The organism is Aeromicrobium phragmitis (genome assembly GCF_003674095.1).
Taxonomy (GTDB): Bacteria; Actinomycetota; Actinomycetes; order Propionibacteriales; family Nocardioidaceae; genus Aeromicrobium; species Aeromicrobium phragmitis.
The window spans coordinates 1-55,940 of sequence record NZ_RDBF01000008.1 but is presented as its reverse complement, the minus strand read 5'-3'; the positions used below and the strand labels follow the sequence as shown (position 1 = coordinate 55,940).

55 protein-coding genes (1 of these 55 running past the window's edge) are annotated in these 55,940 nt (G+C 69.2%); 27 read left to right on the top strand and 28 right to left on the bottom strand.

Going from position 1 to position 55,940, the window contains the following annotated elements; translation table 11 throughout:
• Nucleotides 1-797 carry the 5' portion of an enoyl-CoA hydratase-related protein gene (locus D9V41_RS11385; RefSeq protein ID WP_121794807.1) on the bottom strand. 25 nt of this gene lie to the left of the window's left edge, so the window shows 797 of its 822 coding nt (coding positions 1-797); its start codon is at nt 795-797; the stop codon falls past the left edge of the window.
• A gap of 16 nt (nt 798-813) precedes the next feature.
• Complete coding sequence (locus D9V41_RS11380) at nt 814-2,013, bottom strand: acetyl-CoA C-acyltransferase (RefSeq protein ID WP_121794695.1); 1,200 nt, start codon at nt 2,011-2,013, stop codon at nt 814-816.
• Between the two features lie 153 nt (nt 2,014-2,166).
• On the opposite strand from D9V41_RS11380, the gene D9V41_RS11375 reads away from it, so the two are divergent.
• A complete protein-coding gene (locus D9V41_RS11375; protein ID WP_121794694.1) occupies nt 2,167-3,624 on the top strand; it encodes an MFS transporter in 1,458 nt (485 codons plus the stop codon).
• Nucleotides 3,625-3,657: 33 nt separating this feature from the next.
• Here the strand turns inward: D9V41_RS11375 and D9V41_RS11370 are convergent, their stop codons facing one another.
• From D9V41_RS11370 to D9V41_RS11350, 5 genes are all read right to left on the bottom strand, one after another.
• Nucleotides 3,658-4,335, bottom strand: a complete 678-nt coding sequence (locus D9V41_RS11370; RefSeq protein WP_121794693.1) for a TetR/AcrR family transcriptional regulator — start codon at nt 4,333-4,335, stop codon at nt 3,658-3,660.
• A 35-nt stretch (nt 4,336-4,370) separates the two neighbouring features.
• A complete protein-coding gene (locus tag D9V41_RS11365) occupies nt 4,371-4,847 on the bottom strand; it encodes a MaoC family dehydratase (RefSeq protein ID WP_121794692.1) in 477 nt (158 codons plus the stop codon).
• A 53-nt stretch (nt 4,848-4,900) separates the two neighbouring features.
• Nucleotides 4,901-5,668, bottom strand: coding sequence for a crotonase/enoyl-CoA hydratase family protein (locus tag D9V41_RS11360; RefSeq protein WP_121794691.1), 768 nt, complete (start codon nt 5,666-5,668; stop codon nt 4,901-4,903).
• A gap of 79 nt (nt 5,669-5,747) precedes the next feature.
• Complete coding sequence (locus D9V41_RS11355; RefSeq protein WP_121794690.1) at nt 5,748-6,983, bottom strand: acyl-CoA dehydrogenase family protein; 1,236 nt, start codon at nt 6,981-6,983, stop codon at nt 5,748-5,750.
• Nucleotides 6,984-7,193: 210 nt separating this feature from the next.
• Nucleotides 7,194-7,742, bottom strand: a complete 549-nt coding sequence (locus D9V41_RS11350; protein WP_121794689.1) for an NUDIX hydrolase — start codon at nt 7,740-7,742, stop codon at nt 7,194-7,196.
• Between the two features lie 220 nt (nt 7,743-7,962).
• On the opposite strand from D9V41_RS11350, the gene D9V41_RS11345 reads away from it, so the two are divergent.
• The gene (locus D9V41_RS11345; RefSeq protein WP_121794688.1) at nt 7,963-11,142 is read left to right on the top strand and encodes a carboxyl transferase domain-containing protein; all 3,180 of its coding nucleotides are present in this window, start codon (nt 7,963-7,965) and stop codon (nt 11,140-11,142) included.
• Between the two features lie 39 nt (nt 11,143-11,181).
• Here D9V41_RS11345 and D9V41_RS11340 read toward each other — a convergent pair whose 3' ends face one another.
• The 3 genes from D9V41_RS11340 to D9V41_RS11330 are packed head-to-tail and all read right to left on the bottom strand — an operon-like array spanning nt 11,182 to nt 13,238.
• The gene (locus D9V41_RS11340; protein WP_121794687.1) at nt 11,182-11,547 is read right to left on the bottom strand and encodes a DUF1330 domain-containing protein; all 366 of its coding nucleotides are present in this window, start codon (nt 11,545-11,547) and stop codon (nt 11,182-11,184) included.
• A gap of 53 nt (nt 11,548-11,600) precedes the next feature.
• On the bottom strand, nt 11,601-12,401 hold the full coding sequence (locus tag D9V41_RS11335; RefSeq protein WP_121794686.1) for an enoyl-CoA hydratase/isomerase family protein: 801 nt from the start codon (nt 12,399-12,401) through the stop codon (nt 11,601-11,603).
• A gap of 27 nt (nt 12,402-12,428) precedes the next feature.
• Nucleotides 12,429-13,238: an enoyl-CoA hydratase-related protein gene (locus tag D9V41_RS11330; RefSeq protein WP_166376012.1), complete on the bottom strand. Its 810-nt coding sequence runs from the start codon at nt 13,236-13,238 to the stop codon at nt 12,429-12,431.
• A 196-nt stretch (nt 13,239-13,434) separates the two neighbouring features.
• Between D9V41_RS11330 and D9V41_RS11325 the strand changes: the two genes are divergently transcribed.
• Genes D9V41_RS11325 through D9V41_RS11305 form a run of 5 tightly spaced genes read left to right on the top strand, consistent with a single transcriptional unit; the run spans nt 13,435 to nt 19,955 of the window.
• Entirely contained in the window at nt 13,435-14,541 is a 1,107-nt protein-coding gene (locus D9V41_RS11325; RefSeq protein WP_121794684.1) for an acyl-CoA dehydrogenase family protein, read from the top strand.
• Between the two features lie 41 nt (nt 14,542-14,582).
• Entirely contained in the window at nt 14,583-15,818 is a 1,236-nt protein-coding gene (locus D9V41_RS11320; protein WP_121794683.1) for an acyl-CoA dehydrogenase family protein, read from the top strand.
• Nucleotides 15,819-15,874: 56 nt separating this feature from the next.
• Nucleotides 15,875-17,413 carry a class I adenylate-forming enzyme family protein gene (locus D9V41_RS11315; RefSeq protein ID WP_121794682.1) on the top strand — a complete coding sequence of 513 codons (1,539 nt, stop codon included), beginning with the start codon at nt 15,875-15,877 and terminating at the stop codon, nt 17,411-17,413.
• 17 nt (nt 17,414-17,430) lie between these two features.
• A complete protein-coding gene (locus tag D9V41_RS11310; RefSeq protein WP_121794681.1) occupies nt 17,431-19,092 on the top strand; it encodes a class I adenylate-forming enzyme family protein in 1,662 nt (553 codons plus the stop codon).
• Nucleotides 19,093-19,136: 44 nt separating this feature from the next.
• On the top strand, nt 19,137-19,955 hold the full coding sequence (locus tag D9V41_RS11305) for an enoyl-CoA hydratase-related protein (protein WP_121794680.1): 819 nt from the start codon (nt 19,137-19,139) through the stop codon (nt 19,953-19,955).
• A gap of 87 nt (nt 19,956-20,042) precedes the next feature.
• Here the strand turns inward: D9V41_RS11305 and D9V41_RS11300 are convergent, their stop codons facing one another.
• The 6 genes from D9V41_RS11300 to D9V41_RS11275 form a co-directional block, all read right to left on the bottom strand.
• Complete coding sequence (locus D9V41_RS11300) at nt 20,043-20,909, bottom strand: ABC transporter permease (RefSeq protein ID WP_121794679.1); 867 nt, start codon at nt 20,907-20,909, stop codon at nt 20,043-20,045.
• Nucleotides 20,906-21,856, bottom strand: a complete 951-nt coding sequence (locus tag D9V41_RS11295; RefSeq protein ID WP_121794678.1) for an ABC transporter permease — start codon at nt 21,854-21,856, stop codon at nt 20,906-20,908. The genes D9V41_RS11300 and D9V41_RS11295 overlap by 4 nt, the downstream gene beginning before the upstream one ends.
• Entirely contained in the window at nt 21,853-22,761 is a 909-nt protein-coding gene (locus tag D9V41_RS11290; RefSeq protein WP_121794677.1) for an ABC transporter ATP-binding protein, read from the bottom strand. Before D9V41_RS11290 ends, D9V41_RS11295 begins: the two co-directional genes overlap by 4 nt.
• Nucleotides 22,762-22,773: 12 nt before the next feature.
• Nucleotides 22,774-24,321 carry an ABC transporter substrate-binding protein gene (locus tag D9V41_RS11285; protein ID WP_121794676.1) on the bottom strand — a complete coding sequence of 516 codons (1,548 nt, stop codon included), beginning with the start codon at nt 24,319-24,321 and terminating at the stop codon, nt 22,774-22,776.
• On the bottom strand, nt 24,318-25,181 hold the full coding sequence (locus D9V41_RS11280) for an ABC transporter ATP-binding protein (protein WP_121794675.1): 864 nt from the start codon (nt 25,179-25,181) through the stop codon (nt 24,318-24,320). The genes D9V41_RS11285 and D9V41_RS11280 overlap by 4 nt, the downstream gene beginning before the upstream one ends.
• A gap of 164 nt (nt 25,182-25,345) precedes the next feature.
• The gene (locus D9V41_RS11275; protein WP_121794806.1) at nt 25,346-26,305 is read right to left on the bottom strand and encodes a phosphotriesterase family protein; all 960 of its coding nucleotides are present in this window, start codon (nt 26,303-26,305) and stop codon (nt 25,346-25,348) included.
• Nucleotides 26,306-26,407: 102 nt separating this feature from the next.
• Between D9V41_RS11275 and D9V41_RS11270 the strand changes: the two genes are divergently transcribed.
• Nucleotides 26,408-27,409: an NADP-dependent oxidoreductase gene (locus tag D9V41_RS11270; RefSeq protein WP_208006839.1), complete on the top strand. Its 1,002-nt coding sequence runs from the start codon at nt 26,408-26,410 to the stop codon at nt 27,407-27,409.
• On the opposite strand, the gene D9V41_RS11265 is transcribed toward D9V41_RS11270, so the two are convergent.
• The 7 genes from D9V41_RS11265 to D9V41_RS11235 form a co-directional block, all read right to left on the bottom strand.
• Nucleotides 27,396-28,097 carry a TetR/AcrR family transcriptional regulator gene (locus tag D9V41_RS11265; protein WP_121794674.1) on the bottom strand — a complete coding sequence of 234 codons (702 nt, stop codon included), beginning with the start codon at nt 28,095-28,097 and terminating at the stop codon, nt 27,396-27,398. The genes D9V41_RS11270 and D9V41_RS11265 overlap by 14 nt on opposite strands.
• A gap of 19 nt (nt 28,098-28,116) precedes the next feature.
• Nucleotides 28,117-29,145, bottom strand: a complete 1,029-nt coding sequence (locus D9V41_RS11260; protein ID WP_121794673.1) for a phosphotransferase family protein — start codon at nt 29,143-29,145, stop codon at nt 28,117-28,119.
• Nucleotides 29,142-29,891 carry an SDR family oxidoreductase gene (locus D9V41_RS11255; protein WP_121794672.1) on the bottom strand — a complete coding sequence of 250 codons (750 nt, stop codon included), beginning with the start codon at nt 29,889-29,891 and terminating at the stop codon, nt 29,142-29,144. The genes D9V41_RS11260 and D9V41_RS11255 overlap by 4 nt, the downstream gene beginning before the upstream one ends.
• Before the next feature lie 46 nt (nt 29,892-29,937).
• The gene (locus D9V41_RS11250) at nt 29,938-30,639 is read right to left on the bottom strand and encodes an HAD family hydrolase (protein WP_208006838.1); all 702 of its coding nucleotides are present in this window, start codon (nt 30,637-30,639) and stop codon (nt 29,938-29,940) included.
• Nucleotides 30,636-31,448: an SDR family oxidoreductase gene (locus tag D9V41_RS11245; protein WP_121794671.1), complete on the bottom strand. Its 813-nt coding sequence runs from the start codon at nt 31,446-31,448 to the stop codon at nt 30,636-30,638. The genes D9V41_RS11250 and D9V41_RS11245 overlap by 4 nt, the downstream gene beginning before the upstream one ends.
• Nucleotides 31,445-32,953: a long-chain-fatty-acid--CoA ligase gene (locus D9V41_RS11240; RefSeq protein ID WP_121794670.1), complete on the bottom strand. Its 1,509-nt coding sequence runs from the start codon at nt 32,951-32,953 to the stop codon at nt 31,445-31,447. Before D9V41_RS11240 ends, D9V41_RS11245 begins: the two co-directional genes overlap by 4 nt.
• A 128-nt stretch (nt 32,954-33,081) precedes the next feature.
• Nucleotides 33,082-34,053: an NADPH:quinone oxidoreductase family protein gene (locus D9V41_RS11235; RefSeq protein WP_121794803.1), complete on the bottom strand. Its 972-nt coding sequence runs from the start codon at nt 34,051-34,053 to the stop codon at nt 33,082-33,084.
• A gap of 148 nt (nt 34,054-34,201) precedes the next feature.
• Here D9V41_RS11235 and D9V41_RS17835 point away from each other — a divergent pair, with 148 nt between their 5' ends.
• Together D9V41_RS17835 and D9V41_RS11230 are read left to right on the top strand one after the other, a co-directional pair.
• Nucleotides 34,202-34,342 (top strand): hypothetical protein, encoded by a 141-nt coding sequence (locus D9V41_RS17835; RefSeq protein ID WP_166376011.1) that lies wholly within the window; start codon nt 34,202-34,204, stop codon nt 34,340-34,342.
• 42 nt (nt 34,343-34,384) lie between these two features.
• Nucleotides 34,385-34,861 carry a YbaK/EbsC family protein gene (locus D9V41_RS11230; protein WP_121794669.1) on the top strand — a complete coding sequence of 159 codons (477 nt, stop codon included), beginning with the start codon at nt 34,385-34,387 and terminating at the stop codon, nt 34,859-34,861.
• A gap of 28 nt (nt 34,862-34,889) precedes the next feature.
• Here the strand turns inward: D9V41_RS11230 and D9V41_RS11225 are convergent, their stop codons facing one another.
• Entirely contained in the window at nt 34,890-35,792 is a 903-nt protein-coding gene (locus tag D9V41_RS11225; protein WP_121794668.1) for a YihY/virulence factor BrkB family protein, read from the bottom strand.
• A gap of 68 nt (nt 35,793-35,860) precedes the next feature.
• On the opposite strand from D9V41_RS11225, the gene D9V41_RS11220 reads away from it, so the two are divergent.
• The 8 genes from D9V41_RS11220 (at nt 35,861) to msrB (ending at nt 42,196) form a co-directional block, all read left to right on the top strand.
• Nucleotides 35,861-36,520 carry a hypothetical protein gene (locus D9V41_RS11220; protein WP_121794667.1) on the top strand — a complete coding sequence of 220 codons (660 nt, stop codon included), beginning with the start codon at nt 35,861-35,863 and terminating at the stop codon, nt 36,518-36,520.
• A gap of 258 nt (nt 36,521-36,778) precedes the next feature.
• Nucleotides 36,779-38,464 carry a nitrite/sulfite reductase gene (locus tag D9V41_RS11215; RefSeq protein ID WP_121794666.1) on the top strand — a complete coding sequence of 562 codons (1,686 nt, stop codon included), beginning with the start codon at nt 36,779-36,781 and terminating at the stop codon, nt 38,462-38,464.
• Nucleotides 38,461-38,631 (top strand): hypothetical protein, encoded by a 171-nt coding sequence (locus D9V41_RS17830; RefSeq protein ID WP_166376010.1) that lies wholly within the window; start codon nt 38,461-38,463, stop codon nt 38,629-38,631. The genes D9V41_RS11215 and D9V41_RS17830 overlap by 4 nt, the downstream gene beginning before the upstream one ends.
• Nucleotides 38,628-39,386 carry a sirohydrochlorin chelatase gene (locus tag D9V41_RS11210; RefSeq protein ID WP_121794665.1) on the top strand — a complete coding sequence of 253 codons (759 nt, stop codon included), beginning with the start codon at nt 38,628-38,630 and terminating at the stop codon, nt 39,384-39,386. Before D9V41_RS17830 ends, D9V41_RS11210 begins: the two co-directional genes overlap by 4 nt.
• Before the next feature lie 50 nt (nt 39,387-39,436).
• Nucleotides 39,437-40,468 (top strand): AbrB family transcriptional regulator, encoded by a 1,032-nt coding sequence (locus tag D9V41_RS11205; protein ID WP_121794664.1) that lies wholly within the window; start codon nt 39,437-39,439, stop codon nt 40,466-40,468.
• Between the two features lie 92 nt (nt 40,469-40,560).
• Nucleotides 40,561-41,265 (top strand): pyrimidine reductase family protein, encoded by a 705-nt coding sequence (locus D9V41_RS11200; protein ID WP_121794663.1) that lies wholly within the window; start codon nt 40,561-40,563, stop codon nt 41,263-41,265.
• Nucleotides 41,266-41,274: 9 nt separating this feature from the next.
• Entirely contained in the window at nt 41,275-41,772 is a 498-nt protein-coding gene (locus D9V41_RS11195; RefSeq protein ID WP_121794662.1) for a hypothetical protein, read from the top strand.
• 1 nt (nt 41,773) lies between these two features.
• Entirely contained in the window at nt 41,774-42,196 is a 423-nt protein-coding gene (gene msrB / locus D9V41_RS11190) for a peptide-methionine (R)-S-oxide reductase MsrB (protein WP_121794661.1), read from the top strand.
• Nucleotides 42,197-42,243: 47 nt separating this feature from the next.
• Here msrB and hemQ read toward each other — a convergent pair whose 3' ends face one another.
• The 3 genes from hemQ to hemE are packed head-to-tail and all read right to left on the bottom strand — an operon-like array spanning nt 42,244 to nt 45,325.
• Nucleotides 42,244-42,942 carry a hydrogen peroxide-dependent heme synthase gene (gene hemQ / locus D9V41_RS11185; protein WP_121794660.1) on the bottom strand — a complete coding sequence of 233 codons (699 nt, stop codon included), beginning with the start codon at nt 42,940-42,942 and terminating at the stop codon, nt 42,244-42,246.
• Nucleotides 42,939-44,285, bottom strand: coding sequence for a protoporphyrinogen oxidase (gene hemG, locus D9V41_RS11180; RefSeq protein WP_121794659.1), 1,347 nt, complete (start codon nt 44,283-44,285; stop codon nt 42,939-42,941). The genes hemQ and hemG overlap by 4 nt, the downstream gene beginning before the upstream one ends.
• 2 nt (nt 44,286-44,287) lie before the next feature.
• Nucleotides 44,288-45,325 (bottom strand): uroporphyrinogen decarboxylase, encoded by a 1,038-nt coding sequence (gene hemE / locus D9V41_RS11175; protein WP_121794658.1) that lies wholly within the window; start codon nt 45,323-45,325, stop codon nt 44,288-44,290.
• 70 nt (nt 45,326-45,395) lie between these two features.
• Here hemE and D9V41_RS11170 point away from each other — a divergent pair, with 70 nt between their 5' ends.
• From D9V41_RS11170 to D9V41_RS11155, 4 genes are read left to right on the top strand one after another with little or no spacing between them, the layout of a single operon-like run.
• Nucleotides 45,396-45,995, top strand: coding sequence for a DUF3000 domain-containing protein (locus tag D9V41_RS11170; RefSeq protein ID WP_121794657.1), 600 nt, complete (start codon nt 45,396-45,398; stop codon nt 45,993-45,995).
• Entirely contained in the window at nt 45,992-47,230 is a 1,239-nt protein-coding gene (locus D9V41_RS11165; protein WP_121794656.1) for a ribonuclease D, read from the top strand. Before D9V41_RS11170 ends, D9V41_RS11165 begins: the two co-directional genes overlap by 4 nt.
• A 13-nt stretch (nt 47,231-47,243) precedes the next feature.
• Nucleotides 47,244-48,422: a serine hydrolase domain-containing protein gene (locus D9V41_RS11160; protein ID WP_121794655.1), complete on the top strand. Its 1,179-nt coding sequence runs from the start codon at nt 47,244-47,246 to the stop codon at nt 48,420-48,422.
• On the top strand, nt 48,410-49,024 hold the full coding sequence (locus D9V41_RS11155; RefSeq protein WP_121794654.1) for a hypothetical protein: 615 nt from the start codon (nt 48,410-48,412) through the stop codon (nt 49,022-49,024). The genes D9V41_RS11160 and D9V41_RS11155 overlap by 13 nt, the downstream gene beginning before the upstream one ends.
• A 319-nt stretch (nt 49,025-49,343) precedes the next feature.
• On the opposite strand, the gene D9V41_RS11150 is transcribed toward D9V41_RS11155, so the two are convergent.
• Entirely contained in the window at nt 49,344-50,306 is a 963-nt protein-coding gene (locus D9V41_RS11150) for an aldo/keto reductase (RefSeq protein ID WP_121794653.1), read from the bottom strand.
• A 32-nt stretch (nt 50,307-50,338) separates the two neighbouring features.
• Between D9V41_RS11150 and D9V41_RS11145 the strand changes: the two genes are divergently transcribed.
• The 5 genes from D9V41_RS11145 to D9V41_RS11125 are packed head-to-tail and all read left to right on the top strand — an operon-like array spanning nt 50,339 to nt 55,935.
• Complete coding sequence (locus D9V41_RS11145) at nt 50,339-50,704, top strand: hypothetical protein (RefSeq protein WP_121794652.1); 366 nt, start codon at nt 50,339-50,341, stop codon at nt 50,702-50,704.
• Between the two features lie 40 nt (nt 50,705-50,744).
• Nucleotides 50,745-53,045 carry a protein translocase subunit SecD gene (gene secD / locus D9V41_RS11140; RefSeq protein WP_121794651.1) on the top strand — a complete coding sequence of 767 codons (2,301 nt, stop codon included), beginning with the start codon at nt 50,745-50,747 and terminating at the stop codon, nt 53,043-53,045.
• Nucleotides 53,046-53,063: 18 nt separating this feature from the next.
• Nucleotides 53,064-53,357 carry a TM2 domain-containing protein gene (locus D9V41_RS11135; protein WP_121794650.1) on the top strand — a complete coding sequence of 98 codons (294 nt, stop codon included), beginning with the start codon at nt 53,064-53,066 and terminating at the stop codon, nt 53,355-53,357.
• 56 nt (nt 53,358-53,413) lie between these two features.
• Nucleotides 53,414-54,787, top strand: coding sequence for a cystathionine beta-synthase (locus D9V41_RS11130; RefSeq protein ID WP_121794649.1), 1,374 nt, complete (start codon nt 53,414-53,416; stop codon nt 54,785-54,787).
• Entirely contained in the window at nt 54,784-55,935 is a 1,152-nt protein-coding gene (locus D9V41_RS11125) for a cystathionine gamma-synthase (RefSeq protein WP_121794648.1), read from the top strand. The genes D9V41_RS11130 and D9V41_RS11125 overlap by 4 nt, the downstream gene beginning before the upstream one ends.
• Nucleotides 55,936-55,940: the final 5 nt, after the last annotated feature.

The following is a 55,940-nucleotide window of genomic DNA, read 5'->3' as shown; positions in this document are numbered from 1 at the left end:
GTGCGCTTCTCGACGAAGGCCCGTACGGCGCCGACGTGGTCGTCGGTGAGTCCGGTCGCCTTGTGCAACGGCACCTCGGCGTCCATGTTCTCCTCGAGGGTCTCGTGGGTCGCCCGCACGAGGTTGTCCTTCATGTACTGCAGCGCCAGGGCCGGGCCCTCGGCCAGCTGCTGCGCGAACTCCCGCGTGCGCTGCGCGAACTCGTCCTCGGGTACCAGCTGGTTGAGCAGTCCCAGCTCCAGTGCCGTGTCCGCACGCACGCGCGGGTTCAGGATCATGAGCTCACGGGACTTGACCGGTCCGACGATCTGTTGGAGCAACCACGCGACACCGAAGTCGCCGGACAACCCCACCGCGGCGAACGCCGTCGCGAACACGGCACGTTCGGACCCGATCCGGAAATCCGCGGCCAGCGCCAGCCCCAGCCCCGCACCGGCGGCCGCGCCGGGAATCGCGGCGATGACGGGCTTCGGACAGCGGTAGATCCGCGCGACGGTCTGTCGCTGGATCCACCGCTGGCGCTCCGTGGCCTCGGCGTCCACGGCATCCGCTCCGGCACCCTCTCCCCCGCGCTCGTTGAAGTCCTGCACGTCGCCTCCGGAGCAGAACGCCTTCCCCGCACCCGTCACCACGATGGCGCGGACCTCGTCCGACTCCTCCATGGCGGTCAGCAGGGACACCAGTCCCTCCAGCATCGCGTCGGACAGCGCGTTGCGGCGATCGGGCCGATTCAGCGTGATCGTGCCGACGCCGTCGCGCAGCTCACCGAAGACGTGGTCCTCGGCCGTCGTTCCCATGAGGTACATGCTGCGGTCACGCCACTTCGAACAGCCCGGCAGCACCCATGCCGCCACCGACGCACATCGAGATCACCACGTACCGCACACCGCGACGCTTGCCCTCGATCAGGGCGTGTCCGACGAGGCGAGCGCCGGTCATACCGTAGGGGTGGCCGATCGAGATGCCGCCGCCGTTGACGTTGTAACGCTCCGGATCGATACCGAGCTTCTCGCGGCAGTACAGCGCCTGGGAGGCGAACGCCTCGTTGAGCTCCCACAGACCGATGTCGTCGATCGAGAGGCCGTGCCGGTCGAGGAGCTTCGGGATCGCGAAGATCGGCCCGATGCCCATCTCGTCGGGATCACACCCGGCCACGGCCATGCCGCGGTAGACACCCAGGATCTCGGCGCCGCGCTGCTCGGCGACCTTCGCCTCCATCAGCACAGCGGCCGACGCTCCGTCCGAGAGTTGAGAGGCATTGCCCGCCGTCACCGTCGAGAAGGACGTGACCTGTCCGTCGGGGAGCACCGGCTTCAGCCCGGTCAGCGATTCGAGAGTGGTCGAGGGGCGGTTGCCCTCGTCCTGCGTGAGCGTCACGACCTCTTCCGACACCTCTCCGGTCGAGCGGTCCTGGACGAGCTTGACCGTGGTCAGCGGCACGATCTCGTCGGCGAAGCGTCCCGCATCCTGCGCAGCCGCGGTGCGCTGCTGCGAAAGGAGGGCGAACTCGTCCTGCGCCTCACGACTTACTCCGTAACGCTCCGCCACGATCTCGGCCGTCTGCAGCATCGGCAGGTAGATGTCCGGACGATGCTCGACCAGCCACGGGTCCTCGGCGCGATGACCGTTCAGGTGCTCGTTCTGCACCAGCGAGATCGACTCCACTCCGCCGCCGACCGTGACGTCCATACCGTCGTGGACGATCTGCTTGGCCGCCGTGGCGATCGCCATCAGGCCCGAGGCGCACTGTCGGTCGACCGACATCCCCGACACGGAGGTCGGCAGGCCGGCCCGCAGAGCAGCCTGGCGGGCGATGTTGAACCCGGAACTGCCCTGCTGCAGCGCAGCGCCCATGACCACGTCCTCGACCTGCGCGCCGTCGATGCCAGCGCGGGCGACGGCCTCGCGCACGACATGGCCCGCCAGTTCCTGTGCCTGGGTGTTGTTGAACGCACCTCGGTAGGCCTTACCGATCGGAGTGCGGGCGGTCGAGACGACCACGGCCTCTCTCATGGGGATCCCCTCGTGTGTGTGACAGTCGATCCCGCGCGTTGACCACGCGCAGGCTGCGATGGAGTAACATGAACTCTACTTCAACTTCAAATTAGGCGCGGCGGGGCGCCCTGTCAACCGCGCCACGCCTCAGCTCGAGAACAGGAACGCCCCATGACCCAGTCCCGCCGCGCCGCTGCGCCGGCATGGCGCCGTGGTCCTGCGCTGGTCCTCACCCTCGCACTGCTGTCGATGCTGACCGCGCTGCTGCAGACCATCGTGGTGCCGGTCCTGGGCACGATCAGTCGCGACCTGGAGGTCTCCACCGCCGCCGTGGGCTGGGTGGTGACGACGAACCTCCTGGCCGCGGCAGTGCTGACTCCCCTGCTCAGCCGGACCGGCGATCTGCATGGACGGCGGCGCGTACTGCTGTGGATCGTGTTCGCCGTGACGGTCGGCTCCCTCGTCGCCGCCGCGACGTCGTCCTTCACCGCGTTGCTGCTGGCGCGCGTCGCGCAGGGCGCGTCGTTCTGCCTGTTCCCCCTCTCCATCGGAATCCTGCGCGAGCACCTCTCACCGCAGCGGCTCCCCCTCGCGATGTCGCTGCTCACCGGCATGATCAGCGCCGGAGCGGGCGCGGGGCTCGTACTCACCGGCCTGCTCACCCACGGCGACCGTGACTACCGGGGCGTCTTCTGGTTCACCGCAGCCATGACGATCGTGCTGCTCGCCGTCGCCTGGGTCGTCGTCCCCTCCGACCGGGTCGCGACCGCCGGGCGCGTCGACTGGCTGGGCGGGATCGCCCTGAGCGTCACCCTCGTCTTGCTCCTGCTGACGCTCACTCAGGGGAACACGTGGGGCTGGGTGAGCCTGCCGACGATCGCCTGCGCGATCGGAACAGTGGTGGGCGCCATCCTGTGGCGCCGCACCCAGCACCGCACGGCGGACCCGATCGTGCCGATCTGGATGCTGCGTGACCGCACGCTCGGGTCGGCGAACCTCGTCGGCTTCTTCATCGGCTTCGGGATGTTCCTGGTGTTCCTCGCGCTCACCGCGCTGGTGCAGGTGCCCCGCGAGTCCGGACACGGCTTCTCAGCGACGGTCTTGCAGACCAGCCTCGTCTATCTGCTTCCCGCCGCCCTCATCGGCATCATCGCCGCCCCGCTCGGCGGGTGGTGTGTGGGACGGTTCGGGGGTCGCACGACCTTGCTCATCGGGTCGACGGTGGGAGCTCTCGGCTACCTTCAACTGGCCTTCCTCCACTCCGCACCGTGGCAGGTCGTGATGGGTGGCGTCGTGACGAATGCCGCTTTCAGCGTCGGATTCGCCGCAGTGCCCGCCGTGATCGTCTCCGTGGTCCAGCCTCAGGAGACCGCGATCGCCAATGCCGTGACATCCCTGTGCCGTTCGGTGGGCAGCGCTCTTGGCAGCGCGCTGGTCGTGGCGCTGATCGCGGGCACCGTGATGTCGAACGGGCACCCCGCGGAGTCGGCGTTCGTCGTCGCGTTCCTGATCGGCGCGGCCTCGATGGCCGTCAGCTTCGTCGTCACTCTCGTGGGCATTCGAAGCCGCGGTGACCAACCGACGGACGAGCACAGCGACGCAGCCGAGGAACCTCGCGCCTGCCGATGAGACGTCGCCCCGAGCTCACCGTCGTGCCGGTGGTTACGTCGCGTCGTCGGTGCTGATGAGCAACGAGTTCGCCCACAGCTGCGTCAAGGTCTCGACGAGTTCCTCGAAGTCCCACTCCTCGCCGATGATGAAGGCGGCGTACGCCGCGCGGCCGACCATGCCCGACAGCGCCGAAGCCGCTCGATAGGGGTCGACCTTCGCCTTGGCGACGCCGCGTTCCTGCAGGTCCTGGATACTGCGTGCGTTGCGCTGCGCGAAGGCCTCGCCGCGGCGGCGCCGCAGCTGGGCGAACTCCTCGTCGATACTCGAAACCTGCAGCAACAAGCGCATGAAGGCGGCGTTCCTGCGGTAGGACTCCAGGTACGCCCGATTGGCCGCGCGGATCAACTCGACGGGGTCGTCCCCGGCCGTGAGCGCACGCACGTGCGGATGGAGCATCTCCTCTTCGACGCTGGCGAGCACCGCGGCGAAGATCTCCTCTTTGCTGTCGAAGTACGTGTAGAACGACCCCGCGGAGATGCCCGCCTCGTTCGTGATGTCGATCAGCCGGGCATCGAGAAAACCGTCGCGCTCGAACACCGTGCGGGCCGCATCGACGAGCTTGGCCCGCGTCCGAATCCCGCGCGGCGTCGTGGGCAGCTCGCGGGGCGCCGACGGGGACACCACCGGCGTGCGGCGGTGACGTGACGTGGGTTTCTCGGCACGGGTCATGGGACCAGGGTAAACGTCCGTGACATCGGGTTCGGCTACTCTCCCTCGACGACACGCGCGAGCGACTCGGCGACCGCGACCGGCTTGTCGGCGCCCTCACGCTCGAAGGTCTGGAGCGTGCGGATCTGCGCGCCTCCCGCGACCTGCTCGACCGACGTGATGGTCAGCGTCATCCGCACGCGTGAGCCCGTCGGCAGCGGCGCGGGGAACCGCACCTTGTCGTAGCCGTAGTTGAGGCTGTGCGCGAACGCTTCGAACGACAGCAACGAGTACGAGAACGCCGGGCCCAGCGACAAGCTGTACAGACCGTGCGCGATCGTCGTGCCCAAGGGGCTCGATGCCGCACGCTCGGGGTCCACGTGGATCCACTGGTGGTCGCCGGTGGTGTCCGCGAACGCGTTGATGCGCTCCTGGGTGACGTCGTGCCAGGCGGTCGGGCCGATGTCCTGACCGACGAGCGCCTCCAGATCGGCGAGGCTGCGCGGCATGACGGGCAGTTGGCTGGTGTCCATGACGATGTCCTTCGATCGAGGGATGGAAGAGGGGCGGGTGTCGGTCGGGGGCGTCAGCGGCCTTGCCAGACCGGTGCGCGCCGTTCGGCGAATGCGGTCGCGCCCTCACGGGCGTCCTCGGAGTTCATGATGCGGCGGGCGACCTCCTGCTGGCGATCCCAGCCGTCGGCGAGCCCCCAGTCCGCCGCGTTGGCCATCACGTGCTTGGATCCCTCGAGCCCGAGCGGCGCGTTGCCCACGATCGCCGACGCGAGCGCCAGGGCTTCGTCGAGCGCCTGTCCGGGCCCGCACAGTCGGTTGAGCAAGCCGACCTGGTACAGCCGCTCGGCCGGCACGGGGTCGCCGGTGAGCGCAAGCTCCATCGCCACGTGGTACGGAATACGCTGCGCCAGCCGGAGCAGCCCGCCGCCGGCGGCGATGAGCGAACGCTTCACCTCGGGGAGCCCCAGCTTGGCATCGCGCGCCGCGACGATGAGGTCGCACGCAAGGGCCATCTCGAGCCCGCCGGCGACGGCGAAACCCTCCACCGCCGCGATGAGCGGTTTGCGGGGCGGCTTGCTCGCGAACCCGCCGAAGCCGCGATCCTCGAACTCGGGGAAGTCGCCCTCGAGGAAACCCTTGAGGTCCATGCCGGCGCTGAACCCGCGCCCCTCCCCGTAGAGGATCGCGAGGCGCAGCGTCGGATCGGTGTCCAGCTCGTCGAGGACGGCGGCCATCTCCCGCGCGACCTGACCGTTGACGGCGTTGCGAGCCTCGGGGCGATCGAGCTTGATCAGGAGGATCCGCTCATCGTCGGCTCTCTCGGCGACGACCACTGACATGACACACCTGCTTCGGTTCGTGGGGAATCGGACGGTGGAGGTGGGCCGGCGCGGCATCGCGCCGGCCCGGTCCTCGGGCCTAGTTCCGGGCGGCGATCTCGGCTTCCATCCGCAGCATCTCCATCCGGGCGATCGTGCGCTTGTGCACCTCGTCGGGACCGTCGGCGATCCGCAGCGTGCGCTGGTGGGCGTAGAAGCTGGCCAGCGGGAAGTCGTCGGTGACACCGCCGCCGCCGTGCACCTGGATGGCCCGATCGATGATCTTGAGCGCCATGTTCGGCGCGGCGACCTTGATGGCGGCGATCTCGGTGCGCGCCTTCTGATTGCCGACCGTGTCCATCAGCCATGCTGCTTTGAAGACCAGGAGCCGGTTCATCTCGATCTCGATACGCGCCTCGGCGATCCAGTCCTGAACGTTGGAGCGCATGACGACGGGCTGGCCGAACGTCGTACGGGTCTGCGCGCGCTCGATCATGAGGTCCAGTGCCCGCTCCGCCATACCGATCGAACGCATGCAGTGATGGATGCGGCCGGGTCCGAGACGAGCCTGACTGATCATGAACCCGTCGCCTTCGCCCGCGAGCAGGGCGGTCTTCGGGACCCGCACGTTCTCGAACAGGATCTCGGCGTGGCCTTCGCGATCCAGGTAGCCGAAGACCGGCAGGCCACGCACGACGGTGACCCCGGGGGTGTTGATCGGCACCACCATCATCGACTGCTGACGGTGCGTGGCCGCCTCGAAGTTCGTCTTGCCCATGACGATGAGCACCTTGCAGTTGGCGTGCAGCGCGTTCGAGGCGAACCACTTGCGGCCGTTGAGGACGTACTCGTCGCCGTCGGCTTCCATGCTGAGCTGGACGTTCGTGGCGTCCGAGCTGGCGACGGCGGGCTCTGTCATGCAGAACGCGGAGGCCATCTCGCCGGCCAGCAGCGGCTTGAGGTACTTCTCCTTGTGCTCGTCCGTTCCGAAGAGCTCGAGCACCTCCATGTTGCCCGTATCGGGAGCGTTGCAGTTGATCGCCTCGGGTGCGAGATACGGGCTGCGACCGGTGATCTCAGCCAGCGGCGCGTAGTCGAGGTTGCTCAGGCCCGGCGAGCCCCATTCCTCGTTCTTGTGCGGGTGGAAGAGGTTCCACAAACCGCGCTTCTTGGCTTCGGCCTTCAGCTCCTCCAGCACCGCCGGATGGTGATTCGGGTTCCCCGAGGCGGCCATCTGCTCGGCGTAGACCGACTCCGCGGGGTACACCTCCTCGTCCATGAAGGACAAGAGGCGCTCGCGATACTCCTTCGCGGTGTCGGACAGTTCGAAGTCCATCTTCTGCTCCTAGCTGAGGCGATGCGGGACGGCAGGCGAGCTGCGTCCGTTGAGGTTTCACGGTCGGGAACGGTCACGACGACAGCTCGCCAGCGACGGGGCGTTACCCACCGCCGACGGCCGGTTCTGCGCCCGAGGAGCGGAGAGGTGTCGCACGCGCACACCGTAACTTGAAATCGGTCTCAGATTCAAGCCCGGGGCGGGCGCGGTTCAGCGGTGGGTGAAGAGCGGCTGACGCAGCTCGGCGATCGACACCTCGTCCCCGTGGAGGGCGGTCTGCCGAAATTGCCACAGCACGGCGCCCGTGGGGGCGTGGATGCGGACGCCCGCGGCGACGTGCATCTGCAGCAACGCCGGACCGTCGTCCACCCGAGCCCATCGCACGACATCGGGGCGGAGCAGGTCCGCGATGGCGAACTCGAATGCGCCTTGGACCTCCTCGTCGGCCGCGATGGGCCGCCAGCCGCGAGGCGCTGCCACGACGTACGGCGAGATCACGAAGCCCGAAGAGGTGACGAAGTCGTCCAGCCGACCGAGGACCGTGCTCCGCGACGTGTCGAGTGCGACCTCCTCGTGTGCCTCGCGCAGCGCGGCGTCGAGCGACGACTCGCCCGGTTCGACCTTGCCGCCCGGCAGCGCCCACTGCCCGGCGTTGCGCCCCCGCTTCGCCCGTTTGATGAGGCAATAGCGTGCCGTGTCGCCCGCGTCGAACAGCACGATGGCGACCGCCGCAGCCCGACTCCCTGGTGCGAGACCCACACCCGTTCGGCGAGGTGGTGACTCACCGTCGCGATGACACCATCCAGGCCGACGTTCTCCCGGCGTTCACTCGATTCGCACGTCATACGGAATCCTTGGTCGTGACCGCTGGTCCATCGGACCATGGTCTGCGGGCGTCTCACTGACGATGGCAGGTTTTTGACACCGACGTCAACGTTCCTGATATCGTATTGACGCCGATGTCAACGAAGGTGGTCCCATGAAGGTACTCATCGCGAACCGAGGCGAGATCGCCGACCGCATCCAGCGCGCGGCGCTGGCGCTCGGGGCTCACGTGCAGCGCGTCCACGCCGCGAACGAAGCGCCTCCAGACGTCAGCTCCCGCGAACTCGCGACCGCCGGTGCGGGAGCCTACCTCGACATCGCCGCGCTGATCACCGTCGCGCTCGACACCGGGTGCACGCACGTCCACCCCGGCTACGGCTTCCTGAGTGAGAACGCGGACTTGGCGCGGGCCTGCGCCGACGCCGGCCTCGTCTTCGTGGGCCCGTCCCCCGAGATTCTCGAGCTGTTCGGCGACAAGGGAACGGCACGCGATCATGCGGACAAGGTCGGGGTCCCGGTCATGCCGGCCACCGGCCCCGACGCGTCCCTCGACGAGGTGCGCGCCCTGTTCGATGCCCACCCCGAGGGGATCATGATCAAGGCCACCGCCGGGGGCGGCGGCCGGGGCATGCGGCAGGTGTACCGCCGCGACGACCTCGACCCTGCGTACGCGTCCTGCCGCAGCGAGGCGCGACGCGCCTTCGGCACCGACACCGTGTACGCCGAGCGCCTGATGCCCGACGCCAAGCACATCGAACTGCAAGTGCTCGGGGACGGCTGCGGAGCTCTCACGACCTTCGCCGAACGCGAGTGCAGCGTTCAGCGACGACACCAGAAGATCCTGGAGTTCGCCCCCAGCCCCAGTCTCAACGACGCCGAGCGCGACCTCCTGCTCGACCTCGCCCGGCGCCTGATCGAGCCCCTCGACTACCGGGGATTGGCCACCGTCGAGTTCCTCGTGTCGGCCGCGAGCTTGGGCTCGCCGGACGGTAGCGAGCTCGACGCGGCCTTCATCGAGGTCAACCCCCGCGTCCAGGTGGAGCACACCGTCACCGAGGAGATCCTCGGCGTCGACCTCGTCCAAGCTCAACTGCAGGTCGCGCGCGGCCTGTCCCTCGCCGAGCTGGGGCTGTCCGATCCCCGGACCCCGCCGCCCGGCGTCTTCGCGATCCAGTCCCGCGTCAACGCCGAGCGTGTCGACGGCGGCGTGGCGGTGGCCGCGACCGGCACGGTGACGGCGTTCGAGCCTCCGGCAGGTGTCCGGGTGGACAGCCACGCCCGGGTCGGCCTGCACATCGACGGTGCTTTCGACTCGCTGCTGGCCAAGGTCATCACGCGGACCGAAGGCTCCTGGCGCGAGGCGTGCGACGCGGCGGCTCAGGCGCTGGCGGCACTGCGGATCGAGGGGGTGGAGACCAACGTCGACCTCCTGAGCCGGCTCCTGCGCGATCCGCAGGTGACGACGGGCAGCGTGACCACGGACCATCTCGACGCGCTGCTCGCCGAGGAGCGCTCCGGCGACGTCGCGACCGACGACGAGCACCTCGTGGCGTCCTTCGCCGGCACCGTCGTGGCGGTGCACGCCGCCGCTGGTGAAACCATCGGGAGCCGCGCCCCGGTGCTCACCCTCGAAGCGATGAAGATGGAGCACCCGGTGGCGGTCGCGGTCCCTTCGCGCGTCGTCGCGCTCCACGTGGCAGTCGGCGACCAGGTGGTGCCCGGCGACGTGCTCGCGACGCTCGAGCCTGACCACGCCCATGTCGAGGACGACGCTGCCGGCGACGACATCGACCTCGACCACATCCGTCCCGACCTCGCCGAACTTCACGCGCGCCGGGAGCTGACCCGCGACGCGGCCCGACCGGCGGCGGTCGCCAAACGGCACGCCCGCGGTCACCTCATGGCGCGCGAGTGGATCGACGTCCTGGTCGACGAGCACTCCTTCCTCGAGTACGGCTCCCTGCCCGTCGCGGCGCAGCGATCGCGCCGCTCACTCGACGACCTCATCGCCAACACCCCGGCCGACGGCATCATCACCGGGACCGGGCGCGTCGACGACCACGATGTCGCGGTGCTCGCCTACGACTACACCGTGCTGGCCGGGACCCAGGGCTACTTCAATCACCGCAAAACCGACCGGCTGCTCGCGGTCGCGAAGCAACGACGGCTCCCGGTGGTGCTCTTCGCCGAGGGCGGGGGCGGACGCCCGGGAGACACCGACACCCACGACCTGATCGCGGCGGGTCTCAACGTCTCCACCTTCGCGATGCTCGGCTCGTTGAGCGGAGTGGTCCCGACGGTCGGCATCGTGACCGGGCGCTGCTTCGCCGGGAACGCGGCGCTGCTCGGCAGTTGCGACGTCATCATCGCCACCGCGGACTCCAACGTCGGCATGGCCGGACCGGCGATGATCGAGGGCGGCGGCCTCGGGAGCTTCCGCCCCGAGGACATCGGCCCCATGGACGTCCAGTCCCCCAACGGCGTGGTGGACATCCTGGTCGACAGCGACGGCGACGCCATCGAGGCCGCACAGCGCTACCTCTCCTACTTCACGACGCCGCACACCTCCTGGACGGCTGCCGACCAGCGACGCCTGCGCCACGTCATCGGCGAGAACCGCAAGCAGGTCTACGACATCCGCGAACTCGTCTCCATCATCGCGGACGAGGGCTCCGTGCTGGAGCTGCGCCGCGACTTCGGGACCGGCGCCATCACGGCGCTGATCCGCGTCGAGGGCCAGGCGATGGGACTCGTGGCGAACAACCCGGCGCACCTCGGCGGCGCGATCGATGCCGATGCTGCCGACAAGATGGCGCGCTTCCTGCAGCTGTGCGACGCCCACGGCCTCCCGGTCGTCTCGCTGTGCGACACCCCGGGCTTCATGGTGGGGCCCGAGTCGGAGAAGGCGGCGACGGTGCGTCATTTCGGCCGGCTGTTCGTCATCGGCGCACACCTGCGCATTCCGATGATCACCATCATCGTCCGCAAGGGGTACGGACTCGGCGCGCAGGCCATGGCCGCCGGCGGCTTCAGTCGCCCGACCGCCACCGTGTCCTGGCCGACCGGCGAAATCGGCGGCATGGGCCTCGAGGGCGCGGTGCGCCTCGGCTACTCCAAGGAGCTGGAGGCGATCGACGATCCGAAGGCCCGCGAGGCGCGGTACCGCGAGCTGCTGGACGCCCACTACGAGACCGGCAAGGCGATCAACGGCGCCATGAAGCACGAGTTCGACGAGGTCATCGACCCCGTCGACACGCGACGCTGGATCGTCGCGTCGTTCGGCGGCTGGACGCCCGGACCGGTCGAGGGCGGCCGCTACATCGACACCTGGTGAGTCACCGAGGAGCCGAGCGCAACTGCGGCAGGGGCAAGGTCAGCTGCCCCACGGGGCGCTGGCTTGCAGGACGGCCTCGTCGAGTGCGGCCGTGCGCAGGCCGGTGATCTGCTGGTAGTCGGGATCCGCGACCATCTGGCTGAACGCCTGACGGGACGGATAGCGAACCAGCAGCACGGCATCCCACGTCCAGCCGTCCGGTGCGACGAGGGGCGTCGCGAGATCGCCCGCGTAGACGACCTCGCCACCCACCTTCTGCAGGAACGGACCGATGCGGTCGGTGTACTGGCGATACGACGAGGCCCCGTCCTGGCGGTACTGCAGCAGGTTGAGCATCACGACGGGACCACCGGGGTCCTCGGACAGGAAGCGCTTGAGATCAGCGCCGGTGGGATCGACAGGCATAGGCCGACCATACGACGTGTCGGCCCGACTCGTGGGGACCTTCGCGCTCGTCGTCATCGGCCGACGAACTCCGGCGGGCGCTTGTCGAGGAACGCCTTGACGCCCTCGGCGACGTCCTGACTGTCGTTCACGATCATGACGGCCATCTGCGCATCGCCCAGCGACTCGGGGAACGAGTTCGTCAGGCCGCGGATCATCATCTTCTTCGCCATGCGGATCGCCAGCGGCGCGCGGCGCGCGAGCGCCTGCGCGCGTTGCAGCGTCTCCTGCTCGAGCCGGTCGTGAGGCACGACTTCACCGACCAAGCCGAGCCGGAGGGCTTCCTGAGCCGAATAGACCTCGCCGAAGTACGTCATCCGCAGCGCCTGCTCGAGACCGAGGAAGCGCGGGAACAGCCATGCACCTCCCTCGTCGGGAAGCAGACCCGCCGTCCCGGAGGTGTCACCGAGGCGAGCACGGTCGCTAGCGATACGCAGGTCGCACAGCAGGGCCAAGGTGAGGCCGCCGGCGACCGCGGGTCCGTTGACCATCGCGATCGTGGGCTTTTCGAGCGCGTGGAGCGCTGTGGCCAGGGCGTGGAATCCCTCGCGCATGACCGTGGCGTGGCTCAGCGTGCGGGTGGCAGCGATGTGCTCGTCCGCATCGCTGCGGATGTCGCCGCCGGAGCAGAAGGCGTCCTCCGCGCCGGTGACGATGAGGACCCGCAGGTCGTCGTCGGCAGCGTACCGGCCGATGGCGTCGACACACTCCTGGGCGAGCCTGACGTCATAGGCGTTCTTGCGGTGCGGCCGGTCGAGGGTCAGCTTCGCGACGTGGTCGGCGACGACCTCGTAGCGGATGGACTCGTACGTCATGGTTCTCCTAGCCGTGGCGGTCGGTGGTCAGGTCCCGGTGAATCGGGGCGCGCGCCGCTCGAGGAACGCGTTCGCCGCCTCCACGAGGTCGTTCGTGCGCGAGCAGTCGACGTGGCGCCGCGCCTCGATGGCACTCGCCTCGGCGAACGTCAGGTTCGCCGCGTCCGAGAAGTTGTGCTTGAGCCCGGCGAGCGCGCGCGGCGCCTTCCGCGCGAGCGCCGAAGCCACCGCGTCGACCCCGCGCTCGAAGTCCTCGGGAGCATGCACTGCGCTGACGAGGCCCCACTCGAGGGCGGTGGCGGGATCGATCTTCTGGTTGAGGAACGCCAACTGCTTGGCGCGCGACTCACCGATCAACCGGGTCAGCAGCCAGGTACCGCCGAAATCACCCGACAGGGCCGCATCGACGAACGCCGAGCGGAACACGGCCGCGCTGGACGAGATCCGCAGGTCGCACGCGGCCGCGAGCGACAGACCCGCCCCCGCGCACGCGCCGTTGACCGCGGCGATGGACACCGCGTGGGACGCCCGGAGCAGCTCGCTGACCCGCATGTGACGGTGAAGCTTCTCGATGGCGGCGCCACGCGACACCGGCTCGTCGTCCGCTGCTGCGCTGAACGCGTCGAGGTCTCCCCCGACGCAGAAACCGCGGCCGGCGCCGGTCAGGACGATCACCCGAATGTCGGGATCGGCCGCCACGTCGGCGACGAGGTCGACCAGCAGGTCGAGCATCGGGTCGCTCATCGCGTTGAGTCGGTCCGCGCGATTCAACGTCAGCCGGGCGACGCCGTCGGCCCGTGCGAGAAGCACAGGGCGGTCGGACTGATGGTCTCTCACCGTCACTACTCCTCAGCCTCGACAACACCGCGGTATCGGTCACAGCCAAGCGAGACCTGAAGCAGAAGTCAAGTTCAAAATTAAAGTTGACGTCAATCTCAGTTCGGGGTTAGCGTGATCTCGATCACGGCGCGTGTCGCCATGCACGGCGCCACCCCCGGAGCAACCGACGACATCGGAACCGAAAGGCGGCACCATGCAGTTCTCCTTCAGCAGGGAGCAAGAGGACCTTCGCAGCTCGTTGAGGGATTTCCTGAGCCGCCGCTCGGGCAGCGAGGCCCGCAACCGTGTGCTGAAGTCCGGGTACGCCCTCGACCGCGGGTTGTGGGACAGCATGGCTCAGCAACTCGGCCTCCTCGGTCTCGCCCTCCCCGAGAGCGTCGGCGGAAGCGAGGCCGGCTTCCTCGAGACCTCGATCGTCCTCGAGGAGCTCGGCCGGGACGCCTACGCCGGCCCCTATTTCTCCACCGTCGCGGCGAGCTGGGTGCTCCAGCACGCCGGCGAGGACGGCGCGACCACCCTGGAGCAACTCGCCAGCGGGTCCCGCATCTTCACGCTCGCCATCGCCGACGAAGGCGGCACCTGGGCCCGCCCCGGGCACCGCACCACCGCGTTCGAGGTGGCCGACGGTCATCGACTGGCCGGCCTCAAGGTCAACGTGACGGACGCGGACACGGCCGACGAGTTCGTCGTCGTCGCCGATCTGCCCGACGGCCCGGCGTGGTTCCGGGTCGCGGCCGATGCGCCGGGCGTGAGCGTCGTGATGGGCGAGAGCCTGGATCTGACGCGACCGATCGGGCAGCTCGTACTGCAGGACGCCCCCGCGATACTCGTCGTGGGGCCCGCCGCGGCGGGCGAGATCCTCGCCGACGTGAACGACAAGGCAGCCGTGGCGCTCTCGGCAGAGATGGTCGGCGGCGCCGACGCCGCGCTGCGCCAGGCCGTCGCGTGGAGCCTGGAGCGGACGCAGTTCGGCCGTCCGATCGGGTCGTTCCAAGCGATCAAGCACATGAGCGCGGACGCGCTGGTCGAGGTGGAGACCGCCCGAGTCCTCACCCAGTACGCGGCCTGGGCGATCGACGAACGCACCCCGGACCGCAGCGTCGTCGCGTCGATGGCCAAACAGGCCGCCTCCGACGCGTTCAGTCTCGCGGCCGGCAACAACATCCAGATCCACGGCGGTATCGGGTTCACGTGGGAGCACTCGGCCCACTTGTACTTCCGCAAGGCCAAGGCGACGTCCGCGCTGTTCGGCACCGCACCGCAGCATCGCGACCGTATCGCCGATCTCCTCGCGGTCTGACCCGTTCGACGTCCCTCACACAGATAGGACCGACCCTCAGCATGAATCCGACGTTCTCAGCCGACGTGCAGGCCTTTCAAAAGGAGTTCGCGACGTTTCTCCGCGAGTTGGTTCCCGCCGACTGGGCCGGTGCGGGCACGCTGCCCCGCGAGGAGTACGACGCCTTCGCCGAGAAGATCCGCGGCCAGCTCTACGAGCGCGGCTACATCGGCGTCTCCTGGCCGCAGGAGTACGGCGGCCGCGGGCTGAGCGCCGAGTACCAGGTGGCGATCGCCGAAGAGCTGACCCGCCAGGGCTTGCCCCAGGGCATCGCCAGCGATGTGTTCGGTATCCAGATGTTCGGCAGCACCTTGCTGGCCTTCGGCACCGAGGAGCAGAAGCAGCGCTTCCTCCCCCGCATCCTCAGCGGCGAGGACAAATGGTGCCAGGGGTACTCCGAGCCTCAGTCCGGCTCGGACCTGGCGAGCGCGTCGACGACGGCCGTCCTCGAGGACGGCATGTGGCGGATCAACGGTCAGAAGATCTGGACCTCGACAGCGCACCTCGCCGATTGGATCTTCGTCCTGGTCCGGACCGACCCCGATGCGGCCAAGCACCGCGGTCTGACGTTGCTTGCGTGCCCGATGGACCAACCCGGGATCGAGGTTCGTCAGATCCAGCAGATCTCCGGCGAGGCCGACTTCAATGAGGTCTTCTTCACCGACGCGATGACGCCGGAGGAGAACACCATCGGCAGCGTCAGTGACGGCTGGCGGGTCGCCACCGCACTCCTCGAACACGAGCGCGGCGGTGCCGCAGCGGTCCTGGCGATCCGGTTCGCCGAGGAACTGGACCGTCTCGAGGAACTGGCGCGTGAGCGCGGCCGCCACCACGAGCAGGACATCCGCCGCCGTATCGCATGGTGTCGCTCTCGCGTCTTCGCCATGCGCCTCATGGGCTACCGCGCACTGACCCGGACCCTGTCCGGCGAGGGCATCGGTCCCGAGGGCGCCATGAACAAACTCTTCTGGTCCGAGTACCACCGGGTGCTGACCGAACTGTCCATGGACATCCTCGGCGAGGACGTCTTGACCCTGCGAGGGCGGCGGCCGGCGATCCCGGACGGTCCGGACGCGCCCGGTGCGCCGACCGACAGCGCCGGCTGGATCACGACGTTCCTCAACGCTCGTTCGAGCACGATCTTCGCCGGGACGTCCCAGGTTCAGCGCAACCTGCTCGCCGAGAAGATCCTGGGCATGCCTCGCGAGCCGCGCGCGGAGTCCTCACGGGGCCGCTGATCGGCGTATCCCCCGACGCCCCCTCCCCTCATCCGACGTCGAAAGGCAGCCTCTGCATGGGCAACGCAGTTGAAGCGATCTGGACGCACGCCACGACCCGGCCGGAGGCGGTCGCCTTGCGCGTCGACGGCGACGAGTGGACCTTCGGGCAGTTGCGGAACGCCTCCCAGCAGTGGGCCGCGCGCCTGTTGGACGCGGGTGTCGCGCCCGGCGACCGCGTGCTGCTCGCCGGCGGGACCCAGGCCGACTGGGTCTTCGCCTACCACGGCGTGCTTGCCGTCGGCGCGATCGCCGTCACGGTCAACCCTCACTCGACCGAGGCCGAGTTGGGCTACTTCCTCCACGACTGCGGCGCCACCCTCGCGCTCGTCGCAGACGCCACGCACGACGCGGTGGCAGCCGCCGCAGCCGAACTCGACGTTCCGGCGTGGCGGTTGGGCGAAGGCGCGCGCGATCTCCCCGTGCCTGCCGATCTGCCCCGGACCGTCGCCCCGGATTCCGGCGCCGTGATCATGTACACCTCGGGCACCACGGGCAAGCCCAAGGGCGCGCAGTTGACGCACCACGGTATCCGCGGCAGCGCCCAGTCGGTGATCGAAGCCATCGAGGTCACCGACGACGACCACTTCGGGACGGCCCTTCCCCTGTTCCACGTGTTCGGTCAGGTCACCGTCATGAGGACTGCGTACGAAGCCGGCGTCCCCATCACCCTCATGTCCAAGTTCGACGCCCGCGCGCTGCTCGAGACGGCGGCACGTCACCGCGTCACGCTTCTCGCCGGCGTGCCGACGATGTGGACCGCTATGGCCAACGCCGCCCCGGACATCGACGACCTCGATTTCTCCTGCCTGCGTCTTGCCCTCTCCGGCGGCGCCGGGCTTCCGACCAAGGTCGCCGACCAGTTCGACGCCCGGTACGGCTGCGAGATCCTCGCCGGATACGGGCTCACCGAGACAGCCGGAGCCGGCGCGTGTCCGCGGGTCGGTGCACCGCGCAAACTCGGCAGTGCCGGCGTGGCATGGCCCGGCGTCGAGCTGGCGATCTTCGACACCGAGCGCAACCCGGTCCCCGTCGGCGGCACGGGTGAGATCGCCATCCGCTGCGAGATGAACCTCAAGGACTACTGGAATCGTCCGGACGCCACGGCCAGAGCGTGGCACGACGACTGGTTCCTCACCGGTGACCTCGGCCGGATGGACGAGGAGGGCTATCTGTGGGTCGTCGACCGGATCAAGGATCTGATCATCCGCGGCGGCTACAACGTGTATCCGAAGGAACTCGAGGACGTGCTGTACTCCCATCCGGACATCCTCGAGGCCGCGGTCGTCGGTGTTCCCGACGACCGCCTCGGCGAGGAGATCGCCGCCGTGATCGTGCTCCGCGACGGACGTGAGTTCGACGTGACCCGGATGCAGGAGTGGATGGCCGAGCGCGTCGCCGCATACAAGACCCCGCGGATCTATCACGTGGCCGCGGCGCTGCCGAAGGGGTCGACGGGCAAGATCCTCAAGCGCGAGATCAACCGGACCGACGTCAGCAGCCGCGGGCACCGGACCCGGAAGGCGACCGCCTCGGCGCCGATCCCGCTGGCCTGAGACCGAACGGAGTGACGATGATCCTGCACCACGCCGAGCTGATCGACGAGTTCACCGCCGCGGGCGTGTGGTCGCGCGAGCACACCCTGCTGGACGACATGGAACATGCTGCCCGGACAGTGCCCGATCGCGTGGCCTACAGTGATCCGCCCAACCGGCGCGAGCTGATCGGCTCCGATCCCACGTCGCTCACGTGGTCGACCTTGAGCGCAGCAGCCGACGGGCTGGCGACCGCGCTCATCGACCTCGGCCTGCAGCGCGACGACGTCGTCGTCGTGCAGTCCCCCAACGTGGTCGAACTGCCGCTGCTGTATCTGGCGGTCAGCCGCGCCGGGGGCGTCATCTCCCCCGTGCCGATGCAGTGGCGCTCGAAGGACATCAGCTACGTCGCCGACCTCACCGGTTCGCGTTTCCTCATCGCCCCGGAGACGTTCAAGACCCACCGCCCCCTCGACGACGCGCGCCGGTGGCAACAGGGCTCGAGCATCGAGCACCTCATCGATCTGGCCCGCGTCATGGCGCTCGCGGCGACCGCGCCCCGCTGCGACGTGCTCGATGAGCGACGGCCGGGACCGAACGACGTCTTCACCCTCTGCTGGACGTCGGGGACCGAGAGCCAGCCCAAGGGTTGTCCGCTGACCCACAACAACTGGAACTTCGGCGGGCAGGCGCTCGTCAAGAGCCTCAGCCTGCGCGCCGGCAGTCATCGCCAGGTCGCCGCCGCTCCGGTCACCAACATGCTCGGTGTCTGCTTGACGATCACGGTGAACCTCAAACTCGCCGGCTCCGTCGCGCTGCACCACCCGCTCGACGTCGACCTCCTCATCGCGCAGATCAACGAGCAGCGAACGCAGTTCCTGATCCTGCCGCCGGCGATCTTGCGGCAGTTGCTGAACACCCGCGGTGACAGCCTCGACCTGAGCTCGGTCGACTCGATCATGACCGGCGGGTCGCCACCGTCGGCTTCCCTCATCGCGGGGTACAAGGACCGCTGGGGCGTAGAGATCGTCAACGGCTGGGGGATGAACGAAGGGGCAGGACTGTGGGCCGGGCCCGCCGATGTCCCGGACGCGGCCCTGCGCTCGACGCACCTGCCGTGGTACGGGCTTCCGGGCTACGCATGGCCGTCGGGGATCACGGGGATGCACTACAAGGTGGTCGACGAGAACGGCCTCGAGACCACCCGTCCCGGTGACGTGGGTGAGTTGCGCGTCCGTGCGCCGCTCACCTTCCCGGGGTACTTCAACCGCCCCGACCTCACCCCCTTCGACGACGAGGGCTACCTGCGCACCGGGGACCTGTTCCTGATCAAGGACGACGGCTTCCTCTCCTACTACGACCGCAAGAAGGACATCATCATCCGCGGCGGTTTCAACGTCAGCGCGGCCGAGGTGGAGAACCTCGTGATCAGCGCGCCCGGAGTCCTGGACTGCGCCGCGGTCGGCGTGCCCGACGAAGAGCTCGGCGAACGGGTGTGCGTCGTCGTCGTGCCGCGCGATCAGGACGACCCGCCGGGCCTGACCGACATCGTGGCGCACCTGAAGCAGCTGGGCCTGGCCGTCTACAAGCTCCCCGAGATCATCGAGTACCGCAGCGAACTGCCGCGCAACCCGGTGGGCAAGCTGCTGAAGCGCGAGATCCGCGCCTCGGTCGGCGCTGCCGCGCGGACTCGACCCTGATGTCAGAAGCACCACCGCCGTCCCTGAGAAGAAGGTGACACCCCATGGCAACGCCCGAGAACGACGTCGTCCTCGTCGACGTGGAGAACGGCGTCGCGACGATCACCCTGAATCGTCCCGACGTCTACAACGCATGGAACAGCGAACTGCAGACCCGGCTGTTCGCGCAGTTCGACGAACTCGCCCACGACGACACCGTGCGCGCCGTCATCATCACCGGCGCGGGGAAGGCGTTCTCCTCCGGCGCGGACATGGAGGTGCTCTCCGAGGCCGACGGCGGGACTGCGGCGGGCAGCCGCCCGCTGCTGGCCCCGATGTGGTTCCCCAAACCGATCATCGCGGCGATCAACGGCGCCTGCGCCGGCATCGGTCTGCAGCTGGCGCTGATGTGCGACGTTCGCATCGCGGCGCAGGAGGCCAAGTTCACGACGGCCTTCGCCCGCCGCGGCCTCATCGCCGAGCACGGACTGAGCTGGCTCTTCGCGCGGCTGACCTCGCTCGCGGTCGCCTCCGAACTTCTCATCTCCGGCCGGGTCTTCACCGGGGACGAGGCGGGGCGCCTCGGAGTGGTGCATTTCGCGGTGCCACGTGACGACGTGCTGAGTACCGCCCGCGCGTACGCTCAGGACCTCGCGGACAACGTGTCGCCGACGGCCATGGCGGTGATCAAGTGGCAGATGTACAACCACTACGACCGTCCGCTGATCGAGTCGATCGACCACTCCGACGACCTCATGCGGCAGTCCGCCGCGCGACCGGATCTCGCCGAGGGCGTGGCCAGCTTCCTCGAGCGCCGCAAGCCCGATTTCGCGCCCCTCGATCACTCCGCCATCCCCTTGACGACGTTCACTGCCAAGGAGTGAGCGCCGCCTCGCCGCTCCTACCACTGCTCCCCGGACCGATCGGTCCGGGGAGCAGTGACGTGCGGGGCGGGCGGTATCGAGGAGCGGTCAGCCCACGTGCAACCACGCCCGGAGCGCGTCGCCGATCCGACTGATCGAGAAGGCGGCGAGCACGATCACGAGACCGGGAACCACCGTGGCGAACGGCGCTTCGGTGAAGAACAGGTACGCGTCGGCCAGGTCCCCACCCCACGAGGGGTGCGGCGGGTTCACGCCCAGGCCGAGGAACCCCAGCGCTGCCTGCACGATCATCGCGATGCTGGCGAGGCTGCAGGCCTGGACCAGGACCGGCGCGAAGGCGTTCGGCAGCACGTGACGGAACGCCGCACGCAGGTTGCTGACGCCGAGGGATCGCGCCACGAGCAGGTAGTCCGCGCGCCGGATCGGGAGGATGTTCGACCTCAACAGCATCGCGATGCTCGGCGAGAAGATGAATCCGAGCGCCACCATGGACATATTGAGCCCGGACCCCACGACTCCCGTGATCGCCACGGCCAACACCAGGCCCGGGATCGACAAGATGGCGTCGGCGAGCCGCATGCTGGCTTCGTCGAACGGCCCACCGAGGTACCCCGCCGCGAGCCCCCAGGGCACGCCGATCACCATGAAGACGGCCACGGCGATGGCCGTTCCCCGAAACGACGCGGTTGCGCCGTACATGAGCCGCGACAGCACGTCGCGTCCCGCCTGATCGGTACCGAGCCAGTGCTCGGCCGAAGGCGACGCGAACGTGTTGCCCGAATTCGTCGTCAACGGATCGAACGGCGCGATCAGCGGTGCCAGCAACCCCACCGCGATGACGAGCGCCACCACCGCGAGGGTGAAGACGACGGTCGGGGTGAGGACCCGGTCGGACCTGGTGCGTTTGCCGACCGGCGCGGTGCGTCCGGTCGTGATCTGCTGGGCGATGGTCACGAGACAGCCTTCCTGCGACGAGGATCGATCGCCGTCAGCACCAGATCCGCGATGAGCGACAGCATCACGACGGCGACGGCGAGCAAGAGGACGATGGCCTGCAAGGCGGCGAAGTCCCGGAAGTGGACGGCGTCCACGATCGAGGCCCCGAGGCCGGGGAGTACGAAGACCACGTCGATGATGACGAGCTCACCGACGAGCGTCGAGGCGAGGAACGGAATGAAGGTGATGACCGGACCGACGGCGTTGCGCAGCGCCAGATCGAAGTGGATTCGGGCCGAACTGACGCCCATGGCACGGGCGGCGCGCACATAGGGACTGTCCAGTGCTGCCACCATCGCACTGCGGACGTGCCGGATGGTGAACGCCGTCGGCGGAACGGCGATGAGCAGGACCGGCATCGTGATGGACTGCAGATGCGCGCTCACGCCGCTGAACCACGGAACGTATCCGTTGACCGGCAGCAACCCGAGCATCGCCCCGAAGATGCCCGCGCACATCGTGGAGATCCAGAAGACCGGCACGGAGACGCCCAGCCCGGACGCGGCGAAGACGAAACGGCCCACGCGGGTCTCGCGTTTGATCGCGGCGAACATGCCGATCGCCATGCCGAGCACGAGCGAGACGACCATGCCGAAGCCGACGATCTCGAGCGTGGACGCCAGCCGTGGCGCGATGACGTCCACCACGGGAAGGCCGGTCGCGTAGGAGATGCCGAAGTCGCCACGCAGCACGCCGCCGATCCAGCTGAGGTACTGCTCCCAGACGGGCCGGTCGAGACCATACCGCTCGTTGATCATCTTGATCGTGTCCGGGTTGTCCGAGCCGCCCAGGAGCGCATCGGCAGGACCACCGGGAATGATCACGCGCAGCATGAAGGACAGCAGCGTGATCAGGAACAAGGTCGGAATGACCACGCGCAGCCGGCGCAGGAACATCCGCATCATGCGACGACCTCCCGGCCCTGGTGATCGACGGGTGCGAACTCCTCGAAGTCCAGCGGGGGCATCTCGATGAACTCGTTGTGGGAGCCGTGAATCCGCGGGATGCTGTTGATGAGCGCCTTGGTGTACGGGTGCTGGGGGCGAGCGATCACGGCCGATGAAGGTCCGGTCTCGATGACCCGGCCGCGATACATGACCACGAGACGATCGGACACCTCGTCGAGCACCCCGATATCGTGCGAGATGAGCATGACGGCCAGCTTTCGTTCGTCGGTGATGCGGCGGATGATGTCCATGACCTCCCGTTGGACGGTCACGTCGAGGGCCGTGGTCGGTTCGTCGGCGAACAGCACGTCGGCACCGCAGACGAGGGCCATCGCGATCATCACCCGCTGGCACATGCCGCCCGAGAGCTCGTGGGGGTAGCTCTCGAGGACTCGGGACACATCGCGCAGCTGGACGTCCTGCAGCGCTTGGACGATCCGGTCCTTGGCCTCGGCCTTGGAGCATGCGACGTTCGCGCGCAGCGCCAGTTCCAACTGCCGCTCGATCTGCACCACCGGATTGAGCGCGGTTACCGTCTCCTGGAAGATCATCGTCATGCCCGATCCGCGCACCTTGGCGCGTTCCGATTCCTTGGCACCGACGAGCTCACGCCCCTTGAACCGGATCGAGCCGCTGACGTCGGCGTTGGTCGGGGCCAGCCCGAGGGCGGCGAGAGCCGTGAGACTCTTGCCGCTCCCGGACTGACCGGCCACTCCCAGAATCTGTCCGGCATGGAGGTCCAGTGAGACGTCGGCGACGGCCTGATGGGGTCCACCGAAATCCACCTGGAGTCCTCGGACCGACAGGATCGGCTCGGCGTCGTGGTGCTCGGACTCGTGCGGGACAGCGCTGGGTTGCGACATGAGCGGTCCTTACTACTCGGCAGGCCGCAGTGCAGCCATGTCGATGTCGAACTCGAGGAGGTTCGGCTCGTGAGGTTGCACTGACGTGTGGTGGGCGAAGGCCTTCGGCTTCGTGAACATGTTGGCCATGTTCGGGTTCTCGGCCGCGGCGACCTGGATCTGATGCGCCAGCTTCACCCGCTGCTCGTGATCGAGCGTCCGCTCGAACTCCGCCAGCAGGTCGAAGTCGACGACCTCGGCGTGGCCGACGTTGTAGATCGACTTGCCGAACTCCGCATTGAAGGTGTCACGCGGCGTCGGTTGGCTCGGCCAGCTCGTGAAGTAGCAGTCCGGAGCCTGCTCGGCCGCCGCGATGTCCCCGCCCTTGTAGAACTTCGCCATGACCTCGGACAGCTCCGAGACCTCCAGGTCGACCCTGATGCCGACGGCATCGAGCTGTTCCAGGATGTACGGCGACGAGGTCTCGTAACCCGAGCCGGTGTACGTCACGCACGACAACTCGACGCCATCGGCGAATCCGGCGTCGGCGAGCAGCTGCTTCGCGCGGTCCGGGTCGTACGACCACAGCGACTGAGTCTCCTCGCTGCTGTACTCGGAGTCGGAGGGGTACATGCTCTGGGTCGGTTCGCCGTAGCCGGCGGTGCCGGCCTCGGCCAGCGCCTCACGGTCCAGCGCGTAGTTGAACGCCTCGCGAACACGCACGTCCTGCATCGCCGGGCTGGCCATGTTGAACTGCACGTGGTAGTGCGCCAGCGACGGATCGACCTCGACCTCGATGTCCTGCGCCTTCGACAGCGAGTCGATGTCCGTCAACGCGGTGCGAGCGGCGACCTGGATCTGGCCCGACTGCAGCGCCTGGTTCATGGAGACCGGGGTCTTGAAGAACTTCAGATCGATCGTCTCGTAGAAGCCCCGGTCCTCGTTCCAGTAGTCGGGGTTCTTCTCGAACACGATCTGGGATCCGGACACATTGGACGCGATGCGGTACGGGCCCGAGCCGATCGGGTTGCCCGAGACGTCGTCGGTTCCCTCGAACGCCGCCGGCGAGACCATGTAGCCGGAGTTGTGGGCGAGTTGCTCGGCCAACCACTTGCTGTCATCGGCCATGACGAGCTTCAGCTCGGTCGGCGAGACCACCTCGACCGACGCCACCGACGTGATGAGTCCGAGCTTGGTCATCTCGAAGTTGCGCTCCAGGTTGGCCTTCACCGCCTCCGCATCGAGCGGCGTCCCGTCGGAGAACGTCACGCCCTCGCGAAGAGTGAGATGGAAGGCGGTGCCGTCCTCGGAGTAGCCCCATTCGGTCGCGAGCCCTTCCGTGACCTGACCGGTCGAGGGGTCGGTCTCGAGCAGCCGGTCGTAGATCAGCCGCAGGAACGTCATATCGTGTCCGCCGGTGACGTGGACCGGATCGAGGCTGCTGGGCATCAGCAACGACCCGACCGTCAGCTTCGAGGCGTCTCTGCCCTCACTGGAGCCCCCGCCGGATCCGCAGGCGGCGAGCGCCGCCACGAGTGCAGCCGTCGCAATCCAGCGCGCTGCGTCAAAGATGTTCTTCACGAGACTTCCTCTTTCGTTGCCGTCGATCGGGGATCGGTTTCCTGCGCGGTCACGGTGGTCCTCTCCAGTCGTGGGATCGCATTCAAGAGCTTCTGCGTGTAGGGGTGCTGGGGGCGGTCGATGACCTCACGCACCGGACCGCACTCCACGACCGCTCCGTTCTGCATGACGACGACCCGGTCCACCAACTGGCTCACGACCGCGAGGTCGTGAGAGATGAAGATGATGGCGATGTTCTCCTCGCGGCGAATGCGCACCAGGAGGTTGAGGATCTTCGCCCGGACGGAGACGTCGAGCGCGGAGACCGACTCGTCGCAGACCAGGACGGACGGATTCGCGGCGAGAGCGCGCGCAATCGCGACTCGCTGCTTCTGCCCGCCGGACAACTCGCGGGGTTTGCGGTCCGCGAGCGCCGTGTCGAGCCCGACCTTTTCCAGGTAGCCCACGCTCTGATCGAGGTGCTCCCGGGTGATGCGGCCGCCGCGCGCGATCGCTTCCGCGATGATGCGCGCCACGCTCATTCTCGGGTTCACCGCCGTCGAGGAGTCCTGGAAGATCATCTGGATTCCCGGGCGGCCGGACGTCGAGGCGCCGGGCCAGGACTCGGTGGTGTCGCCATCGAACACGAGCCGACCGCCCGCTGCCCTCGTGAATCCGGCGACGACCATCCCGACGCTGGATTTGCCGCTTCCGGACTCCCCGACGATCCCGACGATCTCCGACGGAGCGACCTCGAAGCTGACCCCGTCCACGGCGCGCAGGACACCGCCGCGCGCCAAGTGATACTCGATGACCAGGTCGTCGACGGACAGAACCGGTGCGACGCTGGGCGACCCGCCGCGGTCGATGGTCTCTTCCATGCATCCTCCAAGGTCGGCTCTGTGTAGGCTAGATCACATTGAATGTGACTTCAAGTTTATTTTCAGCCTTTCTCAATGCGCGAACGCGGGCGAGCACCGGCGCCCGACCACGCGTGAGGGGCCCCGGCCGTCGGCCGGGGCCCCTCACGTACTCGACTCGATGCTTACTCCACGTAGCGACGCGGGTTCGTCACCAGCATGGTGTCGATGTCGTCCTCACTGAGGCCCTTCTCCAGCAGCATCGGGAGGACGTCGTCGGGGATGTGACGGAAGTTCCAGTTCGGCTGCTTCTCGAACCGCTCCTCGGGCGTGAAGTAGTCGATGTAGCAGGACGCGTCGTGCGCCAGCGTGAGCCGGTCGAGGTAGCCGCGCCGGACCAGTTCCACGATCGTGTCGACGCGTTGCTCGGTCGGCAGGTACACGTCGAGACCGAAGCGGTCCATGCCGAGCAACGACCCGTTGTCGGCCAGCTCCATGAGATACCCGATGTCGTCGGAGTCCCCCGAATGACCGAGCACCACCTTGGTGAGATCCACTCCCTCCTCGGCGAGCACCTTCTGCGCCACCAGGCCGGACCGGGTGTGCGGATTGGTGTGCACCGTGATCGGCGCGCCGGTCTCCGCGCTGGCCTGACCGACGGCCCGCATGACTCGCTCGACGCCGGGCGTGAGCCCCGGCTCCTCGATGACGCATTTGAGGAACGCCGCACGCACCCCCGTGTCGGCGATTCCTTCGCGGATGTCCTTCACGAACATCTCGACGAGCGGCTCGGGCTGATCGAACAGGAGTCCGGGACCTCGATGCTCGAACTGGTGAGGAAGGTCGTTGTACGTGTACAAGCCGGTCGCCACGACGATGTTGAGCTCGGTCTGCGCCGCCACCTTCTGGATGCGCGGGATGTAGCGCCCCAATCCGAGCACGGTCGGGTCGAAGATCGTGTCGATCCCTGCGGACTTCAGGTCGTTGAGGTCGCGGACGGCATCCGCGACCGTCTGCTCCTCGTCCCAGTCGGCGTCGTAGTTCAGCCGGTACTCCTCCCCCAGGACGAACACATGCTCGTGAACCAAGGTCCTGCCCAGCTCACCGCTGTCGATGGGCCCCTTGACGGTCTCGACGGTCGCCATCAGCACTCCTTCACCTCGTTCGCTGTGGTCTGCATCACAGCGCGTGACCACACCCTACCCCTACGCTTGAATCCGAATTCAAGTCAAGAGAACGGAAGAACCGTGACGACGACGACGCGCATCACCCTCGCCCAGCGCCCCACCGGCCTGCCCGACGACAGCACCTGGGCGGTCGAGAAGGTCGAGCTGCCCGGTCCCGCTGAGGGTCAGGTCCTGGTCAAGGTCGACCACATCTCGCTCGATCCGGCCATGCGCGGCTGGCTCAACGACGTGCGCTCGTACCTCCCTCCGGTGCAGATCGGCGACGTCATGCGCGCCACGGTGACGGGCACGGTGGTCGAATCGCGCCACCGGGACTTCGCGGTCGGCGATGCCGTCTCGGGCACGCTCGGCGCAACGGAGTACGCGCTCAGCGACGGCGACGACCTCCAGAAGATCGACACCTCGGTCGCGGCGCCGGCCACCTGGCTCGGCGCGCTCGGCATGCCCGGCCTCACCGCGTACCACGGGCTGCACGAGGTCGGAGAGATGACGGCCGGGGACACCGTCGTGATCTCCGCGGCGGCCGGCGCCGTCGGAAGCGTCGCCGGACAGCTGGCCAAGGCGAAGGGCTGCACCGTCATCGGCATCGCCGGCGGGCCCGACAAGTGCGCCTGGCTCACCGAGATCGGTTTCGACGCCGTCATCGACTACAAGAGCGAGAACGTCCTCAAGCGCCTGCGTCAGACGGCACCGGACGGCATCGACATCTACTTCGACAACGTGGGTGGCGACATCCTCGACGCCGCGCTGGCGAACCTGCGCCGCGGAGCGCGGGTCGTCATCTGCGGCGCGATCTCGACCTACAACGACGAGACGCTGGCACCCGGCCCCCGGCGGTACATGTCGCTGCTGGTCTTCCGTGCTCGCATGCAGGGGTTCCTCGTCTTCGACTACCCCGACAAGGACGCCGCCGCCATCGCCGACATGTCCGCGCTCATCGGCTCTGGTGCGCTCGTGGCCCGCGAGACGGTGGTGGAGGGCGGGGTCGAGGACTTCGGGCGGACGCTGCTGGACCTCTTCGAAGGCCGCAACACCGGCAAGTTGGTGCTCAAGATCGCGTGAGTGCGCGTTTGGAGCCGTCGGCCGGCACGCCGAGCGCGTTGAGCCAGATCTTGGTCGCCGTGCTGACGATGGCGTCGACGTCCCAGCCCTCCTCCTCCAGAGCGAAGGCGTGGTAGGCCATGCGACCCAGCATCGTCGACAGTGCCCGCGCCGTCATGAAGGGCTCGAGATCGGGATCGGCGTACCCCTCGGACTGCAGCCGCTCGATCCAACGGGCGTTGCGCTGGGCGAACGCCATACTCCGGGCGAGTCGCAGCCGGCGGAACTCCGGGTCGATCGTGGCGACCTGCTCGAGGAGCAGCATGAGCTTGGCGTTGCGCTGGTACGCGTCCACGTAGGCGCGATTGCTGGCCTCGAGGACGGCCGGGACGTTGCGGGCGTCCTGGTCGGCATGCTGCACCCCCGGGTGCAGCATGTCGTCCTGCGCGGCCTGCATGACGGCCGTGAACACCTCCTCCTTGCTGTCGAAGTAGGTGTAGAAGGTACCGATCGAGCACGCCGCTTCCTGCGTGATGTCGGTCAGCCGGGAGTTGATGAAGCCGTCGCGCTCGAAGACCCGCCGGGCCGCGGCGACCAGCGACTGCCGGGTGCGCACCCCGCGCGCCGTCGTGGGCAGCTCCCGCACCCGGGAGACGTCTACGAGGCTGGGGATCTCCCGGCCGGAGTCCTGCGCCGACGCATCGCTCATCGGGGGCCCCTCGCCCTCATCACCGGGTCATCCCATGGGCGGCGGCGATGTCCCACGCATGGTCGATCACCGCCTGAATCCGCTGCGGCGTGGGAGCTCCTCCTTCGGCGGTGTTCTCCGGGTTGTCGAGGGTGCGCCGGTAGACACCCTCGCTGATGATCGCGATCTTCCAGACCCCGAGCACGTGCCAGAAGGCGAGCGTGTCGCCATCGCGACCGGACGTGGCGAGGTACTCGTCGGCCAGTTCGGTACGCGTGGGAAAGCCCGGAAGCGTGGATGCCTCGAACAGCCCGCTGGCGCTCTCGCCGGCCTCGGGCCAGTAGGCCAGCGTGCTGCCGATGTCGGCGAGCGGGTCGCCCAGCGTGGACAGCTCCCAGTCCAGCACCGCGCGCAGCGAGCCGGTGGAACCGTCGGCGATGACGTTGCGGATGTGGAAGTCGCCGTGCACGAGCGAGAGATCACCCGGCGGGGGGACATGGGCCTGCAGCAGCGCCGTCAGGGCGTCGAGGTCGGGACGATCGGTCGTGCGGCTCGCCTCGAACTGGCGGGACCAGCGCCTGAGCTGGCGTTCCGCGTACGGCGAACGCGAGGCCAGGTCACCCAGGCCCACGGCGTCGACGTCCACCGCGTGGATGTGCGCCAGGGTCCGCGCCAGGTTCAGGCCCAGCTCGCGCCTCACGTCCGGGTCGAGGGATTCGGCGATGTCCATCCGGTCGAGGACGATCCCGTCCACATGCTCCATCACGACCACCGGCACGTCCGCGACCGCGGCGTCCTCACACACCCCGACGAGCGACGGCACCGGCACCTCGGTGTCCTGCAGAGCAGCCAGGATCCGATGCTCGCGCACCACGTCGTGCGCGGAGGCCAGCAGCTCGCCGAGCGGCGGGCGCCGGGCGATCCAGGAGCGCTTGCGCTCGTCGCTGAGCCGATACGTCAGGTTGGACTGTCCACGACCGACCCGGGTCGCCGTGAGGTCACCGGCGACCTCGATGCCCTCGACCCGCATCCAGGCGGCGAGGGCGGGCAGGTCCAGCGCCACGCTCATCGTCCCGACCCCCAGCGCTGGCCGCCGTCGATCACGAGGGTCTCCCCCGTGATCCAGCTCGCGGTCGCGCCCGCGAGGAAGGCCACCGCCGAACCGATGTCCTCCGGTTCGCCGATGCGCCCCAACGGCGTGTCGGCGGCCACGGCCGCCTCGTGCTCCTTCCACAGCTCCTCGGCCAGGCGGGTCCGGACGACTCCGGGAGCGACGGCGTTGACCCGGATCTTCGGTCCGAGTTCCTGGGCCTGGTGGCGCGTCAGATGCGTGAGCGCCGCCTTCGAGGCGTGATACACCGCCAGGTTCGGGCCGACCGCGAACGCGCCGAGCGACGAGGTATGGACGACCGAGCCGCCGTGCTCGCCCATCCACATCTGCGTGGCCAGCTGAGTCCACAGCGTCGGGCCCCACAGGTTGACGTCCAGGGTCTTGGCGAAGCGCGAGTGCTCCTGCTGCACCAGGGATCCGAAGGCCGGATTCGTCCCGGCGTTGTTCACCAGGACGTCGATACTGCCGAAGGCGTCGAGCGTGCGCTCCAGGCACTCGCGCGCCGCCTCCTCGTCGGTCACATGTGCCCCGATTCCGAGGGCGCGCTTCCCGACCTGCGTCGCTGCTGCGGCCGCATCCTCCTCGCGGCGCGCCGTGAGCACGACGTGCGCTCCCTCGTCGTGCAGGGCCTGCGCGATCGCGAGGCCGATGCCGCGCGACGCTCCGGTGACCACCGCGGTCCGACCTGTCAATCCCAGATCCATGACGTCTCCCTGTCCGTTGCGTACCGACGCGTGTCCATTCCGAACCTCATCGAGCCTCCTCGAGGGCGTCCCCCGCGTGCTGCGGCGCATCCGGAAGCAGCTCGCGCGCGTCCACTTCGAGCAGCACCGACAGCGCGGCCGCCGTCGTGGCCGCATCCGTGTGCACGATGCCGCGCATGCCGAGGCGCTCAGCCGCGGTGATGTTCTGCGCGAGGTCGTCGATCATGACCGCCTCGTCCACCCGCACACCCAGACGCTCGCAGGCGATCTCGTACAGGCGCCGCGACGGCTTCCGGACGCCCTCCATACCGGAGATGGCCTGAGCATTGAAGAGCTCGTCCAGGTCGTACCCGGCGTAGCAGTCCCGACCGAGTGAGTTGGACACCAGCCCCACCGCGAAGCCGAGGCGGCGCACCGCGGTGAGGAGCGCGATCATCTCGTCGTCGGGCCGCAGGTGACTTTGCATGCGACCGATCAGGCCGTCGGTCTCGACGTCGACGCCGGCGGCCCGCAGACACTGAGCGAAGCCGGCCTCGAACGCGTCATGGTCCAGCCGACCTTCCTCGTGCTCGACGAGCAGGTGCTTGGCCTCGGCGTCGCCGCTCAGCAGCCGCAGCACGAGGCGGCGATCGCCGCTGACGCTCTCGCTGAAGTCGGAGAACCCGTTCAGCACGCTCGTGGTGAGGACGCCGCCGAAGTCGAACAGCACGGCTCTCGGCGCGCTGCGCGGCGCGACCGGGGCGGTCACGACAGTGTCTCCTGGTAGCGGCGCATGCCACGGAGCCACCGGTCGTAGTCCGAGGCCTTGCGTCGGAAGAACTCGAGAACGTCGGGGTGCGGCAGGATCAGGAACTCGTCGGTGGCCAGCGACTGCACCACGATGTCGGCGACGTCGATCGGGTCGAGCACGAGGCCCGCCTCTGTCACGGCCCTGGCTCCCTGACGCGCGGTGTCGCTGACGGACTCGGCGCCGCTGTTGAGCATGGCCGTGTTGACGCCCATCGGGCACAGGCAGCTGACACCGATTCCCCGCGCCCCGTACGTGACGGAGAGCCATTCGGCGAAGGCCACGGCGGCGTGCTTCGTGGTCGAGTAGGTGGCCGAGCCGATCTGGGTGAGCAGTCCGGCCGCCGACGCCGTGGACAGGAAGTGGCCGCTCCCTCGTTCGAGCCACCCGGGCACCAGCAGTTCCGCGGCGCGGACGTGGGCCATGAGGTTGACGTCGATCGACGTCTGCCAGTCGGCCGGGGTGGCGTCGAGTCCGTCACCGAGCCCGACACCGGCGTTCGCGGCATAGAGGTCGACCGGGGCATCGAAGGTCGACTCGGCCAGCGCGATGCTTGCGCGGATGTGCTCGACCGACGAGCAGTCGCCCGCGAGCGCGACGATCGAGCCCGGATGGTCCTCCGCGATCCGGCTAACCTCGTCCTCGAGCCGATCGGCGTTCAGGTCGGTGGCCACGACCCGCGCGCCGTTCTCGACGAACCTGCGGCACAGGGCCGCGCCGATCCCACCTCCGGCACCGGTGACGATCCCGACGCTGTCGTGGAGTTTCATGCTGGTCTGCCTCCCGTGGCAATCGAGCGAAGCGCATCGCGATCGATGGCGCGTTTGAGGATCTTCCCTGTCGCGCCCTTGGGCAGCGCGTCGACGAAGGCGAACACATGGGGCACCTTGTAGGCCGAGAGCCGCTCCTTGGCCCAGGCGCGGATGGTCTCCGGCGTGGCGGTGGCACCCTCGGAGAGGACCGCGACGGCCGCGACCTCCTCGCCGTAGTGCGGGTCCGGAATTCCGACGACCGCGACTTCGACGATCTCGGGGTGCTCGTACAGGACCTCCTCCACCTCGCGGGGGTAGACGTTGTACCCGCCGCGGATGATGAGGTCCTTCACGCGATCGACGATCGAGAGGTAGCCGTCCTCGTCCAGCGAACCGATGTCGCCGGTCCTGAGCCATCCGTCGCGCAGGTCCGCGGCGGTGGCATCAGGGCGATTCCAGTACCCTTTCATGACGGTGGGACCGGCGATGAAGACCTCCCCCGGCTCCCCGGGTCCGAGCGTGTTCCCTTCGCTATCGCGGATCTCGATGCGCGTCCCGGGCAGCGGTGGACCGACCGTGCCGGCCTTCTGCGGGCGGTTGAGGTCGTTGAACGTCGCCGCCCCGGTCGACTCGGTGAGCCCGTACCCCTCGAGGATCGTGCACGCGAAGCGCTCATTGAACGCCCGGATCACCTCGACCGGCAGCGACGCACCCCCGGACGTCGCCATCCGCAACGCGGAGAAGTCCTCCGGCGTGTAGTCGCCCTCGACGTGGAGCATCGCGTTCCACATGGTCGGCACTCCCGCCAGGCTGGTGAGCCGGTCGGCGACCATCACCTCGAGCATCCGCGCAGGGTCGAAGGGATGCACCAGGGAGAAGGATGCGCCCGTGGCCAATGTCGTGTTCATGCACACGGCCTGGCCGTAGACGTGGAACAGCGGCAGCCCGGTACCGAAGCGGTCGTCCTTGCTGAGGTTGAGGACCGGCTCGAACGAGGAGACGGTATCGACGAGATTGGCCGCGGTGAGCTCGGCGCCCTTCGGACGTCCCGTCGTGCCCGAGGTGTAGAGGATGAGCGCGGTGTCGTCCGACTCGTGCTGGTGAACGTCGCGCAGGGGCTCGGCGTCGAACGCGAAGCCCGGTTCGACCCGCCAGCAGGGCAGCCCGCGCTCCTTCGCAGCGGCCACCGCGCTCGCCGCGCAGTCGTGCCAGGCGATGACGAGCGCGACTCCCGCGTCATCGAGCACGTAGCCGATCTCCGCCGGCGTGGCCATCGTGTTCATCGTGATGACGGTGGCGCCGGCCGCGTGGAGCCCGTAGTAGATCTCGGGGAACTCCGGGATCGAGGGCGCGATGAACAGCACGCGGTCGAGTGGCCGCACCCCTGCCCCGCGCACGGCGCCGGCGACCCGTTCGTTGGCTTGTCGCAGTTCGCGGTACGTGATGGTCCGCGGCGAGCGAATGGCGACGCGTCCTGGTTCCACGTCGGCGTGCGCCCAGACGTCGGCGGCGATGTTGACCATGCAGGCGGCTTCCTCGTGCGTGAACTACGTCACGCCACCTTAAATGAAACCGTGCTCAAGTTCAACAACGATGCCGGCGAAGCCGCCCGCCGCGGCGACCGGACGTCCGTGCAGAGGCGCGACGAGGCTCAGAACTCCAGGACGAGCTTGCCCGTCGCCTGCGCGCGGTCGAGGGTCAGTAGCGCCTCGGCAGCGTGTTCCAGCGCGAAGGTCTGACCCACCACCGGCGCGAGGGCGCCTGACGCGAGGTGTTCCTCCATGGCCTCCCATTGACTCTTGATCAGCCCCGGGCGCTTCATCGCGTACGCCCCCCACCCGACGCCCACCGCGGAGACGTTGTTGAGCAGCAGGCGGTTCGCGGCGATCGTGGGGATCTCCCCCGCGGTGAAGCCGATGACCAGGATGCGGCCGTCATCGACCAGGCACCGCAGCGAGTCGGTGAAGCGATCGCCGCCGGGCGGGTTGCCGACCGGGTCGACGACGATGTCGACTCCGCCGGAGGCCTTGACCGCGTCCTTGAAGCCCTCCGAGAGCACGTATTCGTCCGCGCCCGCTTCGAGCGCGATCTCACCCTTCTCCTTCGTGGACGTCACCGCGATGACGTGCCCGGCCCCGAACGCCTTGGCGACCTGAATCGCGGCGGTGCCCACGCCGCCGGACGCACCGTGGACCAGGACGCGCTCACCGCGCTGCATCGCGCCACGCGTGATGAGCCCGAAGTAGGCGGTGCCGTAGTTGAACATGAAGGACGCACCCTCGGCGAACGAGACCGAGTCCGGCAGCGGGAAGGTCAGCAAGGCGTCGGCGACGACCTGCTCGGCGAAGCCGCCCAACATGGGCAACGCGGCCACCCGGTCGCCCCGCGCGAAGCCCGAGTTCTCCGGAGCCTCGATGACGACGCCGGCCGCCTCGGCCCCCGGGACGAAGGGCAACGGCGGCTGGATCTGGTACTTGCCGCGGCTCTGCAGCAGTTCGGGGAAGGCGACGCCGGCCGCCTTGACCTCGATGAGGACCTGGTCCTCGCCACGGGCCGGCGCTGGGATGTCGACGAGTTCGATGGCTTCGGGACCGTCGAGGGATGTGATCTGGATCGCTCGCATGCCCCGAGCGTAGCCGATGTCTAAGCGCTTGCTTAGCTTCACTGCTGTTTCCTTCCGCCGGTCACCCTTCGTCGGAGCCATTCGGCAGCCTCAGCGAGTTTGAGCTCGCCCCCGTCCGGGAACGTCATGATCGAACGAGGAGGCCACCATGACCACCACACCATTCGGTCCCGATACCGATCCGATCGATCCCACCGCACCGGTCGACCCCGAGCCCGAACCCGACCTGGATCCCGACGAGCCGCCGGACGTGCCGGTGGAACCGAGCCGCACGGCGACCGCACCCTGAACGAATCGCGGGGATCGCGCCGCGGCCTCCTACCATCGATCCATGTCCTTGGAGACCGCCCGCGCCCACCTGGAAGCCTTCAGCCGCGGCGACGACGTCGTCGTGACGGCCGAGTCCAGCGCGACCGTGGAACTGGCCGCTGCCGCTCTCGGGGTCGATCCCGAACGCATCGCCAAGACGCTGAGTTTCCGTGCCGCCGAGCCCAACGCGGCGATCCTCGTCGTCCTGGCCGGCGACGCACGGCTCGACAACGCGGCCTTCAAGCGCACTTTCGCCGTCAAAGCCTCGATGCTCAAGGGCGACGACGTCGAGCGGCTCACCGGTCATGCGCCCGGCGGAGTGTGCCCGTTCGCCAATCCGCCGGGCGCTGCGGTCTATCTCGACACCTCGCTCCGGCGATTCGCGAGCGTGTTCCCAGCGTGCGGCAGCGCCAACTCCGCGATCGAGGTGACGTGCGACGAGCTCGAGAAGCTGGCCGGCACGACCGATTGGGTGACCGTCTCGAAGCTGCCGGAATGATCTGGCGACCGATGACGGCCCGAACCGGTCAGACCGTCGAGGGGTCGACCGGCTCGTCGAGGTCGCGGGCCAGCAGGATGCCGTCGGCGGAGGCATTGAGCGCTGCGCCGATGAGCACCGAGATCGACAGCACGTAGAGCCACAGCAGCAGCGCGATGGGGGCCGCGAGCGGACCGAAGATGGACATGCCCCCGGAGGTGAAGTCGAGTGCCCAGCGCACGAGCCAGCTCCCCACGATCCACAGCAGTACGGTGAACACCGCGCCCGGAAACGCCACACGCCAGGGCTTCCGGGCGGGGACGGACAGGTGGTAGAGCGTCGCGAGGAACCCCGTCGACAGCACCAGGACGCCGGGCCAGTAGAACGCGCTCAACCACTCGAGGTCGTCGGGGATCCACTGCGCGATGACGACCGGTCCGATCAGCACGAGCGGCACCAGGACGATGCCGATGAGCAGCGCGACGACGTAGAGGCTGAAGGACAGGACGCGGGTGCGGACGATCCCGCGCTCGCCACCGAGCCCGTACATGATGGAGATCGTGTCGATGAAGACGTTGAGCGCGCGCGAGCCGGACCACAGCGCCAGCACGAACCCGATCGAGATGACGTCGATCCGCCCGCCGCGCAGCACTTCGTCGACGGTCGGCACGATGATCGCGTCCACCGTCGCATCATTGAGCGCCTGCGAGCTGAAGTCGATGATGCGCTGGCGGAACAGGTCCAGCTGCGCGACGTCGTAGTGGCTCGCGATGTACCCGATGGACCCGGCGAGTCCGAAGATCAACGGTGGCAGCGACAAGATCGCGAAGAACGCGGCCTCGGCGGCCAGCCCGGTCACCCGGTAGCGCAGACAGGCGCCGAAGGTGCGCGCGACCACACGCTTGAGGTCGTCCACCACACCGCGGTGGCCGACCGAGTCGCTGGTCGCCATGGCCTCACGGTAGCTGCCGCGCGCGTGGCGTGTTCCACCTCACGTGCGCGCACCGTACGGTGACCCCCATGGAACCCTCGTACCGCGTCCCATCGCTGGCGCGCCGGCTCGTGACGGCCGCGACGATGTCGCTCCTGTTGACGCTCACCACCGTCGTGGGCCTCTATGCCGCGAACGCGACGCTGACCGTCGCCGCCGTGGCTCTCCTGACGGTCACGCTGGGCTGGTTCGCCCGGCTGTCGAGTGGCGAGCAGCAGTCCGGGCTGGGTGCCGTGAACGGCACGTGGGCTCTCGCCTTGGCCGTGGTGGGCCGGCATCGCTTCGGCGAGCTTCTCCCCCTCCTCGCCACCCAAATCCTCACCGCCCTGGTGGCGGGGCTGGGCCTGCGCGCGGTGGGCGATCGTCTCGGGGAGCCGCAGCTGTTCGCCGATCCGCAGTGGGTGAGCGTGACGCTCGTCTCACTGCTGGCCGCAGTGGTGGGCACCTGGGCCGTCCTCGGCGTGGACGGCGACGGACCGGACGCCCTGCTGGCGGCTCCCGTCGTGCTCGCCGGCGCGGGCCCCACCGTCGTCCTGGTCGGCGCCGCGAATCCGGCCGTGTTCGTGGGCGTCGCCGCCGCGGGCCTGGTGCCCTGGGGGCCGGCCGCCGCCGGGGCCGGGCTCGCCCTCGTCGGCGCCATGGCCGGCGCCTATGCGGTCGCCCTCATCACCCCCGCGGCGACGACCTGATCTCACTATTCGGTCAGGGGTCTCACTCTTCGAGATGAACGTTTGTGCTGGCCCCGTCGCCTCAGCAGACTGTGGGACATGCTCACCGCACAGACCGTCTGGCTCGTGGAACGACTCCACGTGGACCTCGGTCGTGCGCGTTCGATGATGTGTCGCTGATCCAGCGACCCCTCCCTGCTTCCCGCAAACCGGTCGCGCGGCACTCCCCCGCGTCGAGGTTCATCGTGCCGTGCGCTCCCCTCTGTCCGAGAGAGACCCATGGCATCTGCACCCGGCACCGGCACTCCCACCCGCCGTCCCCGCCGCACCCGCGGTGAGGGGCAGTGGGCCCTCGGCTACCGCGAACCGCTCAACGCCAACGAGCAGTCCAAGAAGGACGACAACCCGCTCAACGTCCGGGCCCGCATCGAGAACATCTACGCGCATCGCGGGTTCGACTCGATCGACCCGGGCGATCTTCGCGGCCGCTTCCGGTGGTGGGGCCTCTACACCCAGCGCAAGCCCGGGATCGACGGCGGAAAGACCGCCACGCTCGAGCCCGAAGAGCTCGACGACCGCTACTTCATGCTGCGGGTGCGCATCGACGGCGGTCAGTTGACCGTGGAGCAACTGCGCACGATCGCCGACCTCTCCACTCGCTACGCCCGCGACACCGCCGACCTCACCGACCGCCAGAACATCCAGTTCCACTGGATCGACGTGCGCGACGTCCCCGCCATCTGGGAACGGCTCGAGTCGGTCGGGCTCTCGACTCAGGAGGCCTGCGGTGACTGCCCGCGGGTCATCCTCGGCAGCCCGGTCGCCGGCGTGTCCGCCGACGAGATCATCGACGCGACCCCGGCCATCGAGGCGATCGAGAGTCGCTACATCGGCGACAAGGCGTTCTCGAACCTGCCGCGCAAGTTCAAGAGCGCGGTCAGCGGTCACCCCGGCCACGACGTCGTGCCGCAGATCAACGACGTCGCCTTCATCGGCGCCGTCCACCCCGAGCACGGGCCGGGCTTCGACGTCTGGGTCGGCGGCGGCCTGTCGACCAACCCCATGCTCGCCCAGCGGCTCGGCGCCTGGGTGCCGCTCGACGAGGTGCCGCAGGTTTGGGAGGGGGTCACGAGCATCTTCCGCGACTACGGCTACCGGCGCCTGCGCTCGCGCGCACGACTGAAGTTCCTCGTCGCCGACTGGGGCATCGAGAAGTTCCGCGAGGTCCTCGAGACCGAGTATCTCCACCGCTCGCTCGTCGACCTCGACGCGCCCGAGGTGCCCGAGACCCCCGTCGACCACGTGGGCGTGCACCGGCAGGTCGACGGCCGCTTCTTCGTAGGTGCGGCCCCGAGCGTGGGACGCGTGTCGGGCACGCTGTTGCGTCAGGTCGCCGACGTGGCCGAGGCACACGGCTCCACCCGCCTGGCGACCACGCCGATGCAGAAGCTCCTCGTGCTCGACGTGGAGGAGGACCGGGTCGAGTCGCTCGTCGCCGCACTGGCCGAGCTCGGCCTGCAGGCCCGGCCCTCGCAGTGGCGCCGCAACACGATGGCCTGCACCGGCATCGAGTACTGCAAGCTGGCGATCGTCGAGACCAAACAGCGCGCGGCGGACCTGGTGAACGAGTTGGAGAGCCGGGTTCCCGAGCTCGACTCCCCCATCACCGTCAACGTCAACGGCTGCCCCAACTCCTGCGCCCGCATCCAGACCGCCGACATCGGCCTCAAGGGCCAGCTCGTCGTCGACGACGAGGGCAACCAGGTCGAGGGCTTCCAGGTCCATCTCGGCGGCGCGCTCGGCCTCGATGCCGGGTTCGGGCGGAAGCTGCGAGCTCACAAGGTCAGCGCCGAGCACCTGCCCGACTACGTGGAGAAGCTGTCGCGCACCTACCTCGCCCATCGCGATCCGGGCGAGCCGTTCGCCCGCTGGGTCGCCCGCGCCGACGAGGAGTTGCTGCGATGACCGGCCGGGCCATGCCGTACCACTGCCCCTACTGCGCGGACGAGGACCTGCGTCCGCACGGCGAACGCCACGGCGCCTGGGAGTGTCGCAGCTGCCTTCGCGCCTTCAGCCTGTCGTTCATCGGCCAACTCAATCCCGCACATATCCCCGGAAGGAGGGAAGCATGACCGCACCAGCACTCGTTGCTCTTGCGCACGGCAGCCGCGATCCCCGCTCTGCCGCCACCATCAATGCCCTGACGGAGCTCGTCGCGTGCATGCGACCCGACCTGCGGGTCGAGACCGCGTTCCTCGACCTCTCCGAGCCCGGCTTCGACGAGGTCGTCGATCGGCTCGTCGCCGAGGGCTACTCCGAGATCGTCGTCGTTCCGCTGTTGCTGACCGAGGCGTACCACGCGAAGGTCGACGTGCCCCAGGCCGCGGAGCGGGCGTCGGGCCGGCACGAGGGTCTGCGCATCCACGTCACGAAGGTCCTCGGCATCGAGTCGGCGTTCTTCAACGTTCTCGACCGGCGACTGCGTGAGGCCCTCAAGGTGAACCGGGTCCGCGAGCTCGACGCGCTCGTGCTCGCCGGCGCCGGATCGTCCGACCCGCTCGCCAACGCGATGATCTCGCGCGCGGCACGCGCGTGGGGTTCGCATCACCGGCTCCCCACCATCGCGGCCTTCGCCTCGAGTGTCCCGCCCGCGGCCGGTGAAGCCGTGCGCGCCCACCGCGCGGACGGCCGGCGGCACATCGCCGTCGGCATGCTGTTCCTCGCGCCCGGCGTCCTGCCGGACCGGGTCAAGGAACTCGCCCTCGAGGCGGGAGCGGTGGCGGTCGCGGAGCCGCTCGGTGCCGAGCAGGAGATCGCTCAGGTGATCCTCGCCCGCTACGCCGTCGGCGCGGTGGAACTGGTGCCGTTGGAGGCGATGTTCGCCTGAGGCCGCGGGCGGCACCACGCCGAATGCCTCCCGCGGGCTAGGTTCGACGGGTGAGAGGAGTCGGACGGATCGCGGCACTGGCCGTGCTGGTCATCGCGTTCGTCGGACTCTTCGACCTCGTCGGCCTCACCTCGGGCGTCCTGCTCGGGGCCCTCATCGGAGCACTGGTCTTCACCTTGGTTCTCCGGCAGGCGCTGCCGCTGCCCGAACCGCTGTACGTCCTCGGCCAGGCCATCTTGGGTGCCTCGATCGGAGCCTCGGTCGATCTGGAGACCATCACCGCGCTGGGCGCCGACTGGTCGTGGGTGCTCCTCGTCAGCGTCGCCACGATCGCCGTCAGCGTCGCGCTCGGTCTGATGCTCTGCCTGCGTGGCGAGATCTCGCGCGAGACCGCGGTCTTCGCCTCGGTCGCCGGAGGAGCGGCAGGCCTCTCGGCGATGTCGCGAGACCTGGGGGCCGACGACCGCGTCGTCACGGTCCTGCAGTATCTGCGGATCGTGGTGATCGTCGCCTCGCTCCCCCTCGTGGTCGAGTTCGCCTTCCGCGCACCGGACTCCGGGGGTATCGCGAGGGCGAGCGCCGGCGAGATCGTTCCTGCGCTGGCGTTCACCACGGTGAGCATCGCCTTGGGCGTCGTCGGCGGCCGGCTCGTGCGCCTTCCGGCAGGACCGGTCCTCGGTCCGCTGGTCGCCGCTGCCGCCGTCCATCCGCTCTTCGGAGCGGTCGGTGTCCCGTCCCTGGTGGAGCAGAGCGGATACCTGCTCATCGGTCTCGCCGTCGGTCTCCGGTTCACCCGCGGCGCGGTGCGGACGATCAGCCGGCTCCTCCCCCTCGCGGTGGCCAACGTCGTCGTGGTCATCGTCGTCTGTGCCGTGATGGGGGCGGGTCTGGCCCACGTCACGGGCGAGAGCGCGCTCGACGGGTACCTCGCGACGACACCAGGGGGGTTCTCGGCCGTTCTCGCGATCGCGTCCACCACCGGCGGAAATCTCACCTTCGTGACCGCGTCCCAGCTCGTGCGGTTGCTCCTCATCCTCGCGCTTGCTCCGGCGTTCGGCGCCTGGCTCCGCCGCCGTGCCTGAGGCGCCGAGTTCACCGACGGCCGAGCCCGCTTCGCCGGCGGCACGGTGGCAGCCCTCGTACGATGCGGGACCGGAGTCCTTAGGCTGGCGGCATGCTCGACATCGCCGATCTGGAACGCCGCTTCAGTTATCCCGACGACGTGGGGCGCGCCTGGGTCCGCACCGCCTTCGTGTCCTCGATCGACGGCTCGGCGACCGACCGCCAGGGGCGCTCGGGAGACCTCGGCGGTGAACCCGACGAACAGCTGTTCGCGCTCCTGCGATCCTTGAGCGACGTCATCCTCGTGGCGGCGGGCACCGTCCGTGCCGAGCGGTACGCGCCGGTGAAACCCGAGGAGGTCGACTCCCAGCTGCGTGAGCGCCTGGGCCTCAGCCCGGTCCCGCCGATCGCCGTCATCAGCGCCAGCCTCGACATCCCCGACGCCCTCGTGGCTCCCGGCCAACTGCTCTACACCTGCTCCACCTCGCCGTCCGAACGGCGCGACGAGCTCGCGGAGACGATGGACGTCGTCGTCGCCGGCGAACGGCAGGTCGACTGCCGCGCCGTGGTCGACGATCTGGCCGCCCGCGGACTGCGTCGCGTGAGTTGTGAAGGGGGGCCCACGTTGCACGGGGAGCTGATCGCGCAGGACCTCGTCGACGAGGTGTGCCTGACGATCGGCCCGATCCTCACTGCGGGACCAGGGCCGCGCATCGCGCACGGCGACGCAGTGACCGAGCGGACCATGCGGCTCGCCGAGCTGATCGAGGCCGACGGCGTGTTGCTGACCCGCTGGATGCGTGACCGTTCGGCCTAGGATTGAGTCATGTACAACGTCGTCCTGCTCATCGAACGTCAGCTCATCGAGCTCGACGCCAACCAGATCGTCGCGCTGCACGAGGGCGTCGATGACGACCTGACGTACCACCTTCTCCTGCCGGTGGAGAGCTCGGCGGCGATGCTCAGCTCCTCGATGAGCGCGTTGGGCGGCGGGCAGTTCATGCCGATCAGCGAACCCGACACTCTCGCCGTCGTCGAGCAGGAGATCCACGACGCCGGCGAGGCCGAGCTCGAGACGAGCGCACGGTTGCTGCGCGACCGCGGGCAGCAGGTCACGGCCAAGCTCGTCGAAGGCGACCCGATCGATGCGCTCGAACGGCTCGTCGACGAGGTCGGCGCCGACGAGGTCATCATCTTGACCGAGCCGCACCTGGTGCGCGAGTTCCTCAAGCTCGACTGGACGTCGCGAGCGCGTCGCGCCCTCGACGTCCCGACACTGCACCTGCTGGAGCACCTTCCCTTCGAAGCACAGACGGAGATCTGATTTGTCCTCCCCCACCGAGAAGAACTACAACGTCGCGAAGACCGACGAGCAGTGGCGCGAGGAACTGAGCGCCGCCGAGTACCACGTGTTGCGCCAAGCCGGCACCGAGCGGCCGTTCAGCAGCCCGTACGAGACCGATCCGACGGTCGGTGTCTACTCGTGCCGCGCGTGCGGTGCCGAGTTGTTCCGCAGTGAGACCAAGTTCGACGCCCACTGCGGCTGGCCCTCGTTCTACGCCCCGCTGGCCGAGGATCGGGTCGAGTACATCGAGGACCGCTCGATGGGCATGGTGCGGACCGAGGTGCGGTGCGCGAACTGCGGCTCTCATCTGGGCCACGTCTTCGGCGGCGAGGGCTTCGACACCCCCACCGACCAGCGCTACTGCATCAACGGCATCGCGCTGAATCTGCAACCCGAGCAGTAAGGCCGCCGCGGAGCGGCGCCTCAGCACCGCTGCGCAGCGGCGTCGGCTCAGGCCCAGAGCGCGACCAGCTCGCCCATCCCGAGCGCCCGGCCGGTGTAGAACGGCAGTTCCTCGCGCACGTGTCGGCGGGCCTCGGTCGCCCGCAGCTCACGCATGAGATCGACGATGCGGTGCAGCTCGTCGGCTTCGAACGACAGCAGCCACTCGTAGTCGCCGAGCGCGAACGCGGCGATGGTGTTGGCGCGCACGTCGACGAAGTCGCGAGCGGCGTGGCCGTGGTCGCGCAGCATCGTGGACCGCTCCTCAGCCGGCAACAGGTACCAGTCGTAGGACCGCACGAAGGGGTACACGCACAGGTAGCGCCGGGGGGCCTCGCCGGCCATGAACGCCGGGACGTGGGTGCGGTTGAACTCTGCCGGGCGGTGCAGGCCCATGCTCGACCAGACCGGCTCGAGGTGGCCGCCCAGCGCGGTCCTGCGGAACGCGTGGAACGCGTCCTGGAGCGCGTCGGCGGTCGGCGCGTGCCACCAGATCAGCAGATCGGCGTCGGCCCGCAGGGCGCTGACGTCGTAGGTGCCACGCACGACCACGTCGTCGCCGGCCAGCTTCGCGAACAGCGCCTCGACCTCGTCCACCAGCGGAGCGCGGTCCTGGTCGCCCAACGGCGTCCGCAGCCGGAACACCGAGTACATCGCGTAGCGGATCGTGGCGTTGATCTGATCGGGGTTCACGTCGCTGTTCGTCATGACTCCATTGTCTCCTGTCCGAGAATTCGTTCCGCTGCGGCATGAGCCGTCGCGATGACGGCCGGGATGCCGACCCCGTGGTAGGCAGCGCCGCACAGGGCGAGTCCCGAGATCGGGTCGACGTCCGCCTCGATCGCGTCGACGGCGTCGAGATGACCGACGTCGTACTGGGGAAGACCACCGCCCCAGCGCTGCACGCGGCGTGCGACGACCTGTCCGACCTCGCCCACCGGCTCGACGGCGCGGCGCAGGTCGGCCAGCGCGGTGGCGACGAGTTCGTCGTCGGGCCGCTGCAGCGCCGTCGTGTCGCCGGCCCGGCCCAGTGAGGTCCGGACCACCGCGGCGTCTCCCGCGGACTCGGCCAGCCACGCCCACTTGTTCGTCGCGAAGGTCGCCGCCTTGATCGCCGCAACGTCGATCGGCGGGACGAGGAACCCCGAGCCGGACGGCAGGTCGGCCCCCTCGAGCACGAAGGTCACGAGCGCCATCGACGCGTAGTCGATCCCGGCCAGCGTGAACGCCGCTCGCGGGGCGGTCTCGGCGAGCAGACGCGAGGCCGCCGGCGCAGGAACCGCGAGCACGACCGCGTCGAACCGCTCGCGGCGGGCCTGTGTCGTCGGACCGACCACGAGGGTCCAGCCGCCGCCGTCGCGACTCATCGCCCGCACCGTACTGTTCAGGCGCACCTCGAGCCGCTCGGCCAAGGCGAGCGGCAACGTGCCGACGCCACCGGAGAGCCCGGCGAGCAACGGACCGGGCAGCGCGCGACCCGAGGCGCGGCGCTGCACCGCGGCCGCGACCGGGTCGGGCCCGAGCGCGGCGATCATCGGCGCTGCGGCGCGGAGCGAGAGCCGGTCGGCGTGCCCGGCGTACACGCCACCCAGCAGTGGCTCGACCAGCCGGTCGACGACGTCCCGTCCGACTCGCTCCGCGACGAACGCGCCGACCGAGACGTCCTCCTCGGGCACCGGAACGCTGCGGGGGTCGACCGGCGCGCTCAGTACCCCGGAGGCGGTCAACGCCTCGAGGTCGGCGGGAACCCCCATGACCGTCGGCGGCATGGGCCGGAGGGCGCCCCGCGTCCACAGCGTGGCGGGCGACGGCTCGGGGTGAACGAGCCGATCACCGAGGTCCAGCTCCGCCACCAGATCGAGAGCTTCGGGCCGGCGAGCGAGCATCGATTCGGCGCCGAGGTCGACGGTGATCCCCCCGACCTCGCCGACGAGCAGCTTGCCGCCGACCCGATCGGCACCCTCGAACACGACGACGTCGGCTCCGGCCTCCTGCAGGTCGTAGGCGCAGGTCAGCCCCGCGATCCCGCCGCCGACCACCGCGACGCGCACGGTCAGGCCACCGGGTACGCGTGGACGAAGTCGACCAGCCGAGCGAGGGCATCGGGATCGGTGGCGGGAAGGACACCGTGCCCCAGATTGAACACATGACCGCGAGCGGCGCGCCCGCCCTCGATGATCTGCGCCGCGCGCTCGTGCACGACCTCGGTCGGTCCGAACACGAGCGTCGGGTCCAAGTTGCCCTGGAGCGACCGCTCAGGTCCGACGCGGCGGGCCGCCTCGTCGAGCGGCACCCGCCAGTCCACGCCGACGACATCGGCCCCGGCCTCACCCATCGCGCCGAGCAACTCGCCCGTGCCCACCCCGAAATGGATGCGCGGCACGTCGAGATCGGCGACCGAGTTCAGCACCGTCGCCGAGTGCGGCTGGACGTACGTGCGGTAGTCCTGCAGCGACAGCGCACCGGCCCAGGAGTCGAACAGCTGGATCGCCGAGGCGCCGTGCTGGACCTGGAGCCGCAGGAACTGACCACCGATCCGCGCGATGCGGTCGAGCAGCGCGTGCCAGAGCTCCGGGTCGCTGTACATCAGCTCCTTGGTCCGCCGGTGATCGCGAGAGGGCCCACCTTCGATGAGATAGGACGCCAGCGTGAACGGCGCTCCGGCGAAGCCGATGAGCGGCGTGCCGCCGAGTTCGCCGACCAATGCCTCGACCGCGTCGGTCACCGACGTGACGTCCTCGGGTTCGAGATCGCGCAACTGATCGAGCTGCGCGGCGCCGCGCACGGGTTCGGCGACCACCGGACCGGTTCCGGCCACGATGTCCAGATCGACGCCGATGGCCTTGAGCGGGACGACGATGTCGGAGAAGAAGATCGCCGCGTCCACGCCGTATCGGCGCACGGGCTGCATCGTGATCTCGACGACCATGTCGGTCCGGAAACACGACTCGAGCATCGGGACGCCTTCTCGCAGCTTCCGGTACTCCGGCAGCGAGCGGCCGGCCTGCCGCATGAACCAGACGGGTGTGTGTGCGGGCTGCTCACCACGACACGCGGCGAGGAAGGGACTGCTGGCGATCGAGGTGCTCACACCTCGAGTCTCTCAGGCACCGCCGCGTGTCGAGGGTGGAGGTGGGCCCGATCCGGCCTAGGATCGCGGTGTGGCAGCCCGAAGCGAGATCGACGGCGTGCCCGCAGCGTTCGCGCGGGCCGTCGAGCAGATCATGCGGGCGCACGCCCGCCCCGAGCTCACCGTGGAGGTCATGCCTCCACCGCAGCGCATCGCGCCCTACGCCCATGCCATCAGCGGCGACCTCACCGTCGACGACGAGGACGTCGCCACGGGGCGCTTCATCTGCCTCCACGATCCGGCCGGCCACGACGCGTGGCAGAGCACGTTCCGGTGCGTGACGTTCGCGAAGGCCGACATCGACATCGAGATGGCCGCCGATCCGATGCTCACCGAAGTGGGCTGGAGCTGGCTCACCGACGCGCTCGAGGCCGTCGGTGCCCACCACCATGCCGCGAGCGGCAGTGTCACCGTCGTCCGCTCGGACAGCTTCGGTCAGATGGCCGAGGACGGCAGCAGTGCGCAGATCGAGGTGCGCGCGTCGTGGTCGCCGGCCGAGAATGACGACCTCGGACCGCACGCGGACGCTTGGATGCATCTGCTCGCCGAGCTCGCGGGCCTTCCACCCGTCGCGCCCGGCATCGTGCCGCTTCGACGCACCGGACGCCGCGGCTCAGGGGTGGTGCGGTGACCGCGCCGGACGCCGGAGCCACGCCCGACGACGCCCCCGAGGAGGCGCCGCTTCCCCGTCTCGGCTTACGCGAGCCCCTCGGCGACGTCATCGACGACGAAGACGAGTTGGCCCGCGCGTGCGCGGAGATCTCGCTCGCCTACGGTCCGATCGGCCTCGACGCCGAACGCGCCTCCGGCTACCGCTATTCACAGCGCGCCTACCTCGTCCAGGTGAGGCGCGAGGGAGCCGGCACGTTCCTCATCGACCCCACCGCGTTCGACGACCTCACCGATCTGGGCGAGGCGTTCGGCGAGGCGGAGTGGATTCTGCACGCTGCGACCCAGGACCTGCCGTGCCTGGCCGAGGTCGGTCTACGGCCCACGGCGCTGTTCGACACCGAACTGGCCGGGCGCCTGCTCAACCTCCCGAGGGTCGGCCTGGCGGGACTGGTCGAGCACTACCTCCACATGAGCCTGGCCAAGGAGTTCTCCGCCGCCGACTGGTCCACCCGACCGTTGCCCGAGCCCTGGCTGGAGTATGCGGCGCTCGACGTCGAGGTGCTCGTGGAGTTGCGCAACCTGGTCGAGGCCGACCTCGAACGCACCGGCAAACTGCCGTGGGCACTCGAGGAGTTCGAGGCCCTGTTGACCTTCACCGGGCCCGCCGAACGCAGCGAGCCCTGGCGCCGTACCTCGGGCATCCACAAGGCGCGCGGTCGCCGGGCGCTGGCCGTCGTCCGTTCCCTCTGGCAGACCCGCGACCGGATCGCCCAGCAGCGCGATGTCACGCCCGGGCGGATTCTGCCCGACTCGGCCATCCTCGAGCTCGCGATGTCCCCGCCGCAGGATCTGAGCCAGTTGCGTGCCTCGCGACCGATGCGCGGACGTGGCCCCCGGCGGTTCCTCGACGAATGGCACGCGGCGATCGAGGAGGCGCTCTCGCTCGACGAGGCCGACCTGCCCAGCGCCGGTCAGCGCCACGACGGTCCGCCACCCCCACGCGCCTGGGCCGAGAAGAACCCCGCCGCCGCGGGGCGGCTTCAGCGGGCGAAAGCCGTCGTCGTCGAACTGGCCGAGCAGTACGACCTGCCCAGCGAGAACCTGGTCTCCCCCGGTTTCATCCGGCAACTGGCATGGGAGCCACCGAGCGTCATCGATTCCGACACCGTGGGCGAAGCCTTGACCGAGCTCGGCGCCCGGCGCTGGCAGATCGGTCTCGTCGCCGGTCCGGTCAGCCAGGCGCTGCGCGAGTGATTACGCTGAGCCGATGACGACTGCGCCGTCTCGCCGGGCACCCACCGTCGACCCGCGCTTCGCGGCGGTCGACGACCTGCTGCAGCGCAACGTCGAGGACGGCGTCGAGCTCGGCGCCAGCCTCTGTGTGATCCGCGAGGGCGAGGTGCTCCTCGACACCTGGGCGGGCTGGACCGATCGCGAGCGCAGCGTCCCCTGGCAGCACGACACCCTCACCCCGATGTGGTCGACGAGCAAGACGCTCGTCAACCTCGCGACGTGGATGCTCCACGACGACGGCGTCCTCGACGTCGACCGGCCCGTCGCGCACTACTGGCCCGATTTCGCCCAGCACGGCAAGGGGGAGGTCACGGTCCTCGACGTGCTCGCCCACACCTCCGGGGTCCCGGCGTGGAGCCCGAAGATCACCGTCGACGATCTGTACGACTGGGAACGCAGCACCGCCGACCTCGCCGCCTCCGCCCCCTGGTTCACCCCGGGCTCGGCGCCCGCCTACCAGTTGCTGAACCAGGGCCACCTCCTCGGCGAAGTCATGCGCCGCACGACGGGGCTGCTTCCCGGTGAGATCGTCGCCCAGCGCATCGCCGAGCCGCTCGGGGCGGACGTGCACATCGGCCTGGGTCCGGACCACGACGCCCGCGTCGCTCCCGTCGTCCCGCCGCGCCTGATCGAGCTCGATCCCCAGGACCCGGACGGCGTCGCGGCGCAAGCACTGCTGCGCCCGTTCGTCCACGTCCGCGAATCGGCCACCGAACGGTGGCGCCGCGGCCAGATCCCGGCCGCCAACGGCCACGGCAACGCGCGCGGCGTCGCGCTGGCTCAGGCGGCGATCTCCCACGGTGGCGAGTTCGGGGGCGTCCGACTGCTGCGACCGGCCACCGTCGAACGGCTGCTGACACCGCACGTGAGCGGCGTCGACCTCGTCCTCGGGCTCTCGCTGACCTTCGGGCCGGGCTGGGCTTTGGCCGGTTCGCTACCGTCGGCAACCGCGCCGGGCCGACGTTGCTACTGGGGTGGCCTGGGCGGATCGGTCGTCGTCAACGACGTCGCCACCGCCACGACGATCGCGTACGTCATGAACCGCCTACGGTTCGAACATCCCGTCGGCGGCACGCCCCGCGTCACCCGGCCGTGTGGTGACTCGCGCTTCGACGCGTACCTCGCCGCAATCGACGGAGCATGGAAGGACTGACGGTGGCCGACTTCGACAAGCCCGCACTGCCCGGTCAGAACCTGTTCGATGTCCAGCCCGATCCTGCCTCCGATCCGTCGGAGGCCACCGCGGCCGGCCATCGCATCGCCAACCTGCTCGTCCGCGGGACCAAGGAGCCCGCGGCCGAGGACCAGGAACTGGTCGACCGCGTGCTGCACCTCGCTGACGAGGAGGGGCTCGGCGTGATCGCCGAGCTGTGGTCACGCGCCGCGGCGGATTCGCTTGCGGGTGCCTTGTGGCGTCTGTACGTACTGCGCACCTGGGTGCATCGCCAGCCCGACCGCGCGGCTCACGAGTTCGCCCTCGGCAAGGCGTACGCACCCGTGCAAGAGGTACTCGCCGGCGTCGTCGAGCCTCCCGGCCCCCAGGAGGTCGTCGCGCTCGTCGACACCGTCGTGCGGGGCATCGTGAGCGAGAACTTCGACGTCACCCTCGACCGTGCGGCGGCCTTCGCGCACATCGTCGGAGTCGGCCGGGCGCAGGCCGAGGACGGCGACGCGCACAGTGGGGCGCGGCTCGTCGACACGGCTCGCGCGTTGCGGCGCGCCGCCGAACTCGAACGCGCCGGCGCACTGTACTGATCGGCACGCCGGGCGGGCTCCGCGAGCGGTGCATTCGTGGCCACGAGTGGTGCAGATTCGGGGCCGGCCGCGGCTGTTCGTGACGCTATTGCACCACTCGCGGCCTGCCCGTGCGGGCCGGAGCCTGCGTGAGAAAGGGGCGCCGGGTTGGGAGCGCCTCACGGCGCGTGGCCGCTCGTAGCGGCTTATGTTGGGACCCGGGGCTACCGCAACCCGGCGCTGTCTTCAGCCTAACCGCCCGCTGGTCGTGCTCAAGGGCGGGAGGCGCATGTCATACGTGCTGAGGGCCGGAGCCCTCGAAACGTATGACGCACGGAAGCTACGGCGCGAAGGTCGTGTAGCTCTGCTCCGGCCGGCCGATCGCGGCGAGCGCCTCGAGGTCGTCCTCGGTGGGCTCCCAGCGTCCGGCGGCCGCATTGGCCGCGATCTGCTCCGGCTTGGTCGCCCCGGCGATGACGCTCGCGACCTGAGGCTGCGCGGCCAGCCCGCCGATCGCCACGTCGAGCAAGGACACACCGCGCTCATCGGCGAACGTCTGCAGCGCTTCGATCCTGTCCCAGTCGGCCGCCTCGTAGCGGGCCCGCTGCTGCGCCAGGCGCGTGCCTTCGGCGGGCGACTCGTCGCGGCGGTACTTGCCGGTCAGGAGTCCGTACGCGAGCGGGAAGTACGGGAGGATGCCGACGCCGAGGTGGCGGCACGCCGGGGTGAGCTCGATCTCGGCGGTGCGGTTGTAGAGCGAGTACTCGTTCTGCGCGGTGACGAACGAGGCGACGCCCTCGGTGCGGCTGATCCAGTCGGCGTCCACGAGCTGCCAGGCCTGGAGGTTCGAGCAACCGACCGCGCGGACCTTACCGGCCTGCACGAGTTCGTCCAGTGCGCCGAGGGTCTCGGACAGCGGCGTGGCTGGGTCGGGGGTGTGGAACTGGTAGAGGTCGATGACCTCGACGCCGAGACGCCGCAGACTCGCGTCGCACGCCCGGTGCACGTACTCGCGCCGGCCGCGGGCCCCGCCGTCGTCGCCGTTGGCGCCCTGCATGTCCATGCCGAACTTCGTGGCGACGACGACCTCATCGCGACGTCCGCGCAGCGCAGCCCCCAGCAACTCCTCACTCGCACCGAGCCCGTACACGTCGGCGGTGTCGAAGAAGGTCACTCCGTGCTCGAACGCGGCATCGACCACCGCCTGAGTCTGCTCGGCGTCGACGCGGACGCCGAAGGCGTTGCATCCGACTCCGACCGGGCTGACGACGATTCCGCTGCGACCGAGTGTGCGTTGTGCCATGACGTCAGCGTACGTGCGGTTAGACTCGCCGGGTGCGTCCCACCCGACCGACCGTGCGCGGGATCGCCGCGAGCTGCGCGGCGGTCCTCGTGGCTTTCCTGGTCGCGGTCTCGTGGCCCGGCGCGGCCGCGCACGCACGCTCGGCGTCCAGCGCTCCGTCGGCCTCGGTGAATCTGGGTGACGGCCCCTCGGCCACGCCGCGCGCCGCCGGCCTCCAGCCGGACTCTGCCCACGACCACGAGGCCACGGCGGCCGGCGACCACGATCCGGCCATCCTCGGCGCCGGCGTGACCCTGGCCCTCGCCTTGCTCGGCCTGCTCGCCCTGGTGACGGTGAGCGCGGCCGAAGGGCGGCTGCACGCGGCTGCGCGCGGCCGGGCGCCGCCGGCGTTCGCGTAGTGTCCGCGCCCGCTGTCCCGCCTCACCCGAAAGCTCTTCCATGACCATGACCCCGTCGCGCTGGCGCGCGATCGCCGCGCTGTTCGTCGTCATCCTCGCCGGGCTCGCTGCCTGGTACTTCCCGCCCAACCTCGGTCTCGACCTTCGCGGCGGCACTCAGATCGTCCTCGAGGCCGAATCCACCGAACGCGTCGAAGCCGACGCCGAAGCCACCGACCGCGCACTCGAAGTCATCCGCGGCCGCGTCGATGCCCTCGGCGTCTCCGAGCCCACCCTCGCCCGCTCGGGCGAGAACCGCATCATCGTCGAGCTGCCCGGCGTCGAGGACCCGCGCAAGGCCGCCGAGGTGATCGGTCAGACCGCCACCTTGGAGTTCCGCGAGGTCATCTCCCCGGCCACCGCCGAGACGCAGCCCGAGGAGGGTCAGGTCGTCCTGCCCGACGAATCGGGCCAGCAGTTGCTGCTCGCGCCGCCCAGCCTGGACGGCAACGGCATCAGCGACGCGCAGGCCGCGCAACCGCAGAACAGCATCGGCAGCTGGGTGGTCAACGTCGACTTCAACGGCGAGGGCCGCGGGCCGTGGTCCGATCTCGTCAGTTCCGCCTGCGCGAACGCCGCCGGCGGTCAGCGCATCGCCATCGTCCTGGATCAGCAGGTCATCTCCTCACCGCAGATCCAGCCGGACCTGTGCGCGAGCGGCGGCGGCAGCACGACGAGTATCACCGGCGACTTCTCCTCCTCGGAGGCGGCCGACCTCGCCGTGCTGATCAAGGGCGGCGCGCTCCCCGTTCCGGTGGAGATCATCGAGCAGCGCACGATCGGCCCCACGCTCGGCGCGGCAGCCATCGACGCCTCCTTCGAGGCCGCCCTCATCGGCCTGGCCCTCACCGGTCTGTTCATCGTCGTCATCTACCGCGTCGTGGGTTTCATGGCCACGATCGCGTTGGGCATCTACACCCTCATCGCCTACGCCATCCTCGTGTGGCTGGGAGCCACCCTCACCCTGCCGGGCATCGCCGGCTTCGTTCTCGCGATCGGCCTGGCGATCGACGCCAACGTCCTGGTGTTCGAACGAGCGCGTGAGGAGTATCAGGAGAACCCGAAGTCCGGGTTGCCACCGTCGCTGACGACCGGCTTCAGCAAGGCCTGGTCGGCGATCATCGACTCCAACATCACGACGATCCTCGCCGCGGTGCTGCTGTTCATCTTCGCCACCGGCTCCGTCCGCGGTTTCGGCGTCACGCTCACGATCGGCGTGATCGCCTCGATGATCTCCGCGCTCGTGGTGGCCCGGGTCCTCGCCGAATGGGCCGTGCGCCGGGTGCCCCTGCGCGACCACCCGCGCGCCAGCGGCATCGCGGGCACCGGCCGGGTCCGCACCTTCATCAACGAACGCGGCCCCTTCATCGTCAAGCGCGCCGGGCTGTGGGTCGGCGTGACCGCCGCCGTGGCGATCGTCTCGCTCGTCGGCGTCTTCGGCAAGGGCCTCAACCTCGGTGTCGACTTCACCGGCGGCCGCATCATCGAGTACTCCACCGCACAGCAGCCCGACGTCGACGAGATCCGCTCGGCCGTGAGTGACGCGGGCTTCCCGAACGCCGTCGTCCAGGAGTCGTCCGGTGACGGCGGAGACTCCAACGTGACCGTCCGCACCGAGGACCTCAGCGACGAGGAAGCCGACCAGGTCCGCGATGCGGTCGCCTCGGTGTCCGGCGACGTCGAGCAGATCCGCGACGAACAGGTGGGACCGAGCCTCGGCAGCGAGTTGCGCACCAAGGCGCTCATCGCCTTCGCCATCGCGCTCGGCGCACAGATGCTGTACCTGGCCTGGCGGTTCCGCTGGACGTGGGCGCTCTCGGCCCAACTGTCGCTCGCCTCGGTCGTGCTGACCGTCGTCGGCATCTTCGCCTGGTGGGGCAAGACCATCGACAGCGTGTTCCTCGCCGCGATCCTGGCGATCATCGGCCTGGCGGTGAACGACACCATCGTCGTGTTCGACCGCATCCGAGAACACACCGGACTCCGCTCGGGAAGCAGTCTGCGCGCCACCGTCAACGAGGCGATCTTGCAGACGATCCCGCGCACCATCAACACGAGCCTCAGCGCGCTGTTCATCCTCGGCGCGCTCGCGGTCCTCGGTGGTGATTCGCTGATGGACTTCTCGCTGGCGATCATCTTCGGTCTGGTCATCGGTATCTTCTCGACGGTCTTCACGGCGTCCTCGCTCGCGGTGCTGCTGGAGGAGCGCTGGCCGTACGACCCGGACCGTGATGAGAAGAAGCAACAGGTCGATCCGTACGCCTACGTCGACAACGGGCGTGGCGACGGAGCGGTCCTCTGACCCCCTAGGCTGGCGACCATGACGACACCACCGCCCGGCTGGTGGGGCCCCTCCCCCGAGGCGCCCTACGGCCGCCACCCCGTGACCGGCGTGCCCTATTCGGACAAGTCGAAGATCGTCGCGGGTCTGCTGCAGATCCTCATCCCCCTCGGGATCGGACGGATGTACGCCGGCCACGTGGGTCTCGGCGTCGGCCAACTGGTGGTCACCATCGTCACGTGCGGCATCGGCGCACTGTGGCCGTTCATCGACGGCATCGTCATGCTCGTCGGCGACCCGACCGACGCGAACGGGCGACCCCTGCGCAGTTGACCCGCTCACAGCCCGGGCCGCGGGCCCCGGCTGTGAGCGGGTGCGACAATGGACGCATGCCGATCGCCAATCACGTCGTCGACCTCATCGGCGGCACTCCCCTGGTCCGCCTCAACTCCGTCGTGCCATCGGGAGGGGCGACCGTCGTCGCCAAGATCGAGTACCTGAACCCCGGCGGCAGCGCGAAGGACCGCATCGCGGTGAAGATGGTCGATGCCGCCGAAGCCAGCGGCGAACTGAAGCCTGGCGGCACGATCGTCGAACCCACGTCCGGCAACACCGGCGTCGGCCTGGCGCTCGTCGCTCAGCAGCGCGGCTACACGTGCATCTTCGTCTGCCCCGACAAGGTCAGCGAGGACAAGCGCAACACGTTGCGGGCGTACGGAGCCGAGGTCGTCGTGTGCCCGACGGCGGTCCCGCCCGAACACCCGGACTCCTACTACTCGGTCTCCGACCGCCTCGTGCGCGAGACGCCTGGCGCCTGGAAGCCCGACCAGTACTCCAACCCCGCCGGCCCCGAGTCGCACTACGAGACGACCGGCCCGGAGATCTGGAAAGACACCGACGGGACGGTCACGCACTTCGTCGCCGGCGTCGGCACCGGCGGCACGATCACCGGTGTGGGCCGCTTCCTCAAGGAGCAGAACCCCCAGATCCGGGTCATCGGCGCCGATCCGGTCGGCTCCGTCTACTCCGGCGGCACCGGCCGCCCCTACCTCGTCGAAGGTGTCGGCGAGGACTTCTGGCCCAGCGCCTACGACCCCTCGGTGCCCGACGAGATCATCGCCGTCTCCGATGCCGACTCCTTCGAGATGACGCGGCGGCTCGCGCACGAGGAGGGGCTGCTGGTCGGCGGCTCGTGCGGCATGGCCGTCGTCGCCGCGCTCCGGGTGGCTCAGGAGGCCGACCCCGATGATGTCGTCGTGGTGCTCCTTCCCGACGGCGGCCGCGGCTACCTGTCCAAGATCTTCAACGACGACTGGCTGGCCTCGTACGGGTTCTTGCGCACACCGCTGTCCGGAAAGCCCGGCACCGTGTCGATCGGCGACGTGCTCCGCCGCAAGACCGGCGACCTCCCGGCTCTCGTGCACACCCATCCCTCCGAGACCGTTCGCGACGCGATCGAGATCATGCGTGAGTACGGCGTCTCGCAGATGCCCGTCGTCGGACCCGAGCCGCCGGTGGTCATCGGCGAGGTCGCCGGCAGCGTCAGCGAACGCGAACTCGTCAGCGCGGTGTTCGAAGGCCGCGCGTCGCTGACCGACGCGGTCGCCGATCACATGGAGCCCGCGCTGCCGCTCATCGGCGTCGGCGAGGACCTTCAGGCCGGCCTCGACGCGCTGAGCGACACCGACGCCGTCATGGTGGTCGACGAAGGCACACCGCTCGGCGTCCTCACCCGTCTCGACCTGCTGGGAGCTCACGTATGACGCATTCGGACGACTCCGGTTTCGCGACCCGCGCCATCCACGCGGGCTTCATGCCCGACCCGGTGACCGGGGCGGTGAACGTCCCCATCTACGCGAGCTCGACGTTCGCGCAGGACGGCGTCGGCGGCATGCGCAGCGGCTACGAGTACGCCCGCACGGGCAACCCCACGCGCACGGCGCTCGAGTCGACCCTCGCCGCGCTCGAGGGCGGCCGCTTCGGCCGGGCGTTCGCCTCGGGCATGGCCGCCACCGACACCGCGCTGCGCACGCTGCTGCGCCCCGGCGACCACCTGGTGATCCCCGACGACGCCTACGGCGGCACGTTCCGGCTCATCGACAAGGTGTTCACGCAGTGGGGCGTCACCTACACCCCGGTCGCCGTGAACGATCCCGATGCCGTGCGGACGGCCGTCCGCGAGACCACCAAGGCCATCTGGATCGAGACGCCCACCAATCCCCTGCTCAACATCGGCGACATCGAGGCGGTCGCCGCGATCGCGCGCGAGGCTGGAGTCCGGCTCGTCGTGGACAACACGTTCGCGTCGCCCTACCTGCAGCAGCCGCTGTCGCTCGGCGCCGACGTCGTGCTGCACTCCACCACCAAGTACATCGGCGGTCACTCCGACGTGGTCGGCGGCGGGCTCGTCACCGACGACGAGGAACTGGACGCGGGCTTCGCCTTCCTGCAGAACGGCGCGGGCGCGGTGCCCGGCCCCTTCGATGCCTACCTCACCATGCGGGGCGCCAAGACGCTGGCCGTCCGGATGGACCGGCACTGCGACAACGCCGAGGCGGTCGTGGACCTGCTGCTCGGCCATCCGTCGATCGCCCAGGTGCTCTATCCGGGTCTTCCCGAGCACCCCGGCCACGAGGCGGCGGCACGGCAGATGCGTCGCTTCGGCGGGATGATCTCGGTACGTCTCGCCGGCGGCCGGGAGGCGGCCCTCGACTTCTGCTCCCGCACGAAGATCTTCACGCTCGCGGAGAGCCTCGGTGGCATCGAGTCGCTCATCGAGCATCCCGGAGCGATGACGCACGCTTCGACGGCCGGTTCGGCACTCGAGGTTCCCGACGACCTCGTCCGGCTCTCGGTCGGCATCGAGGACATCGACGACCTCGTGGCCGACCTCGAGCAGGCGCTCGCCTAAGCCTC

Coding starts and splice junctions, on each gene's coding strand:
- D9V41_RS11150 (WP_121794653.1), bottom strand. CDS start 50,306: ATGGCACAACGCACACTCGGTCGCAGCGGAATCGTCGTCAGCCCGGTC.
- D9V41_RS11380 (WP_121794695.1), bottom strand. CDS start 2,013: ATGAGAGAGGCCGTGGTCGTCTCGACCGCCCGCACTCCGATCGGTAAG.
- D9V41_RS11210 (WP_121794665.1), top strand. CDS start 38,628: ATGACCGCACCAGCACTCGTTGCTCTTGCGCACGGCAGCCGCGATCCC.
- D9V41_RS11375 (WP_121794694.1), top strand. CDS start 2,167: ATGACCCAGTCCCGCCGCGCCGCTGCGCCGGCATGGCGCCGTGGTCCT.
- D9V41_RS17835 (WP_166376011.1), top strand. CDS start 34,202: ATGACCACCACACCATTCGGTCCCGATACCGATCCGATCGATCCCACC.
- D9V41_RS11245 (WP_121794671.1), bottom strand. CDS start 31,448: ATGAAACTCCACGACAGCGTCGGGATCGTCACCGGTGCCGGAGGTGGG.
- D9V41_RS11155 (WP_121794654.1), top strand. CDS start 48,410: ATGGAAGGACTGACGGTGGCCGACTTCGACAAGCCCGCACTGCCCGGT.
- D9V41_RS11360 (WP_121794691.1), bottom strand. CDS start 5,668: ATGTCAGTGGTCGTCGCCGAGAGAGCCGACGATGAGCGGATCCTCCTG.
- D9V41_RS11135 (WP_121794650.1), top strand. CDS start 53,064: ATGACGACACCACCGCCCGGCTGGTGGGGCCCCTCCCCCGAGGCGCCC.
- D9V41_RS11370 (WP_121794693.1), bottom strand. CDS start 4,335: ATGACCCGTGCCGAGAAACCCACGTCACGTCACCGCCGCACGCCGGTG.
- D9V41_RS11335 (WP_121794686.1), bottom strand. CDS start 12,401: ATGACGTACGAGTCCATCCGCTACGAGGTCGTCGCCGACCACGTCGCG.
- secD (WP_121794651.1), top strand. CDS start 50,745: ATGACCATGACCCCGTCGCGCTGGCGCGCGATCGCCGCGCTGTTCGTC.
- D9V41_RS11230 (WP_121794669.1), top strand. CDS start 34,385: ATGTCCTTGGAGACCGCCCGCGCCCACCTGGAAGCCTTCAGCCGCGGC.
- D9V41_RS11200 (WP_121794663.1), top strand. CDS start 40,561: ATGCTCGACATCGCCGATCTGGAACGCCGCTTCAGTTATCCCGACGAC.
- D9V41_RS11355 (WP_121794690.1), bottom strand. CDS start 6,983: ATGGACTTCGAACTGTCCGACACCGCGAAGGAGTATCGCGAGCGCCTC.
- D9V41_RS17830 (WP_166376010.1), top strand. CDS start 38,461: ATGACCGGCCGGGCCATGCCGTACCACTGCCCCTACTGCGCGGACGAG.
- D9V41_RS11325 (WP_121794684.1), top strand. CDS start 13,435: ATGCAGTTCTCCTTCAGCAGGGAGCAAGAGGACCTTCGCAGCTCGTTG.
- D9V41_RS11365 (WP_121794692.1), bottom strand. CDS start 4,847: ATGGACACCAGCCAACTGCCCGTCATGCCGCGCAGCCTCGCCGATCTG.
- D9V41_RS11195 (WP_121794662.1), top strand. CDS start 41,275: ATGTACAACGTCGTCCTGCTCATCGAACGTCAGCTCATCGAGCTCGAC.
- D9V41_RS11160 (WP_121794655.1), top strand. CDS start 47,244: ATGACGACTGCGCCGTCTCGCCGGGCACCCACCGTCGACCCGCGCTTC.
- D9V41_RS11225 (WP_121794668.1), bottom strand. CDS start 35,792: ATGGCGACCAGCGACTCGGTCGGCCACCGCGGTGTGGTGGACGACCTC.
- hemQ (WP_121794660.1), bottom strand. CDS start 42,942: ATGACGAACAGCGACGTGAACCCCGATCAGATCAACGCCACGATCCGC.
- D9V41_RS11315 (WP_121794682.1), top strand. CDS start 15,875: ATGGGCAACGCAGTTGAAGCGATCTGGACGCACGCCACGACCCGGCCG.
- D9V41_RS11130 (WP_121794649.1), top strand. CDS start 53,414: ATGCCGATCGCCAATCACGTCGTCGACCTCATCGGCGGCACTCCCCTG.
- D9V41_RS11310 (WP_121794681.1), top strand. CDS start 17,431: ATGATCCTGCACCACGCCGAGCTGATCGACGAGTTCACCGCCGCGGGC.
- D9V41_RS11280 (WP_121794675.1), bottom strand. CDS start 25,181: ATGGAAGAGACCATCGACCGCGGCGGGTCGCCCAGCGTCGCACCGGTT.
- D9V41_RS11215 (WP_121794666.1), top strand. CDS start 36,779: ATGGCATCTGCACCCGGCACCGGCACTCCCACCCGCCGTCCCCGCCGC.
- D9V41_RS11345 (WP_121794688.1), top strand. CDS start 7,963: ATGAAGGTACTCATCGCGAACCGAGGCGAGATCGCCGACCGCATCCAG.
- D9V41_RS11265 (WP_121794674.1), bottom strand. CDS start 28,097: ATGAGCGATGCGTCGGCGCAGGACTCCGGCCGGGAGATCCCCAGCCTC.
- D9V41_RS11320 (WP_121794683.1), top strand. CDS start 14,583: ATGAATCCGACGTTCTCAGCCGACGTGCAGGCCTTTCAAAAGGAGTTC.
- D9V41_RS11275 (WP_121794806.1), bottom strand. CDS start 26,305: ATGGCGACCGTCGAGACCGTCAAGGGGCCCATCGACAGCGGTGAGCTG.
- D9V41_RS11260 (WP_121794673.1), bottom strand. CDS start 29,145: ATGAGCGTGGCGCTGGACCTGCCCGCCCTCGCCGCCTGGATGCGGGTC.
- D9V41_RS11240 (WP_121794670.1), bottom strand. CDS start 32,953: ATGGTCAACATCGCCGCCGACGTCTGGGCGCACGCCGACGTGGAACCA.
- D9V41_RS11340 (WP_121794687.1), bottom strand. CDS start 11,547: ATGCCTGTCGATCCCACCGGCGCTGATCTCAAGCGCTTCCTGTCCGAG.
- D9V41_RS11295 (WP_121794678.1), bottom strand. CDS start 21,856: ATGATGCGGATGTTCCTGCGCCGGCTGCGCGTGGTCATTCCGACCTTG.
- D9V41_RS11305 (WP_121794680.1), top strand. CDS start 19,137: ATGGCAACGCCCGAGAACGACGTCGTCCTCGTCGACGTGGAGAACGGC.
- D9V41_RS11125 (WP_121794648.1), top strand. CDS start 54,784: ATGACGCATTCGGACGACTCCGGTTTCGCGACCCGCGCCATCCACGCG.
- D9V41_RS11235 (WP_121794803.1), bottom strand. CDS start 34,053: ATGCGAGCGATCCAGATCACATCCCTCGACGGTCCCGAAGCCATCGAA.
- D9V41_RS11290 (WP_121794677.1), bottom strand. CDS start 22,761: ATGTCGCAACCCAGCGCTGTCCCGCACGAGTCCGAGCACCACGACGCC.
- D9V41_RS11220 (WP_121794667.1), top strand. CDS start 35,861: ATGGAACCCTCGTACCGCGTCCCATCGCTGGCGCGCCGGCTCGTGACG.
- D9V41_RS11255 (WP_121794672.1), bottom strand. CDS start 29,891: ATGGATCTGGGATTGACAGGTCGGACCGCGGTGGTCACCGGAGCGTCG.